This window comes from Pseudomonas sp. LF020, assembly GCF_053456425.1.
Window position 1 is genome coordinate 56,222 of sequence record NZ_JBRFIX010000006.1, and the last position, 56,101, is coordinate 112,322.

Annotated in this window: 53 protein-coding genes (2 of these 53 cut by a window edge); 37 read left to right on the forward strand and 16 right to left on the reverse strand. The window is 60.9% G+C overall.

What is annotated here, in order from left to right; genetic code table 11:
* Together tfpB and ACU680_RS15545 are read right to left on the reverse strand one after the other, a co-directional pair.
* Positions 1-833, reverse strand: partial view of a type IV pilus assembly ATPase TfpB gene (gene tfpB / locus ACU680_RS15540; RefSeq protein ID WP_448179898.1) — the 5' end (the start) only. It extends 952 nt beyond the left edge of the window; the window shows 833 of its 1,785 coding nt (coding positions 1-833); the start codon lies at positions 831-833; the stop codon falls past the left edge of the window.
* Between the two features lie 91 nt (positions 834-924).
* Positions 925-1,263 carry an ACT-like domain-containing protein gene (locus ACU680_RS15545; RefSeq protein WP_448179899.1) on the reverse strand — a complete coding sequence of 113 codons (339 nt, stop codon included), beginning with the start codon at positions 1,261-1,263 and terminating at the stop codon, positions 925-927.
* A gap of 126 nt (positions 1,264-1,389) precedes the next feature.
* Between ACU680_RS15545 and ACU680_RS15550 the strand changes: the two genes are divergently transcribed.
* Positions 1,390-1,860: an Lrp/AsnC family transcriptional regulator gene (locus ACU680_RS15550; protein WP_007951785.1), complete on the forward strand. Its 471-nt coding sequence runs from the start codon at positions 1,390-1,392 to the stop codon at positions 1,858-1,860.
* Positions 1,861-1,994: 134 nt separating this feature from the next.
* Here ACU680_RS15550 and ACU680_RS15555 read toward each other — a convergent pair whose 3' ends face one another.
* Positions 1,995-3,365 carry a CYTH domain-containing protein gene (locus ACU680_RS15555; protein WP_007967970.1) on the reverse strand — a complete coding sequence of 457 codons (1,371 nt, stop codon included), beginning with the start codon at positions 3,363-3,365 and terminating at the stop codon, positions 1,995-1,997.
* A gap of 156 nt (positions 3,366-3,521) precedes the next feature.
* On the opposite strand from ACU680_RS15555, the gene argE reads away from it, so the two are divergent.
* Positions 3,522-4,676, forward strand: coding sequence for an acetylornithine deacetylase (gene argE, locus ACU680_RS15560; RefSeq protein ID WP_448179900.1), 1,155 nt, complete (start codon positions 3,522-3,524; stop codon positions 4,674-4,676).
* A gap of 267 nt (positions 4,677-4,943) precedes the next feature.
* On the forward strand, positions 4,944-6,242 hold the full coding sequence (argA, locus tag ACU680_RS15565; RefSeq protein WP_448179901.1) for an amino-acid N-acetyltransferase: 1,299 nt from the start codon (positions 4,944-4,946) through the stop codon (positions 6,240-6,242).
* Positions 6,243-6,376: 134 nt separating this feature from the next.
* On the opposite strand, the gene tauA is transcribed toward argA, so the two are convergent.
* The gene (gene tauA, locus ACU680_RS15570) at positions 6,377-7,363 is read right to left on the reverse strand and encodes a taurine ABC transporter substrate-binding protein (RefSeq protein WP_448179902.1); all 987 of its coding nucleotides are present in this window, start codon (positions 7,361-7,363) and stop codon (positions 6,377-6,379) included.
* A gap of 366 nt (positions 7,364-7,729) precedes the next feature.
* On the opposite strand from tauA, the gene ACU680_RS15575 reads away from it, so the two are divergent.
* The 8 genes from ACU680_RS15575 (at position 7,730) to ACU680_RS15610 (ending at position 14,986) form a co-directional block, all read left to right on the forward strand.
* Positions 7,730-9,055 carry an OprD family porin gene (locus tag ACU680_RS15575; protein WP_367086127.1) on the forward strand — a complete coding sequence of 442 codons (1,326 nt, stop codon included), beginning with the start codon at positions 7,730-7,732 and terminating at the stop codon, positions 9,053-9,055.
* A 295-nt stretch (positions 9,056-9,350) separates the two neighbouring features.
* Positions 9,351-9,989 (forward strand): peroxiredoxin, encoded by a 639-nt coding sequence (locus ACU680_RS15580; RefSeq protein WP_007967980.1) that lies wholly within the window; start codon positions 9,351-9,353, stop codon positions 9,987-9,989.
* Positions 9,990-10,305: 316 nt separating this feature from the next.
* Positions 10,306-10,899 (forward strand): NADPH-dependent FMN reductase, encoded by a 594-nt coding sequence (gene ssuE / locus ACU680_RS15585; RefSeq protein ID WP_108590094.1) that lies wholly within the window; start codon positions 10,306-10,308, stop codon positions 10,897-10,899.
* Between the two features lie 89 nt (positions 10,900-10,988).
* Positions 10,989-11,969, forward strand: coding sequence for a sulfonate ABC transporter substrate-binding protein (locus tag ACU680_RS15590; RefSeq protein WP_448179903.1), 981 nt, complete (start codon positions 10,989-10,991; stop codon positions 11,967-11,969).
* A 25-nt stretch (positions 11,970-11,994) separates the two neighbouring features.
* Positions 11,995-13,143 carry an FMNH2-dependent alkanesulfonate monooxygenase gene (gene ssuD / locus ACU680_RS15595; protein WP_003229262.1) on the forward strand — a complete coding sequence of 383 codons (1,149 nt, stop codon included), beginning with the start codon at positions 11,995-11,997 and terminating at the stop codon, positions 13,141-13,143.
* 8 nt (positions 13,144-13,151) lie between these two features.
* Positions 13,152-13,934 (forward strand): aliphatic sulfonate ABC transporter permease SsuC, encoded by a 783-nt coding sequence (ssuC, locus tag ACU680_RS15600; protein WP_027610511.1) that lies wholly within the window; start codon positions 13,152-13,154, stop codon positions 13,932-13,934.
* Positions 13,931-14,737, forward strand: a complete 807-nt coding sequence (gene ssuB, locus ACU680_RS15605; RefSeq protein WP_095137604.1) for an aliphatic sulfonates ABC transporter ATP-binding protein — start codon at positions 13,931-13,933, stop codon at positions 14,735-14,737. Before ssuC ends, ssuB begins: the two co-directional genes overlap by 4 nt.
* A 33-nt stretch (positions 14,738-14,770) precedes the next feature.
* Positions 14,771-14,986: a TOBE domain-containing protein gene (locus tag ACU680_RS15610; protein ID WP_007967989.1), complete on the forward strand. Its 216-nt coding sequence runs from the start codon at positions 14,771-14,773 to the stop codon at positions 14,984-14,986.
* Between the two features lie 183 nt (positions 14,987-15,169).
* On the opposite strand, the gene ACU680_RS15615 is transcribed toward ACU680_RS15610, so the two are convergent.
* Both ACU680_RS15615 and ACU680_RS15620 read right to left on the reverse strand, forming a co-directional pair.
* Positions 15,170-15,808, reverse strand: coding sequence for a TetR/AcrR family transcriptional regulator (locus ACU680_RS15615; RefSeq protein ID WP_367086123.1), 639 nt, complete (start codon positions 15,806-15,808; stop codon positions 15,170-15,172).
* Positions 15,809-16,067: 259 nt separating this feature from the next.
* The gene (locus ACU680_RS15620; RefSeq protein WP_003229254.1) at positions 16,068-17,444 is read right to left on the reverse strand and encodes a glutamine synthetase family protein; all 1,377 of its coding nucleotides are present in this window, start codon (positions 17,442-17,444) and stop codon (positions 16,068-16,070) included.
* Positions 17,445-17,722: 278 nt separating this feature from the next.
* On the opposite strand from ACU680_RS15620, the gene ACU680_RS15625 reads away from it, so the two are divergent.
* From ACU680_RS15625 to ACU680_RS15660, 8 genes are all read left to right on the forward strand, one after another.
* The gene (locus ACU680_RS15625) at positions 17,723-18,079 is read left to right on the forward strand and encodes a glutamine amidotransferase (protein WP_400760755.1); all 357 of its coding nucleotides are present in this window, start codon (positions 17,723-17,725) and stop codon (positions 18,077-18,079) included.
* A 95-nt stretch (positions 18,080-18,174) separates the two neighbouring features.
* Positions 18,175-19,533, forward strand: a complete 1,359-nt coding sequence (locus ACU680_RS15630) for a glutamine synthetase family protein (protein ID WP_007967993.1) — start codon at positions 18,175-18,177, stop codon at positions 19,531-19,533.
* Between the two features lie 56 nt (positions 19,534-19,589).
* A complete protein-coding gene (locus ACU680_RS15635) occupies positions 19,590-20,954 on the forward strand; it encodes an aspartate aminotransferase family protein (RefSeq protein WP_448179904.1) in 1,365 nt (454 codons plus the stop codon).
* A 171-nt stretch (positions 20,955-21,125) separates the two neighbouring features.
* Positions 21,126-22,235, forward strand: a complete 1,110-nt coding sequence (locus ACU680_RS15640) for a polyamine ABC transporter substrate-binding protein (RefSeq protein ID WP_007967997.1) — start codon at positions 21,126-21,128, stop codon at positions 22,233-22,235.
* Positions 22,236-22,422: 187 nt separating this feature from the next.
* Positions 22,423-23,520: a polyamine ABC transporter substrate-binding protein gene (locus ACU680_RS15645; RefSeq protein WP_007967999.1), complete on the forward strand. Its 1,098-nt coding sequence runs from the start codon at positions 22,423-22,425 to the stop codon at positions 23,518-23,520.
* A gap of 67 nt (positions 23,521-23,587) precedes the next feature.
* Entirely contained in the window at positions 23,588-24,730 is a 1,143-nt protein-coding gene (locus tag ACU680_RS15650) for an ABC transporter ATP-binding protein (protein ID WP_003229245.1), read from the forward strand.
* A 35-nt stretch (positions 24,731-24,765) separates the two neighbouring features.
* A complete protein-coding gene (locus ACU680_RS15655) occupies positions 24,766-25,647 on the forward strand; it encodes an ABC transporter permease subunit (protein WP_171061891.1) in 882 nt (293 codons plus the stop codon).
* On the forward strand, positions 25,644-26,534 hold the full coding sequence (locus ACU680_RS15660) for an ABC transporter permease subunit (protein WP_007968003.1): 891 nt from the start codon (positions 25,644-25,646) through the stop codon (positions 26,532-26,534). Before ACU680_RS15655 ends, ACU680_RS15660 begins: the two co-directional genes overlap by 4 nt.
* A gap of 92 nt (positions 26,535-26,626) precedes the next feature.
* Here the strand turns inward: ACU680_RS15660 and ACU680_RS15665 are convergent, their stop codons facing one another.
* Positions 26,627-27,268, reverse strand: a complete 642-nt coding sequence (locus tag ACU680_RS15665) for an HD domain-containing protein (RefSeq protein WP_448179905.1) — start codon at positions 27,266-27,268, stop codon at positions 26,627-26,629.
* Positions 27,269-27,586: 318 nt separating this feature from the next.
* On the opposite strand from ACU680_RS15665, the gene ACU680_RS15670 reads away from it, so the two are divergent.
* A complete protein-coding gene (locus ACU680_RS15670; protein ID WP_448179906.1) occupies positions 27,587-28,552 on the forward strand; it encodes a GlxA family transcriptional regulator in 966 nt (321 codons plus the stop codon).
* Positions 28,553-28,692: 140 nt separating this feature from the next.
* Here the strand turns inward: ACU680_RS15670 and ACU680_RS15675 are convergent, their stop codons facing one another.
* Entirely contained in the window at positions 28,693-31,104 is a 2,412-nt protein-coding gene (locus tag ACU680_RS15675; RefSeq protein ID WP_448179907.1) for a penicillin acylase family protein, read from the reverse strand.
* 102 nt (positions 31,105-31,206) lie between these two features.
* A complete protein-coding gene (locus ACU680_RS15680; protein WP_108589225.1) occupies positions 31,207-31,785 on the reverse strand; it encodes a DUF6436 domain-containing protein in 579 nt (192 codons plus the stop codon).
* A 99-nt stretch (positions 31,786-31,884) separates the two neighbouring features.
* Here ACU680_RS15680 and bipL point away from each other — a divergent pair, with 99 nt between their 5' ends.
* Positions 31,885-32,832: a phospholipase BipL gene (bipL, locus tag ACU680_RS15685; protein WP_448179908.1), complete on the forward strand. Its 948-nt coding sequence runs from the start codon at positions 31,885-31,887 to the stop codon at positions 32,830-32,832.
* A 129-nt stretch (positions 32,833-32,961) separates the two neighbouring features.
* On the opposite strand, the gene ACU680_RS15690 is transcribed toward bipL, so the two are convergent.
* Positions 32,962-33,714: a DUF2059 domain-containing protein gene (locus tag ACU680_RS15690; RefSeq protein WP_198759714.1), complete on the reverse strand. Its 753-nt coding sequence runs from the start codon at positions 33,712-33,714 to the stop codon at positions 32,962-32,964.
* A gap of 108 nt (positions 33,715-33,822) precedes the next feature.
* Between ACU680_RS15690 and ACU680_RS15695 the strand changes: the two genes are divergently transcribed.
* Positions 33,823-34,455: a 2OG-Fe(II) oxygenase gene (locus tag ACU680_RS15695; protein ID WP_448179909.1), complete on the forward strand. Its 633-nt coding sequence runs from the start codon at positions 33,823-33,825 to the stop codon at positions 34,453-34,455.
* Position 34,456: 1 nt separating this feature from the next.
* A complete protein-coding gene (locus ACU680_RS15700; protein ID WP_448179910.1) occupies positions 34,457-34,942 on the forward strand; it encodes a 2-thiouracil desulfurase family protein in 486 nt (161 codons plus the stop codon).
* 103 nt (positions 34,943-35,045) lie between these two features.
* Here the strand turns inward: ACU680_RS15700 and ACU680_RS15705 are convergent, their stop codons facing one another.
* Positions 35,046-35,609 carry a transporter substrate-binding domain-containing protein gene (locus tag ACU680_RS15705; RefSeq protein ID WP_448179911.1) on the reverse strand — a complete coding sequence of 188 codons (564 nt, stop codon included), beginning with the start codon at positions 35,607-35,609 and terminating at the stop codon, positions 35,046-35,048.
* A gap of 135 nt (positions 35,610-35,744) precedes the next feature.
* On the opposite strand from ACU680_RS15705, the gene ACU680_RS15710 reads away from it, so the two are divergent.
* Entirely contained in the window at positions 35,745-36,170 is a 426-nt protein-coding gene (locus ACU680_RS15710) for a DUF4399 domain-containing protein (RefSeq protein ID WP_095137586.1), read from the forward strand.
* 62 nt (positions 36,171-36,232) lie between these two features.
* Here the strand turns inward: ACU680_RS15710 and serA are convergent, their stop codons facing one another.
* Positions 36,233-37,462, reverse strand: a complete 1,230-nt coding sequence (gene serA, locus ACU680_RS15715) for a phosphoglycerate dehydrogenase (RefSeq protein WP_003229219.1) — start codon at positions 37,460-37,462, stop codon at positions 36,233-36,235.
* 204 nt (positions 37,463-37,666) lie between these two features.
* On the opposite strand from serA, the gene ACU680_RS15720 reads away from it, so the two are divergent.
* The 4 genes from ACU680_RS15720 (at position 37,667) to ACU680_RS15735 (ending at position 42,114) form a co-directional block, all read left to right on the forward strand.
* The gene (locus ACU680_RS15720) at positions 37,667-39,061 is read left to right on the forward strand and encodes an FAD-binding oxidoreductase (RefSeq protein WP_448179912.1); all 1,395 of its coding nucleotides are present in this window, start codon (positions 37,667-37,669) and stop codon (positions 39,059-39,061) included.
* 39 nt (positions 39,062-39,100) lie between these two features.
* A complete protein-coding gene (locus ACU680_RS15725; protein ID WP_027610530.1) occupies positions 39,101-39,766 on the forward strand; it encodes a fumarylacetoacetate hydrolase family protein in 666 nt (221 codons plus the stop codon).
* 317 nt (positions 39,767-40,083) lie between these two features.
* Positions 40,084-41,007 (forward strand): SdiA-regulated domain-containing protein, encoded by a 924-nt coding sequence (locus ACU680_RS15730; protein WP_448179913.1) that lies wholly within the window; start codon positions 40,084-40,086, stop codon positions 41,005-41,007.
* A gap of 189 nt (positions 41,008-41,196) precedes the next feature.
* On the forward strand, positions 41,197-42,114 hold the full coding sequence (locus tag ACU680_RS15735; protein ID WP_448179914.1) for an SdiA-regulated domain-containing protein: 918 nt from the start codon (positions 41,197-41,199) through the stop codon (positions 42,112-42,114).
* Positions 42,115-42,260: 146 nt separating this feature from the next.
* On the opposite strand, the gene rpiA is transcribed toward ACU680_RS15735, so the two are convergent.
* A complete protein-coding gene (gene rpiA, locus ACU680_RS15740) occupies positions 42,261-42,935 on the reverse strand; it encodes a ribose-5-phosphate isomerase RpiA (protein WP_448179915.1) in 675 nt (224 codons plus the stop codon).
* Between the two features lie 301 nt (positions 42,936-43,236).
* Between rpiA and ilvA the strand changes: the two genes are divergently transcribed.
* Positions 43,237-44,751 (forward strand): threonine ammonia-lyase, biosynthetic, encoded by a 1,515-nt coding sequence (ilvA, locus tag ACU680_RS15745; protein ID WP_448179916.1) that lies wholly within the window; start codon positions 43,237-43,239, stop codon positions 44,749-44,751.
* 39 nt (positions 44,752-44,790) lie between these two features.
* The gene (locus tag ACU680_RS15750) at positions 44,791-45,216 is read left to right on the forward strand and encodes a DUF2269 domain-containing protein (protein WP_400760721.1); all 426 of its coding nucleotides are present in this window, start codon (positions 44,791-44,793) and stop codon (positions 45,214-45,216) included.
* Positions 45,217-45,335: 119 nt separating this feature from the next.
* Here ACU680_RS15750 and ACU680_RS15755 read toward each other — a convergent pair whose 3' ends face one another.
* Positions 45,336-45,992, reverse strand: coding sequence for a histidinol-phosphatase (locus ACU680_RS15755; protein ID WP_448179917.1), 657 nt, complete (start codon positions 45,990-45,992; stop codon positions 45,336-45,338).
* A gap of 143 nt (positions 45,993-46,135) precedes the next feature.
* On the opposite strand from ACU680_RS15755, the gene ACU680_RS15760 reads away from it, so the two are divergent.
* Together ACU680_RS15760 and ptsP are read left to right on the forward strand one after the other, a co-directional pair.
* A complete protein-coding gene (locus ACU680_RS15760; RefSeq protein WP_003229203.1) occupies positions 46,136-46,615 on the forward strand; it encodes an RNA pyrophosphohydrolase in 480 nt (159 codons plus the stop codon).
* Positions 46,616-46,637: 22 nt separating this feature from the next.
* Positions 46,638-48,917, forward strand: a complete 2,280-nt coding sequence (gene ptsP, locus ACU680_RS15765) for a phosphoenolpyruvate--protein phosphotransferase (RefSeq protein ID WP_007965577.1) — start codon at positions 46,638-46,640, stop codon at positions 48,915-48,917.
* Positions 48,918-49,076: 159 nt separating this feature from the next.
* On the opposite strand, the gene ACU680_RS15770 is transcribed toward ptsP, so the two are convergent.
* Positions 49,077-49,823, reverse strand: a complete 747-nt coding sequence (locus ACU680_RS15770; protein WP_448179918.1) for an NRDE family protein — start codon at positions 49,821-49,823, stop codon at positions 49,077-49,079.
* Between the two features lie 130 nt (positions 49,824-49,953).
* Between ACU680_RS15770 and ACU680_RS15775 the strand changes: the two genes are divergently transcribed.
* From ACU680_RS15775 to ACU680_RS15785, 3 genes are all read left to right on the forward strand, one after another.
* Positions 49,954-50,736 carry a sulfite exporter TauE/SafE family protein gene (locus tag ACU680_RS15775; protein WP_448179919.1) on the forward strand — a complete coding sequence of 261 codons (783 nt, stop codon included), beginning with the start codon at positions 49,954-49,956 and terminating at the stop codon, positions 50,734-50,736.
* Positions 50,737-50,829: 93 nt separating this feature from the next.
* Complete coding sequence (lgt, locus tag ACU680_RS15780) at positions 50,830-51,645, forward strand: prolipoprotein diacylglyceryl transferase (protein WP_007965581.1); 816 nt, start codon at positions 50,830-50,832, stop codon at positions 51,643-51,645.
* 50 nt (positions 51,646-51,695) lie between these two features.
* Positions 51,696-52,667, forward strand: a complete 972-nt coding sequence (locus ACU680_RS15785) for a thymidylate synthase (RefSeq protein ID WP_367086106.1) — start codon at positions 51,696-51,698, stop codon at positions 52,665-52,667.
* A gap of 122 nt (positions 52,668-52,789) precedes the next feature.
* Here the strand turns inward: ACU680_RS15785 and cadR are convergent, their stop codons facing one another.
* Positions 52,790-53,239, reverse strand: a complete 450-nt coding sequence (gene cadR, locus ACU680_RS15790; protein ID WP_007964189.1) for a Cd(II)/Pb(II)-responsive transcriptional regulator — start codon at positions 53,237-53,239, stop codon at positions 52,790-52,792.
* A gap of 84 nt (positions 53,240-53,323) precedes the next feature.
* Here cadR and ACU680_RS15795 point away from each other — a divergent pair, with 84 nt between their 5' ends.
* Positions 53,324-55,579, forward strand: a complete 2,256-nt coding sequence (locus ACU680_RS15795) for a heavy metal translocating P-type ATPase (RefSeq protein WP_448179920.1) — start codon at positions 53,324-53,326, stop codon at positions 55,577-55,579.
* A gap of 15 nt (positions 55,580-55,594) precedes the next feature.
* Positions 55,595-56,101, forward strand: partial view of a LysR family transcriptional regulator gene (locus ACU680_RS15800; protein ID WP_041072184.1) — the 5' portion only. It continues 357 nt past the right edge of the window; 507 of the gene's 864 nt are visible here — the first part of the coding sequence; it begins with the start codon at positions 55,595-55,597; its stop codon lies off the right edge, out of view.

A 56,101-nucleotide genomic window follows, 5' to 3' on the forward strand; every position in this document is an offset into this window, starting at 1 on the left:
TGGGGTTTGCGCTTCTCGGCGACGTTCATCCGCCCGAGGCTTTTCAAGCGACTGACGATCGCCATGGTCACCTGCGGCGGGAATTGATAGACGTTGTGCAGCACGCCGTCGATGCGAAAGCGCACGGTGCCCTGTTCGCGACGCGGTTCGATGTGGATATCACTGGCGCGCTGCTGGAAGGCGTACTGGAACAGCCAGTCGACGATGTTGACGATGTGCGCGTCGTTGGCATCCGGCTCCTGATCGCTGGCGCCGAGGTTGAGCAGTTGTTCGAAGTTGCCGAGGTTGCCGCTCTGCGCGTCGGCAGTGCTGGCGCCGCTGACCGATTTGGCGAGGCGGAAGAACTCGACGCTGAAGCGCTGGATGTCCACCGGATTGGCGACCACCCGTTTGATCGGCAGCTTCAGCACATGGGTCAGGTCGGCCTCCCAACCGGTGACGTAAGGCTGAGCGCTGGCGACCACCACCGCATCGCGGTCGACCGCTACCGCAAGAATCTTGTGCCGTTGGGCAAAGGCGTAGGACATCAGCGGGGTGATCGCCGCAACGTTGATCTTCAACGGGTCGATACGCATGTACGGCTGGCCGGCCTGCTGCGCCAGCCACAGGGTCAGGCTTTCCAGGTCCAGATGTTTGCCCGGACGGCTGAGGTCATCCAGTTGCTGGCTGGCGATAAATTCCAGCGGATGCTGCTGGCCATGGGTCGCGTGGCGGCGCCGGGCATTGAGCGCCTGCTCCGCCGAGTCCTGGCTGATGAAGCCTTGGGCGACCAGTTCACGCAACACATCGTTGAGATCCAGCCAGCGGTCCTGAGTGGCGAGTTGAACGGACATGCGGGCTTCCTTTTAAACGACTGTGCGCAAAGGATAGTCGTGGCCCCGCCGACCGTTGGGCCACTACCCGACAAAGGCGTTGCCGGATTTTTCAGGCGCTGGCCTGCGCCGGCGCATCCCACGCCGTATCGGCGTTTTGCAGGTTGACCGAGCAGACGCTGATCAGGTTACGAAGTTTTTCCGCAATCACCTGGGCGCGATGCCAGCTCAAACCGTCGATGACGATATTGATCGACAGCAAATCGTCGAGCCGCTCGACGTGGACCTGCTGCGGGGTGAGGAATTGCAGGGCGAACAGGTTCAGCACCCGTACCAGCAGATCCGGCTCGGCTTCGGCGAGCAACTGGTAACACGCGCAGCAGTGGGCGTTGTTGACGTTCCACACATCGGCGCGGGGCGCGGGGGTATTCACGGCTTCGAGGTGAGGCATGTCCGGTCTCCAGAGTCAGTGGAGAAATTTTTACATTCGATGCCGGGCATTTCTTGTCTAAGATGAGCGGATCAGTGGATTGCTCGACAAGAAAAATTCGTAAAATGATCATTTTGAGGATTGGTTATGCACAGCGAATTGGACAGTTACGACCGGCGCATTCTCGCCTTGCTGCAAGAGGATGCTTCGCTGTCCAGTGCACAGATCGCCGAGCAGGTGGGCCTGTCGCAATCGCCGTGCTGGCGGCGCATTCAAAGGATGAAGGAGGAGGGGATCATTCGCGGCCAGGTGACTTTGCTTGATCGCAAGAAGATCGGCCTGAATACGCAGATCTTCGCCGAGATCAAACTCAACGCCCACGGGCGCTCGAACTTCACCGAGTTCACCGAGGCGATTCGCGGCTTTCCGGAAGTCTTGGAGTGTTATGTGCTGATGGGCGCGGTGGATTTTCTGTTGCGGATTGTCGCGGCGGACATCGAGGCGTATGAGCGATTCTTTTTCGAGAAGCTGTCGCTGGTGCCGGGGATCCAGGAAGTGAATTCGATTGTGGCGCTGTCGGAAATCAAGTCGACGACCAGCCTGCCAGTCTTGCGCTGATCCTTTTGTGGCGAGGGGATTTATCCCCGATGGGTCGCGAAGCGGCCCCAAAATCTGCAATTGCAGGAATCGGGAGTCCTTCGGCCTCCAGCGGGAGCAAGCTCCCTCGCCACAGTTTCAGGTGTTGCTGAGCATCACATACGCAGCAGCATTTTCCACGCACGATTCTGATAAACCGCAATCGCCTGCTGTTTGCGCGCATCGAGCAGTTCGTCAGTGATCGTCGGTTCGTTGGCCAGTTGCGCCAGTTTGTTCAGCTCGCCGTACAGGCGATCCATTTCCGCGATCTCCAGCACGTTGCGCGCGTGGTGCAGCCAGACCTGGATGCGTTCGATGCGCGGCAATTGCTCGGCCAGATCTTCCGGTTGCTGCTGATAACGCTGCAATTGCAGGGACGTAGCTTCTTCGCCCAGCATGCGCGGCAGCCAGCTGTGCAGTTGCGCCGCGCCCTGGCGATTGCCGCGGGTGTTACGCTCGGCGGTCCAGGTGCGGGCCAACAGCCAGCGCGAAACCGTCAGCGAAAACAGGCCCCAGCGCGGGTCCTCCAGCTCTTCAAGGAATTGCTCCGGCGCCGCCTTGCGCACGTCTTCGTCTTCGATGCCGACCTGAACCAGCGGGCGCCAGTCTTCGAGCAATGCGTCCAGCGCCACGCGCAGGTCGTGAGTCGCCGGACGCGGTGCGGCCTGGCCGAGGCTGCTGAGCAGGGCGCGCATTTCCGCGAGGTTCTCGACCCAGTCCTGCAGCAGGCGCCAGTGGCCGTTGAAGCGATATTGTTCGGCCAGACGCTGGCTGCTGCCGAGCAAGTGCCAGGCTAGAGCGGCAAAGGCGTCATCGAGTTGGGTTTCCGGGGTCAGTTGCGGCGCCGGCAGGCTCAGCGAGTAGCTGTTGGCGTCGTACAGACGGTAGCCGCGCTCGGCCTTGCTGATGTCGCACGGCATCAGGGCCAGGGTCTCGGCCAGTTCGGCAGCCAGTTCCAGCAGTGCGGCCGGTTCGCCTTCGCGCAATTCCAGTTCCAGCTCGCAGATTTCTTCTTTCTGTTTGCCGACCACCACGTGACCGAGATCCAGTGCGGCTTCGATCACCACCTTGGCCTTGCCGCGACCCCAGGCGATCTCCGCGCGCTCGCGGACGAAATCGGTGGTGAAAATCGGCTTCAGGGTTTTCTTGTCCAGCTCGGCCAGCGCCTCGGGCCAGCATTCGCCGTCGAGTTTCTTCACGTCGAGCTTGGCTTTGGGCAATTTCCAGTCGTACTCATTACGCTCGGACAGACCGGCCACGCTCTGGCCGCGGGTCTTGAGGGTCTGAATCACTTCGTCACCGTCCTTGCGCAGGCGCAGGGCGACTTTGGCCTGAGCCAGATCGCGCTCGGGGGTGTCGAAGTACTGGTTCATCAACTCACGGCGTTCCCAGCCATTTTTGTTGCGTTTTTTCAGGAGCGGGTGCTCGCGCAGGGCAGCGAGGGTTTCGCGGCTGACGCGGAGTTTGATTTCGGTTTCTTTCTGCATGGCCGGAAAATCCAGGATCGGGAGCGCAGCCGGGGGAATGTGTGGCTGCCAAGGCCGTGCAGTGTACAGGACTGATCGGTCCTACGCCCTGCGGCGGTTTATTCCGAGCGCCGGATGGCTCTATGATGGACTTCAAATCGGGAGTTGGAGTCAGCGATGCCTTTGCCATCCATGCAAGACCAGTTCGCTGCACTGATCGCCGCACCGTCGGTCAGTTGCACCCAACCGAGCCTGGATCAGTCCAACCGGGCGGTGATCGATTTGCTTGCCGGTTGGCTGGGTGATCTGGGCTTCAGCTGCGATATCCAGCAGGTCAGCCCCGGCAAATTCAACCTGCTCGCCAGTTTTGGCAGTGGCCCCGGCGGCCTGGTCCTGGCTGGGCATAGCGATACCGTGCCTTATGACGATGCGCTGTGGCAGACCGATCCGCTGAAACTCACCGAAGTCGACGGCCGCTGGGTCGGGCTGGGCAGTTGCGACATGAAGGGTTTTTTCGCCCTGATCATCGAGGCCGTGCAGCCGCTGCTCGAGCAACCGTTCAAGCAACCGCTGCTGATCCTCGCCACCTGCGATGAAGAAAGCTCGATGTCCGGCGCCCGGGCGCTGGCGGAGGCCGGGCGTCCGATCGGCCGAGCGGCAGTGATCGGCGAGCCGACCGGGCTCAAGCCGATCCGCATGCACAAGGGCATCATGATGGAGCGCATCGATATCCTCGGGCAGAGCGGCCATTCGTCGGATCCGCGCCTGGGCCGCAGCGCCCTCGAAGCGATGCACGATGCCATTGGCGAGCTGCGCGGTTTGCGCCTGCTTTGGCAGCGTGAGTTCAACAATCCGCAGTTCAGCGTGCCGCAGCCGACCATGAACTTCGGCTGCATTCATGGCGGTGACAACCCGAATCGCATTTGCGGCCAGTGTTCGCTGGAGTTCGACCTGCGCCCGTTGCCGGGCATGGACCCGAAAGTCCTGCGCGCGGAAATCCTGCGCAAGCTCAATCCGGTGGCCGAGCGGCATCAGGTGAAGATCGACTACCAGCCGTTGTTCCCGGAAGTGCCGCCATTCGAGCAGGCCGAAGACGCCGAATTGGTGCGTATTGCTGAAAAGCTCACCGGCCACAGTGCCGAAGCAGTAGCGTTCGGCACCGAAGCGCCTTATCTTCAGCGCCTTGGCTGCGAAACCATCGTGCTCGGCCCCGGCGACATCGCCTGCGCGCACCAGCCCGGGGAATACCTTGAAATGTCACGTTTGCAGCCTACCGTGCATCTATTGCGGCAGTTGATTGAACATTACTGCCTGAACCCGGACAAACCCTGATGTCCCCTTTGTAGGAGTGAGCCTGCTCGCGATAGCGGTGAACCAGTCACCGAAGATATTGACTGACACACCGCTATCGCGAGCAGGCTCACTCCTACAGGGACGGTGTTTTGTCTGACCAAACGCTGTAAATTGCCAGCACCCCAACCCGTATTCATGAGGAGAGCGCGCGTGTCGCCAAGCCTGTTCCGACGATAACCATCAGCCCGCTGTGCGTTTTCCGTTTCGCCCTTTTTTCCGGCTGCTATTTATTACAGGCCCAGGTTCATGCCCGAATACGTCAATTGGCTTCGCCACGCGTCTCCTTACATCAATGCTCACCGCGACTGCACCTTCGTCGTCATGCTGCCCGGCGACGGCGTGGAGCATCCGAACTTCGGCAACATCGTCCACGACCTCGTGCTGTTGCACAGCCTCGGCGTGCGTCTGGTGCTGGTTCACGGTTCGCGCCCGCAGATTGAAACCCGTCTCGCTGCTCGCGGCCTGACCCCGCACTACCATCACGGCATGCGCATCACCGATGCGGCAACCCTGGATTGTGTGATCGACGCGGTCGGTCAGCTGCGCATCGCCATCGAAGCGCGACTGTCGATGGACATGGCCTCGTCGCCGATGCAGGGCTCGCGTCTGCGGGTGGCCAGCGGCAACCTCGTGACCGCGCGGCCGATCGGTGTGCTGGAAGGTGTCGACTATCACCACACCGGCGAAGTGCGTCGGGTCGACCGCAAAGGCATCAATCGTCTGCTCGATGAACGCTCGATTGTGCTGCTGTCACCGCTGGGCTATTCGCCGACCGGGGAAATCTTCAACCTTGCGTGCGAAGACGTTGCCACCCGCGCCGCGATTGATCTGGGGGCCGACAAACTGCTGCTGTTCGGCGCCGACCTCGGTCTGATCGACGAGAACGGCAAACTGGTGCGCGAACTGCGTCCGCAACAGGTGCCGGCGCATCTGGCGCGTCTGGGCAACAACTATCAGGCGGAACTGCTGGATGCCGCCGCCGAAGCTTGCCGTGGCGGCGTGGCGCGCAGCCATATCGTCAGTTATGCCGAGGACGGCGCGCTGCTGACCGAACTGTTCACCCGCGACGGTGGCGGTACGCTGGTCGCTCAGGAGCAATTCGAACTGGTGCGCGAGGCGGCGATTGAAGACGTCGGCGGTTTGCTCGACCTGATCAGTCCGCTGGAAGAGCAGGGGATTCTGGTGCGTCGTTCGCGCGAAGTGCTGGAGCGCGAGATCGAGCAGTTCAGCGTGGTCGAGCGTGAAGGCATGATCATCGCCTGTGCGGCGTTGTACCAGATTGCCGATTCGGACGCCGGTGAGCTGGCATGCCTGGCGGTGAATCCGGAGTACCGCCACGGTGGTCGCGGCGATGAGCTGCTGGAGCGCATCGAGACCCGTGCGCGGGCGCAAGGGTTGAAAACCCTGTTCGTCCTCACCACCCGTACCGCGCACTGGTTCCGCGAACGCGGTTTCGAGCCAAGCAGCGTCGAGCGCCTGCCGGCGGCGCGGGCGTCGCTGTACAACTATCAGCGCAACTCGAAGATCTTCGAAAAGACCCTCTGAAGATTACCGAAGGATTCTTGTGGCGAGGGAGCTTGCTCCCGCTGGGCTGCGAAGCGGCCCCAAACCGGTGTTTACCGGAATTGGGAGTCCTTCGGCCTCCAGCGGGAGCAAGCTCCCTCGCCACATATGTATCTTTATTCGGTTACAAACTTCGCACTGACGTACGGCGAATAGTCCGGCAGCACCGTCTCGACCTTGCCCTGCTCCTTCAAAAACTTCGCCGTCTCACCAATCGCTTTCGCCGTGCCGCCGTCCAGCAGTGCGGTGGTTTGCTGTGCCTTGGCATCGGGGAAGGCCGAGCCGGCCAGCAGCTCCGGTACATCAGCGGCGTTGGCACCGGTCAATTTGGCGATTTTCTGCACCGGCGCCGAGTCGGCCGTCCAGCTGTCTTTATGGCTGGCGTAATCGGCAAACGCGTCTAGAGTGACCTTGGCAAATTTGGCTACCACGTCAGGGTGCTTCTCGGCGAAATCCTTGCGCGCGACCCAGACTTCGAAGGTCGGTGCGCCCCATTGGCCGACTTGAGCGGCATCGGTCAGGGTCTTGCCGGTCTTGCGGATTTCCCCCAGTGCTGGCGACCAGACAAACGCGCCATCGATATCCCCACGCTTCCAGGCTGCGGCGATTTCCGCCGGTTGCAGATTCACCACTTTGACTTTCGAGGTGTCCAGGCCCCAGTGCTTGAGAGCACCGAGCAGACTGTAGTGGGAGGTGGAAACGAAGGGCGTGGCGATGGTCTTGCCGACCAGATCCTGCGGGGTGTTGATCCCGCTGCCATTACGCACCACCAAGGCTTCGGCGGCATTGATCTGCGCCGAAACAATGAAGGCGACGATCGGCAGATTGCGTGAAGCGGCGGCTGCCAAAGGGCTGGAGCCGAGGTTGCCGATCTGTACGTCGCCCGATGCAATGGCTGTCACAACTTCCGGGCCACTATTGAAGCGTCGCCAGTCGATCTTCTGGCCGATGGTTGTTTCGTAAGTACCGTCGGCCTGAGGAACTTTGCTCGGGTCGATACCGGTTTGATAACCCACCGTGAGGTTGGCGGCTTGAGCGGAGAAAGAAATTATCGCTGACACACAAACTGTAACAAATTGACTAGATAGTGCCCGTTTGGCCATGATGGCGTCGCCTTTTGGATAGGGTTTGACGTGATTCGAATACGTCAACGCTAATCGATCTAAAAATAGGCGAACAAATACCATTTAGTAATTAGCTTAGTAGCCGATATCCTGTGTTGCGCTGCAGGTGGCCATTACTGGGCCATATACCCGAATGGTATAAAAAAGAATGAAATAATTCTTTTTGGGGTTATCAGGAAAGTCAGTACTGTGCAGGGACCCAAATACTGCGATTAGACCTTGGTCGTAGACACACAAGGTTACGATTGACTTGTCAGTCACGCTCTGGCGCTAATCGCGAACCTACGGATCCGGGCATTCGACCAGGACCAGGAACACAAGAATTAGAAACGAGAGGAGCTTTACATGAACAAGTCCACCTTGGCCCTGGCTGTGGCCGTAGGGGTTTTGGCGCAGCAGGCAGGCGCCGCCGGTTTCATCGAAGACAGCAAGGCCACTCTGGGCCTGCGCAACTTCTACATCAACACCGACAACCGTGACGGCACTGGCCCGAACAAGAACGAAGAGTGGGGCCAAGGCTTCGATCTGCGTTTCATCTCGGGTTACACCCAAGGCACCGTGCAGTTCGGTGTTGACGCGATCGGCCTGTACGGCGTGCGTCTGGATTCCAGCCCGGCCAAGAGCGGCAACGCCGCCGGTACGTCGTCGGGTGGCACTGTGTTCCCAAGCGACGGCAATCGCGCTGTGAATGACTTCGCCAGCCTGGGCGTGACCGGCAAGGTCAAGATCTCCCAGACAGAGCTGAAGGTCGGTACCCTGATGCCGAACAACCCGGTCATCAAGTACAACGACGGTCGTCTGCTGCCGCAAACCTTCCAGGGCGAAGCGATCACCTCGAACGAGTTCAAGGACCTGACCCTGACTGCCGGTCAGGTTGAGGCCGTGAAAGGTCGTAACTCCAGCAACAACGAGAACATGTCGATTGCCGGTGCGAACGCTGGTTCGAACTACGACAAAGGCGTGTTCAGCAACAAGTTCTACTACGGTGGCGCTGACTACAAGATCAACAAAGACCTGACCGCTTCGTACTACTACGGCGAGCTGAAGGACTTCTACTCGCAGAACTTCCTGGGTCTGGTACACAACTGGGCAATCGGCCCGGGCGTGCTGAAAAGCGACCTGCGTTACTACCGCAGCCGTGACAACGGTGCCAACGGCGATACCGCTGCCTACTACACCAGCGGTTACTACGGTGGCACTACCACCAAGGGCAAAGTCGACAACGATCTGTACAGCTACCTGGCCCTGTACTCGGTTGAAGGTCACACCTTCGGTGCCGGCTACCAGTACACCAAAGGCGACAGCGACTTCCCTTGGCTGAACCAGGGTGACGGCTCGTCCAACAGCACCATCACCGACATGCAGATCCAGAAGTTCGCCCGTGCTGGCGAGCGTACCTGGCAGGCTCGCTACGGCTACGATTTCGCCAAGATCGGCGTTCCTGGCCTGACCGCCAACCTGATCTATCTGCGTGGCAACAACATCGACACCCCGCTGGGCGAAAAAACCGAGTGGGAACGTGACCTGACCATCGGTTACGTGATTCCGGAAGGCCCGCTGAAAAACCTCGGCGTTGCCTGGAAAAACGCGATGTGGCGTACCGATCTGGCGAACACCCGTTCCCAGGACGAAAACCGCCTGATCGTCAGCTACTCGATCCCGCTGCTGTAATAGCGCGCTCAAGCGGTTGATGTAAAAAAGCCCCGTCCGGCACCGTGCCGGACGGGGCTTTTGCATTTCCGGGTCAGACTCACCCCCGTAAGCCTGTCCCGGAATTCCCCTCTTTTGCAGCTACTCAAGGCCTTCTCGAACCTTGAGGGCGATGTTCGTCGCGATGCCGGCGAGCGTCCAGTGAACGATGTTTAATATTCCTTTAAGTACTAGATATCTAGTTATTTATTCTTTTTCATGATGGCAAATCCCGAGCTACAGTTGAGTTCTCCAACAACTCATCAGGAGCAGCACCATGAGCCTCAGACTCGGCGACATCGCCCCCGACTTCGAACAGGATTCCAGCGCCGGCAAGATTCGTTTCCACGAGTGGCTGGGCGATAGCTGGGGCGTGCTGTTCTCCCACCCGGCCGACTTCACCCCGGTGTGCACCACCGAGCTGGGCTTCACCGCCAAGCTCAAGGATGAGTTCGCCAAGCGTGGCGTCAAAGCCATCGCGCTGTCGGTCGACCCGGTGGACTCGCACCACAAGTGGATCGAGGACATCAATGAAACCCAGAACACCATCGTCAACTTCCCGATCCTGGCCGATGCCGATCGCAAGGTTTCCGACCTCTATGACCTGATCCATCCGAACGCCAACGACACCCTGACCGTGCGCTCGCTGTTCGTGATCGATCCGAACAAGAAGATCCGCCTGACCATCACCTACCCGGCGAGCACCGGGCGCAACTTTCACGAGATCCTGCGGGTGATCGATTCGCTGCAACTCACCGACAACTACAAGGTGGCCACTCCGGCCAACTGGCAGGATGGCGAAGAGGTGGTGATCGTGCCGTCGCTCAAGGACGAAGAAGAAATCAAGCGGCGCTTCCCCAAAGGCTATCGCGCGGTGAAGCCATACCTGCGCCTGACGCCGCAGCCGAACAAGTGAATCAGTGAGATTGGCGGCGTAGCCACCACCGTCATCGCGAGCAGGCTCACTCCTACATTTGAAATGCGTTCCCCTGTAGGAGTGAGCCTGCTCGCGATAGCGCCAGTCCGTTCAACGCAGAACCACTAAGCAGGGGATTTCAGGCCGTTTTCACGGCCTGTTTTTTTGCCCGGAACAAAGCAAACCTCATATCTCTTAAAAGCATAACCAAATGAATAAATATGATTTATGGATATATAAATCAGCTGGTAAGGTCACTCCATCGACGCGAGATCGCAACCCGCGAATCGCCTGTAACGCGCAAGGAATTGTCTGAATGCTGGTCGTCTCACTCGGTGGCAGTCCCAGCCAGCGCTCCCGCTCAGGAGTGTTGCTCGAGCGCTCGCAACGCTGGTTGCAGGAGCAAGGGGTGGAAGTGGTGAGTTATCAGGTGCGGGACTTCCCGGCCGAAGACCTGCTCCACGCCCGCTTCGACAGCCCGAAAGTGCTTGACCTGCTGGCGCAGATTGAAAACGCCGACGGTCTGCTGATCGCCACGCCGGTGTACAAGGCGTCGTTTTCCGGGGCGCTGAAGACAGTGCTCGATCTGCTGCCCGAACGCGCCTTGAACCACAAGATCGTTTTGCCGATGGCCACGGGTGGCAGCATCGCCCACATGCTGGTGGTCGATTACGCGCTCAAACCGGTGCTGTCGGCATTGAAAGCCCAGGAGATGCTGCAAGGCATTTTCGCCGAGGACAGCCAGATCGCTTACGGCGAAGGCAGTGCCGCGGCGCAACTGGCGCCAGCGCTGGAGCAGCGTCTGCATGAAGCGCTGGATCAGTTTGTCAGCGCCATGGCCCGCCGGCCGAAACCGCTGGAGCCGGGGCTGTTGAATGAACGTTTGTTGAGTGCTCGCTGGAGCATTTGAGCCTCACCGGAATTTGAAGTACTCACCTTACTCAGCCGTCAACGGCCAAGCAGGTGCAGCCACAACCCAACAGCAAAAAGGAGAGCGCTATGCGCACTGTATTTTTGCGTCGTGGTCTGGTCGCTCTGTTTGCTGCGGCTGTGTCCTTCGGCGCCATCACTCAAGCTCAGGCCGAGACTCTACGGATCGGTTATCAGAAGTACGGCACGCTGGTGCTGCTCAAAGCCAAAGGCACTCTGGAAAAGCGTCTGGCCGCGCAAGGCGTGGACGTGCAATGGACTGAATTCCCCGGCGGCCCGCAACTGCTCGAGGGCCTGAACGTCGGCTCGATCGACTTCGGCGTGACCGGTGAGACTCCGCCAGTGTTTGCCCAAGCGGCGGGCGCTGATCTGCTCTACGTCGCTTACGAACCGCCAGCGCCGAACAGCGAAGCGATCCTCGTGCCGAAAGACTCGCCGATCAAATCGGTCGCCGATCTCAAGGGCAAGAAAGTCGCCCTGAACAAAGGCTCCAACGTGCACTACCTGCTGGTACGCGCACTGGAAGACGCCGGCCTCAAATACGCCGATATCCAGACCGTATTCCTGCCGCCGGCCGATGCTCGCGCCGCGTTCGAACGTGGCAGCGTCGACGCCTGGGTGATCTGGGACCCGTACCAGGCCGCTGCCGAGAAACAGCTGCAAGCGCACACCCTGCGTGACGGCAAAGGCATCGTCGACAACCATCAGTTCTACCTCGCGACCAAACCTTACGCGCAGAAAAATCCCGAGGTGATCAAGACCCTCGTCGAAGAAGTGCGCGCTGTGGGCGAGTGGTCCAAAGCCAACCCTGAAGACGTGACCCAACAGGTCGCGCCACTGCTCGGCCTGCCGGCGGACATCACTCTGACCTCGGTGAAACGCCAGGGCTACGGTGCGCTGTTCCTGACCCCGGAAGTGGTCGCCGCGCAACAGAAAATCGCCGACACCTTCTACCAGCTCAAGCTGATCCCCAAGCCGTTGAGCATCAAGGATGTGATCTGGACCCCACCGGCCGCTGTGGCCCAAAGCTCGGTTAGCCAAGCCCAGTAAATCGAATCCCCAAGGAGACCACTCCATGAGCCTCAACATCTTCTGGTTCCTGCCTACCCACGGCGACGGCCATTACCTTGGCACCGCCGAAGGCGCCCGCGCCGTCGATCACGGTTATCTGCAACAGGTTGCGCAAGCGGCGGATCGCCTGGGTTTCGGCGGTGTGCTGATTCCCACCGGCCGCTCCTGCGAAGACTCGTGGCTGGTGGCCGCGTCGTTGATCCCGGTGACCCAGCGTCTGAAGTTTCTTGTTGCCCTGCGCCCCGGGATCATTTCCCCGACGGTGGCGGCGCGGCAGGCAGCGACGCTGGATCGTCTGTCCGGCGGTCGTGCGCTGTTCAACCTGGTGACCGGCGGTGACCCGGAAGAGCTGGCCGGTGATGGTCTGTTCCTCAACCACGAAGAGCGTTATCAAGCCTCGGTGGAATTCACCCGCATCTGGCGTCGGGTGCTCGAAGGCGAAACCGTCGATTACGACGGCGAACACATCAGCGTGAAGGGCGCCAAACTGCTCTATCCGCCGATCCAGCAACCACGTCCGCCGCTGTACTTCGGCGGCTCGTCGGAAGCGGCGCAGGATCTGGCTGCCGAACAGGTCGAAATGGTACTGACCTGGGGCGAACCGCCAGCCGCGGTGGCGGAGAAGATCGAACAGGTTCGTGCCAAAGCCGCCAAGCTCGGACGCACTGTGCGCTTCGGCATTCGTCTGCACGTGATCGTGCGCGAAACCAACGCCGAAGCCTGGCAAGCGGCAGACCGGCTGATCTCGCATCTGGACGACGACACCATCAAACGTGCGCAGGCCTCGCTGGCGCGCTTCGACTCGGTCGGCCAACAACGCATGGCCGCGCTGCATGGCGGAAGTCGCGACAACCTCGAAGTCAGCCCTAACCTGTGGGCCGGCGTCGGTCTGGTGCGCGGTGGTGCGGGTACGGCGCTGGTCGGCGATGGCCCGACCGTGGCCGCTCGCGTGAAGGAGTACGCGGATCTGGGTATCGACACCTTCATCTTCTCCGGTTATCCACACCTCGAAGAGTCGTACCGCGTCGCTGAACTGCTGTTCCCGCACCTCGACATCGAGCGTCCGGAACTGCCGAAAAGCGCCGGTTATGTCAGCCCGTTCGGTGAGATGGTGGCCAACGACATTCTTCCCAAAGCCGCGTCGCAGAGCTGAGGCGCGCCATGAACAAATTTATCCACAGCCTTGCGCCCTGGGCGTTGCCGGTGCTCTTGCTGGCGGTGTGGCAGTTGTCGGTGTCGGCCGGCTGGTTGTCGACGCGGATCCTGCCGGCGCCGGTGGCGGTGATCGAGGCCGGTGTCAGTCTGGTGCGCAGCGGCGAGATCTGGACGCACCTGGCGATCAGCGGCTGGCGCGCGGCGCTGGGCTTCACCATCGGCGGCAGCATCGGCCTGGTGCTGGGCTTCATCACCGGCCTGTCGAAGTGGGGTGAACGCCTGCTCGACAGCTCGGTGCAGATGATCCGCAACGTGCCGCACCTGGCGCTGATCCCGCTGGTCATCCTGTGGTTCGGCATCGACGAGTCGGCGAAGATTTTCCTGGTGGCGTTGGGCACGTTGTTCCCGATCTACCTCAACACCTATCACGGCATCCGCAACGTCGATCCGGCGCTGGTGGAGATGGCGCGCAGTTATGGTTTGAGCGGTTTCAGCCTGTTCTGGCAGGTGATTCTGCCGGGCGCGCTGCCTTCGATCCTGGTCGGTGTGCGCTTTGCGCTGGGCTTCATGTGGCTGACGCTGATCGTTGCCGAAACCATCTCCGCCAGCTCCGGCATCGGCTATCTGGCGATGAATGCCCGCGAGTTTTTGCAGACCGATGTCGTGGTGCTGGCGATCCTGCTTTACGCGGTACTCGGCAAACTCGCTGATCTCGCGGCCCGTGGACTTGAGCGTGTGTGGCTGCGCTGGCATCCGGCCTATCAGGTTGCCAAGGGAGGTGCGGCATGACTGCTCAACAACCTCCACGCCTGCTGCGCGGGATTCCGCTGGTGGTGCGCAATCTGCAGAAAACCTTCGGTGCGCGGCAGGTGCTGCGCGACATCGACCTGCACATTCCGGCGGGGCAATTCGTCGCCGTGGTCGGGCGCAGCGGGTGCGGCAAGAGCACCTTCTTGCGCCTGCTCGCCGGCCTCGATCAACCGACTGGCGGCGACCTGCTGGCCGGTGCCGCACCGCTGAGTGATGCGCGGGAAGACACCCGGCTGATGTTCCAGGAAGCCCGGCTGCTGCCGTGGAAAAAGATCATCGACAACGTCGGCCTCGGCCTTAAAGGCAACTGGCGCCCGCAAGCACTGGAAGCGCTGGAAGCGGTGGGCCTGGCGGATCGCGCCAACGAGTGGCCGGCCGCCTTGTCCGGTGGGCAGAAGCAGCGTGTGGCGCTGGCCCGGGCGCTGATTCACCAGCCGCGCCTGCTGCTGCTCGACGAGCCGCTGGGTGCGCTGGATGCGCTGACCCGGATCGAGATGCAGCAACTGATCGAACGCCTCTGGCAGAAGCACGGGTTCACCGTGCTGCTGGTGACCCATGACGTCAGCGAAGCGGTGGCGATTGCCGACCGGGTGATTCTGATCGAGGACGGCGAAGTCGGCCTCGACCTGCAAGTGGAGTTGCCGCGTCCGCGAGTGCGCGGATCGCATCGACTGGCGGCGCTGGAAACCGAAGTGCTCAACCGTGTTCTGTCCCTGCCCGGCGAGCCGCCGGAGCCGGAACCTGTTTCACCACTGCCTACGCAATTGCGCTGGGCTCAATAACTCAAGTTACATCCAACGACAGGAATCAAAGCCATGACTATCAAAGCCATCAACGTGCGCAACCAGTTCAAAGGCTCGATCAAGGAGATCGTTCTCGGCGACGTGCTGTCGGAAATCGACGTGCAAACCGCGTCCGGCATCGTCACTTCGGTGATCACCACCCGCTCGGTCAAGGAGCTGGAACTGGCGGTGGGCAGCGAAGTGATCGCCTTCGTGAAATCCACCGAGGTGTCGATCGCCAAGTTGTAAGCCTGTGGATAAAAACAAACCCCGAAAGGCGTGAGCCCTTCGGGGTTTTTTGTTATCTGCATCAGCTGAGGATGGTGTCGCGGCCATCGCTGGCAAGCCAGCTCCCACAGGTTATCTGTCGGTCACCAAATCTGCATACACAGAAGCTCCTTGTGGGAGCTGGCTTGCCAGCGATGAGGCCATTCAGCTCACCAGATGTCTCTTGGGTAGATAAGGCGGCAGATACAACCCGAGATAGGCATCAAACACCCGCATCCCTTCCTCGGCCATGCGCGGCGTGATCTGCCCGTGCTGCTGCACCGAGCGTGCATACACGCGGTCGCCCAGTTCCATCGCCAGCGCGAACACGTCGACATCGCTTGGCAGGCGCGGCAATTCGAAGTGATGGTCGAACAGCTTGTGCATCAGGTCGCCCAGTTCGATGTCGTGCTGCCGGTCGGCCTGGGTCACTTCGGTCAGGCCGTGCTGGGCGAGGATCAACTGGCGGGCGGCAGCGTCTTCGTCATAGATCTCCAGCATGCGTTGCTCGATCAGTCGCGAGAGGTCGCGCCAGTCTTGCAGCGCTTCGTGGGCGATCGGTGCCTGCAGGCAGGCGCGAAACGCTGCGTGCACATCTGCCGTCAGCGCTTCGAGCAGCGCCGGGACGCTGGCGAAGAAGTGGTACACGGAGGACGGCGGAATCTGCGCGCGTTCGGCGACGCTGTAGATCGACAGACTGGCCACACCCTCGGCGGCCAGCAGCGTGCGCGCGGCGTCGAGTATCGAATCGATTCGCGCCTGGCTGCGGGCACGGGGTTTGCGGACGGGGGCGGGACGCGTCATGGAAGTCTCCTGCGGGGCAGCGGGCATTGTACGAGCCGGGTTCGATGTTGTCTGCCCGGACGCCATCGCTGGCAAGCCAGCTCCCACAAGGAATGTTTGTGTACTCGGAATTTATGTTCGACGAAGAACCTGTGGGAGCTGGCTTGCCAGCGATCCGCCGCAGGCGGCCATTCACACCAAACACAGGGGGTTGTGTTCTGCCATAAAAAAGCGCTGCGGGCTGAAATGGCCGGCAGCGCTTTTTATTCCTGCAACCCGCTTAAACGGTATGCAGATACCAGTTGTACTCAAGGTCGGAGATGGAGTGTTCAAACTCCTCCAGCTCGCTTTCCTTGCAGGCGACGAAGATATCGATGTATTTCGGATCGATGTATTTGGCCATCACCTCGCTGTCGTCCAGCTCACGCAGGGCATCGCGCAAGTTGTTCGGCAGGCTTTGTTCGTTCTGCTCGTAGCTGTTGCCTTCGACCGGAGCGCCCGGTTCGATCTTGTTCACCAGACCGTGATGCACGCCGGCCAGGACCGAAGCCATCAGCAGGTACGGGTTGGCGTCGGCACCGGCCACGCGGTGTTCGATACGCACGGCATCGGCAGAGCCGGTCGGTACGCGAATCGCCACGGTGCGGTTGTCCAGGCCCCAGCACGGCGAGTTCGGTACATAGAACTGCGCGCCGAAACGGCGGTACGAGTTGACGTTCGGGCAGAGGAAAGCCATCTGCGCCGGCAGGGTCTCGAGCACACCGCCGATCGCGTGACGCAGCGCGGCGTTCTGCTCGGGATCCTCGCTTGCAAAGATGTTCTTGCCATCTTTGTCGAGCACCGAGATATGGACATGCAGACCGTTACCCGCCTGGCCCGGGTAAGGCTTGGCCATGAAGGTGGTGTCCATTTCATGGTCGTAGGCGATGTTCTTGATCAGACGCTTGAGCAGTACCGCGTAGTCGCACGCCTTGATCGGGTCGGCGACGTGGTGCAGGTTCACTTCGAACTGCGCCGGGGCACTTTCCTTGACGATGGCGTCGGCCGGGATGCCTTGCTCTTTGGCGCCTTCCAGAATGTCCTGGAGGCAGTCGACGTATTCGTCGAGGTCGTCGATCAGGTAGACCTGAGTCGAGTGCGGGCGTTTGCCGGAGATCGGTGAGCGTGGCGGCTGTGGACGGCCGTTCACGTTTTCCTGGTCGATCAGGTAGAACTCCAGCTCGAAGGCTGCACAGATGGTCAGGCCCAGCTCGTCAAACTTTGCAACAACTTGACGGAGCACTTCGCGCGGATCGGCGAAGAACGGGTCGCCTTCGAGTTCGTGCATGGTCATCAGCAGTTGCGCGGTAGGGCGCTTCTGCCATGGCTCGTTGCACAGGGTGTCGGGGATTGGATAGCAGATCCGGTCGGCGTCGCCGATGTCCAGACCCAGGCCGGTGCTTTCCACCGTAGAACCATTGATATCCAGAGCAAATAGAGAGGCCGGCAGGTTGATGCCTTTCTCGTAAACCTTGTGGAGGCTGGTGCGTTCGATGCGCTTGCCACGCACCACACCATTCATATCCGCAATCAGAAGGTCAACGTACAGAACCTCAGGATGTTCCTTAAGGAACGCGTTCGCTTCGTTAAGCTGAACGGCACGCGGGGGTACCGACATGATGCAACACCTTTGTTGTTAAAAATATCAATCATTGATCTTTTCTGGTTTCAGTCAACCCGAACGGCATGCCGAAGTCAAGCGAGGCCTTTTTTGCCCTAAAAAAGCGCTGCGAGGGCATTTATGGGGCACTTTGGGGCAGTTTTTTGTCCTTGGGACGCTTGGCACCCGCGGGCTTGAGCAGGCCGTGTTGTATTTTTTACGGGGGTGTTGTGTAAAAAAATGAACAAGGCTAAGCTCCGATCAAACCCATAACAGCAATAATACCGGGGTGCTTCATGTCTCGCCTGCCGTTAATCGGCATCACCGACTGCTCGCAACAGTCCGGTCTGCATGCTCAACACATCAGTGGCGACAAATCCGTCCGTAGCGCAGCCAGCAAGGCTCGCGTCCTGTCGACGATGTTCCAGGCGGCAGCAGCCGCAACGGCAGCGTCCGTTATTCTGGACGTACGACAAAGCATTCTGTTTATGGCGTCCCCTTCCAATATAGATCCCTTTGAGTCTCAAAACCTGTGCCGCTTCTCCAGCCGTGCTCGTGATTCTGCACGTATTGAATGTGCACAGGAAATGCAACGCCAGCGTAAAGGGCAGGTAAGCTCCTCTTTCATTGTCTATGCGCGGTGCCAGGCGTAAGCCGGCACTGCGCGCAAGCAAGCCCCCTTTAACGCGACGCCACGGCGTCAAACTTTGCCTGACACGATGTCAGGAGACTCAGCCCAGAGGCATTTATGAGTAACAACCTCGACCAGCTCACCGATTGGTTGAAAGACCACAAGATCACAGAAGTCGAATGCATGATCGGCGACTTGACGGGTATCACCCGGGGCAAGATCTCGCCGACCAACAAGTTCATCGCCGAGAAGGGCATGCGCCTGCCGGAAAGCGTGCTGTTGCAGACCGTGACCGGCGACTATGTCGAAGACGACATCTATTACGAACTGCTCGACCCGGCCGACATCGACATGATCTGCCGCCCCGACCAGAACGCCGTGTACCTGGTGCCATGGGCCATCGAGCCGACCGCCCAGGTGATCCACGACACCTACGACAAGCAAGGCAACCCGATCGAGCTGTCGCCGCGCAACGTGCTCAAGAAAGTCCTGAAACTCTACGCCGACAAGGGCTGGCAGCCGATCGTGGCGCCGGAGATGGAGTTCTACCTGACCAAGCGCAGTGACGACCCCGACTATCCGTTGCAGCCGCCGATTGGTCGTTCGGGCCGTCCGGAAATCGGTCGTCAGTCGTTCTCTATCGAAGCGGCGAACGAATTCGACCCGCTGTTCGAAGACGTCTACGACTGGTGCGAACTGCAGGAGCTGGACCTCGACACGCTGATCCACGAAGACGGCACGGCGCAGATGGAAATCAACTTCCGTCACGGCGATGCACTGTCGCTGGCCGATCAGATTCTGGTGTTCAAGCGCACCATGCGCGAAGCCGCGCTCAAGCATGACGTGGCCGCAACCTTCATGGCCAAGCCGATGACCGGCGAGCCGGGCAGTGCGATGCACCTGCACCAGAGCATCATCGACATCGAGACCGGCAAGAACGTGTTCTCCAATGAAGACGGGACCATGAGCCAGCTGTTTCTGCACCACATCGGTGGCCTGCAGAAACTGATCCCGGAATTGCTCCCGCTGTTCGCCCCCAACGTCAACTCGTTCCGCCGCTTCCTGCCGGACACTTCGGCGCCGGTGAACGTAGAGTGGGGCGAAGAGAACCGCACCGTGGGCCTGCGCGTACCGGATGCCGGCCCGCAGAACCGCCGCGTGGAAAACCGTCTGCCGGGCGCCGACGCCAACCCGTACCTGGCGATTGCCGCGAGCCTGCTCTGCGGTTACATCGGCATGGTCGAAGGCCTCAATCCGAGCGCGCCAGTGGTCGGTCGTGGCTATGAACGCCGCAACCTGCGCCTGCCGCTGACTATCGAGGATGCGCTGGAGCGTATGGAAAACAGCGCGACCATCGAGAAATACCTGGGCAAGACCTTCATCACCGGCTACGTCGCGGTCAAGCGGGCCGAGCATGAAAACTTCAAGCGCGTGATCAGTTCCTGGGAGCGTGAGTACCTGCTCTTCGCCGTCTGATACGCCGGGCGCGGCTGGCAGCAGCCGCGCCTTCACCGATAACAAGGAGAATTGGCATGACCAGCAACAACCCGCAAACCCGTGAGTGGCAAGCCCTGAGCAGCGATCACCACCTGGCCCCGTTCAGCGACTTCAAGCAGCTGAAAGAGAAGGGTCCACGGATCATCACCAACGCCAAGGGCGTGTACCTGTGGGACAGCGAGGGCAACAAGATCCTCGATGGCATGGCGGGTCTGTGGTGCGTGGCGATCGGTTATGGCCGCGATGAGCTGGCTGACGCCGCCGCGAAGCAGATGCGCGAACTGCCTTACTACAACCTGTTCTTCCAGACCGCGCACCCACCGGCGCTGGAACTGGCCAAGGCCATCGCCGACGTGGCGCCTGAAGGCATGAACCACGTGTTCTTCACCGGCTCCGGCTCCGAAGGCAACGACACCATGCTGCGCATGGTTCGCCATTACTGGGCGATCAAGGGCCAGCCGAACAAGAAAGTCATCATCAGCCGCAAGAACGGCTATCACGGTTCCACCGTGGCCGGCGCGAGCCTGGGTGGCATGACCTATATGCACGAGCAGGGCGACTTGCCGATTCCTGGCATCGTCCACATCGCCCAGCCGTACTGGTTCGCCGAAGGCGGCGACATGACCCCGGAAGAGTTCGGCATCTGGGCGGCCAATCAGCTGGAAGAGAAGATTCTGGAAGTCGGCGTGGACAACGTCGGTGCGTTCATTGCCGAGCCGATTCAGGGCGCTGGCGGCGTGATCATTCCGCCGGACACCTACTGGCCGCGCATCAAGGAAATTCTCGCCAGGTACGACATCCTGTTCGTCGCTGACGAGGTGATCTGCGGTTTCGGCCGTACCGGCGAGTGGTTCGGTTCGGATTTCTACGACCTGAAGCCGGACATGATGACCATCGCCAAAGGCCTGACCTCAGGCTACATCCCGATGGGTGGCCTGATCGTCCGTGACGAAGTGGTGAAGGTGCTCAACGAGGGCGGCGATTTCAACCACGGCTTTACCTACTCCGGGCACCCGGTGGCGGCGGCGGTGGGTCTGGAAAACATCCGCATCCTGCGCGACGAGAAAATTATCGAGAACGCGCACAACGAAACGGCACCGTATTTGCAGAAACGTCTGCGCGAACTCAACAACCACCCGTTGGTGGGCGAAGTGCGCGGCGTTGGTCTGCTGGGGGCGATCGAGCTGGTGCAGGACAAGGCCACTCGCAAGCGTTACGAAGGTCGGGGCGTGGGCATGATCTGCCGGCAGTTCTGCTTTGATAACGGCCTGATCATGCGCGCCGTGGGCGACACCATGATCATTGCGCCGCCGCTGGTGATCAGCAAGGCGGAGATCGATGAGCTGGTGACCAAGGCACGTAAATGCCTGGATCTGACCCTCAGTGCGTTGCAGGCCTAAGTGCTAGGCTTCGAGCGGGGGAGCTGCGGCGCTCTCGCTCGAAGGTGTCAGAAAGGTTGGCCTTTTCTTGAAAGACCGCCTCCGATCTTGCCAGACTAGCCGCAGTTCCAGTTGTCCGGGTTCGGCCGCTGAACAAAGTGGTTCAAAAAAGAAAAATTTGGAGCATGACGCATGAAGGCATTAGGTAAAAAGCTTGCTGGCAAGACTCTTCTCGCTTTGTCCGTTGCGGGCATGATGGCGGGTGCGGTTCAGGCGGATGACAAGGTACTGCACGTCTACAACTGGTCCGACTACATCGCGCCGGACACCATCGCCAACTTCGAGAAAGAATCCGGGATCAAGGTCGTCTACGACGTATTCGACAGCAACGAAACCCTGGAAGCCAAGCTGCTGGCGGGCAAGTCCGGTTATGACGTGGTCGTGCCGTCGAACAACTTCCTGGCCAAGCAGATCAAGGCTGGTGTTTATCAGGAACTGGACCAGTCCAAGCTGCCTAACTGGAAGAACCTGAACCAGGACCTGCTCAAGGCCGTGTCGGTCAGCGACCCGGGCAACAAGCACGCCTTCCCGTACATGTGGGGTTCGATCGGCATCGGTTACAACCCGGAGAAGGTCAAGGCTGCGCTGGGCGTCGACACCATCGACTCGTGGGACGTGCTGCTCAAGCCGGAAAACATCGCCAAGCTCAAGAGCTGCGGCGTGAGCTTCCTCGACTCGCCGACCGAAATGCTTCCGGTCGCGCTGCACTACCTGGGCCTGCCTACCGACACCCAGAAGAAAGAAGACATCAAGAAAGCCGAGGACCTGTTCCTCAAGATTCGTCCTTCGATCACCTACTTCCACTCATCCAAGTACATCTCGGACCTGGCTAACGGCAACATCTGCGTAGCGGTCGGCTACTCGGGTGACGTGCAGCAGGCCAAGTCCCGTGCCGCCGAGGCCGGTGACAAGGTCAAAGTCAGCTATGCCATTCCGAAGGAAGGCGCTGGCAGCTTCTTCGACATGGTCGCCATCCCTAAAGATGCCGAAAACGTCGAAGGCGCCTACAAGTTCATGACCTTCCTGCAGAAGCCTGAAGTCATGGCCGGCATCACCAACGCTGTACGTTTCCCGAACGGTAACGCCGCTGCAACGCCGCTGGTGAACAAGGACATCACCAGCGACCCGGGCATCTACCCGCCAGCCGACGTGCAGGCCAAGCTGTATGCGATCGCCGATCTGCCGGCCGCTACCCAGCGTGAAATGACCCGCAGCTGGACCAAGATCAAATCCGGTAAATAAGCCGGTTTGAAGCAACAACCACTGGCCGTCGTCGCCGCGACGGCGGCCAGCGGATCAATTAAATGACAGGAAGTTTTGCAGGAACGGTTTTTCGAGGGTAAGTTGCGCGCCGGTTTGGTTGCCGGGCAGCCATGGCTGTCATGTAACGCGGGGCAACTTGGGCCCAACTAATTTAGAGGACCTCCACTTGCCTATTTTTTCTTCTTTGCGCAAAGCCCTGCTGGCCACTGCCGGCCTGACGATCGCTGTCGGAGCCCAGGCCGCCGGTACGGTGCATATTTATAACTGGTCGGATTACATCGGCGAGACCACCCTGGCCGACTTCGAAAAAGCCACCGGGATCAAACCGGTGTACGACGTGTTCGACTCCAACGAAACCCTGGAAGGCAAGCTGCTGGCCGGGCGTACCGGTTACGACGTGGTCGTGCCGTCGAACCATTTCCTCGGCAAGCAGATCAAGGCGGGCGCGTTCCAGAAGCTCGACAGGTCGCAGTTGCCGAACTACTCGAATCTCGACCCGGTGCTGCTCAAGCGTCTGGAGCAGAACGACCCGGGCAACCAGTACGCCGTGCCGTACCTGTGGGGCACCAACGGCATCGGCTACAACGTCGAGAAAGTCAAAGCGGTGCTCGGCATCGACAAGATCGACTCCTGGAGCGTGCTGTTCGAACCGGAGAACATCAAGAAGCTGCACAGTTGCGGCGTAGCGTTCCTCGATTCGGCCGATGAAATGATGCCGACCGTGCTCAACTACATGGGCCTGAACGCCAACAGCACCAATCCGAAGGACTACGCCAAGGCCACCGACAAACTGCTGGCCGTGCGCCCGTACGTGACCTACTTCCACTCTTCGAAATACATCGGTGATCTGGCCAACGGCGATATTTGCGTGGCCATCGGTTTCTCCGGCGATATCTTCCAGGCCAAACACCGTGCCGAAGAAGCCAAGAAGGGCGTGACCATCGCCTACTCGATTCCGAAAGAGGGCGGCGCGCTGTGGTTCGACATGCTGGCGATTCCGAAGGACTCGTCCAACGTCAAAGAGGCCCACGCCTTCATCAACTATTTGCTGAAACCTGAGGTGATCGCCCAGGTCAGTGATTACGTCGGTTACGCCAACCCCAACCCCGGGTCGGACAAGCTGATGGAACAGTCCATCCGCACCGATGAAGCGGTTTATCCACCGCAGGCAGTCCTCGACAAGACCTACGTGTCGGTCGAGTTGCCACCCAATATTCAGCGTTTGATGACCCGTAGCTGGACCAAGGTCAAGTCGGGCAAGTAAGGCACAAACTATCCTGGGTTCGTCCGCGTTGGGCGAACTGCACAGTTTTTTTCTGGGAGTTTCGTAAATGGCAGTTGCCTCCGGCGCCTATAAGAAAGCCCTCGAGGGCGACCAGACACCTAAGCAGGTGTTGGTCAAAATCGACCGGGTCACGAAGAAGTTCGACGAGACGATTGCCGTGGACGATGTGTCCCTGGAAATCAAGAAAGGCGAGATCTTCGCCCTGCTCGGCGGTTCGGGATCGGGCAAATCCACGCTGCTGCGGATGCTGGCAGGGTTCGAACGGCCCACGGAGGGGCGCATTTTCCTCGACGGCGTCGACATCACCGACATGCCGCCGTACGAGCGACCGATCAACATGATGTTCCAGTCGTACGCCTTGTTCCCGCACATGACCGTGGCGCAGAACATTGCCTTCGGCCTCAAGCAGGACAAGATTCCGAACGCCGAGATCGATGCGCGCGTGGCCGAGATGCTCAAACTGGTGCAGATGAGCCAGTACGCCAAGCGCAAGCCGCATCAACTGTCCGGCGGTCAGCGGCAGCGTGTGGCCCTGGCACGCTCGTTGGCCAAGCGGCCGAAGCTGCTGCTGCTCGACGAGCCGATGGGCGCACTGGACAAGAAACTGCGTTCGCAGATGCAGCTGGAGCTGGTGGAAATCATCGAGCGTGTGGGCGTGACCTGCGTGATGGTGACCCACGACCAGGAAGAGGCCATGACCATGGCCGAGCGCATCGCGATCATGCATCTGGGCTGGATCGCGCAGATCGGCAGCCCGATCGACATTTACGAAACCCCGACCAGCCGCCTGGTCTGCGAATTCATCGGTAACGTGAACATCTTCGAAGGCGAAGTGATCGACGACGCCGAAGGCCACGCGACCATCACCTGCAAGGACCTCGACCGGCAGATCTATGTCGGCCACGGCATCAGCACCTCGGTACAGGACAAATCGGTAACCTACGCGATTCGTCCGGAGAAGCTGCTGGTCACCGCCGAAATGCCGACCTGCGAATACAACTGGTCGAGCGGCAAGGTGCATGACATCGCCTACCTCGGCGGGCACTCGGTGTTCTACGTCGAATTGCCGAGCGGCAAACTGGTGCAGTCGTTCGTCGCCAACGCCGAACGTCGCGGCCAGCGTCCGACCTGGGGCGATCAGGTTTACGTGTGGTGGGAAGACGACAGCGGCGTGGTACTTCGCTCATGAACATGCGCAAGTTCAAACGACGGCTCAACCGAATAATTCCCAATGGCCGGCAGCTGGTCATCGGGGTTCCGTTCATCTGGCTGTTCCTGTTCTTCATGCTGCCGTTCTTCATCGTCCTGAAGATCAGCTTCGCTGAAGCCGACGTGGCCATCCCGCCGTACACCGAGATCTACACCTTCGCCGAGCAGAAGCTGCAATTGCTGCTGAACCTCGGCAACTACGCGATGCTCGGCGACGACGAGTTGTACATCGCCGCCTATCTGGGCTCGCTGAAGATGGCGTTCTTCAGCACGCTGCTGTGTCTGCTGATCGGCTACCCGATGGCCTACGCCATCGCCAGTGCGCGCAAAGAGCTGCAAACGGTGCTGGTGCTGCTGATCATGATGCCGACCTGGACCGCGATCCTGATCCGCGTTTACGCGTGGATGGGCATCCTCAGCAACAACGGCCTGCTCAACGGTTTCCTGATGAGCATGGGCTTTATCGACGAGCCGCTGCAGATCCTCAACACCAACCTTGCGGTGTACATCGGCGTGGTTTATTCGTACCTGCCGTTCATGATCCTGCCGCTGTACGCCAACCTGGTGAAGCACGATCAGAGCCTGCTGGAAGCGGCTTCCGATCTCGGTTCGAGCACCTTCAACAGCTTCTGGAAAATCACTATTCCGCTGTCCAAGAACGGGATCATTGCCGGCTGCATGCTGGTGTTCATCCCGGTGGTCGGCGAGTTCGTGATCCCGGAACTGCTCGGCGGCCCGGAAACCTTGATGATCGGTAAAGTGCTCTGGCAAGAGTTCTTCAACAACCGTGACTGGCCGGTGGCGTCCGCCCTGGCGGTGGTGATGCTGGCGATCCTGATTGTGCCGATCATCCTGTTCAACCGCAGTCAGGCCAAGGAAATGGAGGGCAAAGAATGAAACGCATCCGTTTCTCCAGCCTGATGCTGGTTCTGGGCCTGTTGTTCATCTACCTGCCGATGCTGATCCTGGTGATCTACTCGTTCAACGCCTCGAAACTGGTGACGGTGTGGGGCGGCTGGTCGATCAAGTGGTACGTCGGCCTGCTCGACAATACCCAGTTGATGGGTTCGGTGGTGCGTTCGCTGGAGATCGCCTGCTACACCGCGGTGGCGGCGGTGGCGCTGGGTACGCTGGCAGCCTTCGTACTGACCCGCATCACCCACTTCAAGGGCCGCACGCTGTTCGGTGGTCTGGTCACCGCGCCATTGGTGATGCCGGAAGTGATCACCGGTCTGTCGCTGTTGCTGCTGTTCGTGGCCATGGCGCAGATGATCGGCTGGCCGCAGGAGCGCGGCATCGTCACCATCTGGATCGCCCACACGACGTTCTGTGCGGCGTATGTGGCGGTGGTGGTGTCGGCGCGTCTGCGTGAGCTGGACCTGTCGATCGAAGAGGCGGCGATGGATCTGGGTGCGCGGCCGTGGAAGGTGTTCTTCCTGATCACCATCCCGATGATCGCGCCGTCGCTGGCAGCGGGCGGCATGATGTCGTTCGCTCTGTCGCTGGACGATCTGGTACTGGCGAGCTTCGTTTCCGGCCCGGGTTCGACCACGCTGCCGATGGAAGTGTTTTCCGCGGTGCGTCTGGGCGTGAAGCCTGAGATCAACGCGGTGGCCAGTCTGATTCTGCTGGCGGTGTCGATCGTGACATTCCTGGTGTGGTTCTTCAGCCGCCGTGCCGAAGAAGCGCGCAAGAAAGCCATCCAGCAAGCCATCGAAGAAGGCGCCGCCGATTCGTGGAAGCAACCGGACGTGCGCCGCGCGCCTGCGCCGGAAGCGGCCTGACAGGCAAAAAGATCGCAGCCTGCGGCAGCTCCTACAGGGATCGCATTCCACTGTAGGAGCTGCCGCAGGCTGCGATCTTTTGCTTTTGGAGCTCAGGAAATCCAGGGAGATTGGCGGATGACCTCAACAAAGTTCAGCGGTTTGAACCCCGGCTCCTGATCCTTCAGCACATCGGTCTTCACGTTGCCGAACGTGGTCTGCGGGCGATGGCGCAAGCCGTCGGCAAACGCGCAGATGATGCACTCCTTGAAACCTTCTCCGCGTGGATGCGCATGCACCACCGCCTCGCGCTGGGTGCTGCTGAACGCCGCGTAATCCATGCCCAGCACGTCCATCTCAACCCCGGCGGTGACCAGCGCCACGGTCGGCCGCAAATGCTTCGGCACCCCCGGCGTGGTGTGCAGGGCAATCGACAGCCACACCTGCTCGATATCGTCATCGCTCAGACCGTACGGCTTGAGAAATGCCGCTGCCGCGTTGGCGCCATCCACTTCGAAACGCTCGTCGGCGCTGCGATAGCCTTCGACCAGCCCGAGGTCATGGAACATCGCGCCGACGTACAGCAGCTCCGGGTTATAGGCCAGTTGCCGGCGCTCACCGCTCAATGCGCCGAACAGAAACACCCGGCGCGAATGGTGGTAGAGCAGGTCGGATTCAATGTCGCGAATGTACTCGGTGGTGGCCCGGGCGAGGGCGCTGTCGGGGATCTTGATGCCGGCAATGGTCGTGCTCATGAAGGTATCCTCATCGAAAACGCCGTCGTGGCGCTGATGGGCAAAGTCTGTTCCCCGAGGCACTAAACGGACAATCAACGCATGGCTGCGATCCTTGCCAATCGACCTGCAAATCGTGCCAACTCACCTTGCACGACAGAGTGCGGTCCAGTTGTTGCGAGGGAGCTTGTCGAATCGTCGCACCGTCCCGCTCGGCTGCGCAGCAGTCGTAAACCGACGTCCGCGTTTTGACTGACATAATCCGGTTGAATGGTATTGGGGCTGCTTCGCAGCCCAGCGGGAGCAAGCTCCCTCGCCACAATGATTGCCTGGAGGCTTATGAACAAAACCGTCGCCATCGTGGTGTTCCCCGGCGTGCAGGCGCTGGATGTCAGCGGGCCGATGGATGTGTTCGCCGAGGCCAACCGGTTTCTGCCGCCCGAGGATCACTATCAACTGGAGGTGATCGGCCTCGAACGTGGGGCGATGGCTTGCTCCAATGGCCTGAACCTCAGCGCACACCGGCATTTCAGCGAAGCGCCGGATGCTTATGACTTGTTGCTCGTCGCCGGCGGCCCGCAGTTGCCGTTCATGGATTTCGGCAAGCCTTTCGACACCTGGCTGCGTGAGGCCTGCGCCCGTGCTAGGCGCTTCGGCTCGATCTGCAACGGCGCGTTCATGCTGGCGCGGGCGGGGTTGCTGGAAGGGCGCACCGTGACCACCCACTGGAACGATGCCGAAGCCTTGGCACAGTTGTGTCCATCGACCCAAGTCGAGGCCGATCGCCTGTATGTCGAGGACGGTGCGCTCTACACCTCGGCCGGGGTCACCGCCGGGATTGATCTGTCGCTGTACCTGTTGGCCCGTGATCACGGCGCCGAGGTGGCGCTGAGTGTGGCCAAGCGGCTGGTGGTGTTCACCCAGCGTTCGGGCGGACAGTCGCAGTTCAGTCCGTTTCTCACGCCGCATGCGGAGCCGACCTCGGCGGTGGCGATGGTGCAGTTGTATGTGCTGGCCAACCTCACCGGGGATTTGACGATTGCCGATCTGGCGAATGCGGCGAACATGAGTGCGCGCAATTTCTCAAGGGTGTTCGCCCGCGAGGCAAGGGTCACCCCGGCGGAGTTCGTCGAAAGTGCGCGGGTGGATGCGGCGCGGGTGCTGCTGGAAAGCACCACGGTACCGCTGAAGACCGTGGCCTATCAGTGCGGGTTTCGCGATGCGCAGCACATGCGCAGTGTGTTCAATCGCCGGTTGGGGGTGACGCCGCAGCAGTTTCGGCTGAATTTTGCTGGGCTGCTCTGAAGGTCTCTTGCGTTCTTAAGGACCCCATCGCTGGCAAGCCAGCTCCCACAGGGTTTTGTGTCGTTCACAAATCATGAGAACACCAGAGACACTGTGGGAGCTGGCTTGCCAGCGATGGGCCCAGACCAGCCTGCACAAATTTATTGGGCAGCCCTTGCCGGCAACAGCTTCAACGTACTGCGAGTATTGGCCGTCACCTCTTCCTCGCTGAAGTGTGCCTGCACATACATCCCCTCGACGTACTCTTCGGCCTGATCGTCATAGTGGCTGTCGAACGGCACGCCACTCTGGCCGACCGGGTTGATGGTCAGGCTGTGCGCCGGGTCGGCGAAGTCCATCAGCCGCCGCGTCGAAGGCCCGTAAGTCACCGGCCACGGCGCCGGGCCGAGCTTGGCTGAGAGGTTGTTCGGCACTTCATGACTGCCCGGCGCGGCGAACGGCCCGACGTTGACGATGCGGTCCAGTGGCTTCTGTTGTCCCAGTGGATGGCCATGGGTCAGGGTGTGCGCCGTACCCCATTGCCAGTCGGACGGATTGTTGCCGAGGCTCTGTTTCAGGTGCGTCATGCTCGCCTGCCACGCCGCTTTGACGATGTCGGCACGAGTTTCCTTGTTCGGCGTGTTGCGGTTGTCCCACCAGGGCGAATCCGCGTTCGCCGCCAGGCGCGGCAGGGCTGCATCGATCACCCGGGTCGACAGCAGCGTTTCGAAGAAATCGTTGCCCAGCTCATCACGCATCGCCGCATCGGCGAGGTCGTAGAGGAACTGGTTGAACACTGTGGCGTTGACCGAATCCAGCGGATAGTCGCCTTGCCACTGTGCCAGTTGCTCGACCAGTTTCAGCTGCGCCGGATCGCTCACCACTTCTCGCAGCACCGGCAGCAGCGGCGCCAGGGTACGCGGGCCGTAGGCGGTGGTGGTGCCCAGTTGCAGCTTCTGGTTGGCCTCGTTGCTCCATTTCACGCTCTTGTCGCTGAGCTGGCGGTTGAGCTGCTGGCCGCGATCGGCGAGGTTGTAGTAACCGGGGATTTCCATCCCGGTGGGCGACAGCGGCTGGAAGTTGGCCGAGACGATGTAGCCGCGCGCCGGGTTTTCTTCCTGCGGGTTGGCGCTGAACGGGTAGTAACCGTCCTTGTCCGCCTGATTGCCGCTGCCGTCGAGAATGAACTCCGGGCGCACGCCCGTCGGACGTTTGGGCAACAGCGCCGAGGCCCACCAGGCGATGTCGCCCTTGGCGTTGGCGTAGACAATGTTCAGCCCCGGCGCCTGCACCTTGGCTGCTGCGGCGCGGGCCTTGGCCAGGGTGTCGGCGCGGTTGAGCTGGTAGAAACCTTCGAGAATCGGGTTCGGTGTTTCGAGGAACGCCCACCACATGGCGATCGGTGTTTTACCGGCAGCAGTGCCGAGGGCGTCGTTGACGATCGGGCCGTGGGGCGACTGACGCAAGGTCAGCTTCACCGGCGCCTGGCCCTTCACCGCGATCTGCTGCTCGGTGCTGACCAGATCGGTCCACTGGCCGTGGTACCAGACCTGATTCGGATTGTCCGGGTTGACCTTCTCGGCGATCAGATCCAGATCGTCGTTCTGGAACATGGTCAGGCTCCAGCCGAAATCCAGGTTGTGCCCCAGGAACGCGAACGGCACCAGCGCCTGATGATGGCCGTACAACTCAAACCCCGGCGCCGACAGTTGCGCCTCGTACCACACCGACGGCACCGAGAAACGAATGTGCGGATCACCGGCCAGCAGCGGTTTGCCGCTCTGGCTGCGGCTGCCGGCGATCACCCAGGCGTTGCTGCCTTCGAATTGCGGCAGGCCGTTTTCAATCAGCGCCTGCTCGCTGAGGCGGGCGAGGGCGTTGAGGTCTTTCCAGTCGCTGGCGGCGAGGGCCGGCGTCTTTTTGGCGTGACCTTTGGCAAGCACGCCCTTGGGCTGCCAGTCGAGGTCGAAGACGTTGAGGTAATCGGCGCCGAGTTGATCGCGCACGTAGGTCAGCAACGGCTCGGTGCGAAACGCGGCGGCAAAGCTGTAGGCCATGTAACCGGCGACGCTGATGCTGTCTTCGGCGGTGAACGGCCGCTTGGGGATGCCCAGCACGTCGAACTCGATCGGCGCGGCGTGGCTGTCCTGATATTGGTTGATTCCGTCCAGATAGGCTTGCAGGGCCTTCCACGCCGGTGACTGCTTATCGAGGCTGGCGACATAACTGGCAGCGCGCTCGCGGATGCGCAGGCTGCGGAACAGTTTGTCGGTGTCGAGCAGCTTCGGCCCGAGCACTTCGGCCAGCTCGCCGCGGGCGAGGCGGCGCATGGCTTCCATCTGGAACAGCCGGTCCTGGGCATGCACGTAGCCGAGGGCGCGATACAGGTCGGTTTCGTTTTCGGCGCGGATGTGCGGCACGCCACGTTCGTCATAGCGCACGGTCACCGAACCCTGCAGGTTGCGCAGCTCCACCTGGCCCTGACGCGTCGGTTGCTTGCTGTAGACGTACCCGCCGACGCCGGCGAGCAGGACAACGATGAGCAAGGCAAGAACGGTGAACACGCGTTTCATGGTGACTCCTTGTGCATGCGGGATTGCCGCCCGTCGGGCTGCAAACAATTAGCACAGACCTTCCGTGCCGTGCATCGCTGTCCTTGAAAAGTCCGGAATGCCTTACTGCACCACCACCGGCCACGGGCAATAACAACCGACCGCCAGGGTATGCGTAGCGTTGACCGGGCGATCATCCATCAGCGCGTTGAGGATCGGTTCGATGAAGCTGTTGCTGGAGTTGCAAGTCAGCCCTTCACTGTACGGGCCGAAGTACGCCAGTTTGCCGCTGCGGTCCCAGATCGCCACGGCGGGGCTGGCCGGGATCTGCTCGGAGCCGGGCAGCACCGTGATGGTTTTCAGATTGCCGAGGGTGGCGGGCAACTGGCCGTGGCTGCCTACGCGCTGCACGGCGAAGAATTCCACGCCGCGCGGGCCGAACTGTTCGACCATTTCCGTCAGGTGCTGTTGATTGCCGACGTTGCACGGGCAGGCCGGGTCCCAGAAGTGCACGAGGCGGATTTTGCCGGGACCGGCCAGCTCATCGGGCAGACGCAACGGATCCCCGGAAAACACCGCCGTGTGCTGACTGAACGCGCGCAGATAACGCCCCTGAAACCAGTCGTACGCCGCCCACAGCACCCCGGCACACACAAGCGCGAGCAGGCTGGCAAACAGTGCGGTGCGGTAGGGCGAGCGCATGGTTTTTCGATCCTCGAAGGGGGGCTAGCTTGCCATGCTTGCCGCAACAGATGAATATCGCAGGCCGATAAAGTCTGTTTACCGCTTTGGAATACCCGCATGCCTGACACTTTCGATGCCGATCATTTACGCGCCAGCCTCAAGCCTTTGGCCCAATGGCAGCCGTTGTCGGACGAGGCGAAGGCGTATCAGCGGTTCTATCAGACCGACTTCCCCGAGCGCGATGTCTGGCGCGGCATGGGCCGGTTCGAAGTCGATGGTTATGAACTGGTCAGCCATTGCTGGTGGCCGGAAAAGGTCAAGGGCACGCTGTTTCTGCTGCACGGTTTTTACGATCACACCGGGCTGTATCGGCATGTGATCGAGTGGGCGCTGGATCAGGATTTTGCCGTCATCGCCTGCGACTTGCCGGGGCATGGCCTGTCGAGCGGAGCGCGGGCGAGCATTCGCGACTTCTCCGAATATCAGGACACCTTGCAGGCGTTGTTCGCTGAAGCCAGTTCGATTGCGCTGCCGCAGCCTTGGCACCTGTGCGGGCAAAGCACTGGCGGCGCGATTGTCGTCGACCATGTGCTCAACCATGGCGAGCACAGTCCGGCGCAGGGGCATCTGATTCTGCTGGCGCCACTGGTACGTCCGCGCGCCTGGGGCTGGTCGCAGCTCAGTTATTACCTGCTGAGGCCTTTCGTGCGAGGCGTCACCCGGCGTTTCAGCGAGAACTCCAACGACCCGGATTTCCTGCCGTTTCTGCAAGCTGATCCGTTACAGCCCAAACGCTTGCCGACCGCGTGGGTCGGAGCACTGTCGCGCTGGATCATCCGGGTCGAACACGCGAAGAAAAGTCCGCGACGGCCGCTGATCATTCAGGGGCAGGCGGACATGACCGTGGACTGGCAGCACAACTTGCAGGTGCTGAAGTGGAAGTTCGACCGGCCGCAGATTCTGCTGCTGCCGGAGGCGCGGCATCATCTGGCGAATGAGACGCTGGAGATGCGCGAGGAGTATTTCGAGTTTCTGAACAAGCGAATCAGGGGGCGGAATCTTTAGGGGATTTGCTGGCCACATCGCTGGCAAGCCAGCTCCCACAGGTTTTCCGGCGTTCACAAACTCTGTATTTGATGAAAATCCTTGTGGGAGCTGGCTTGCCAGCGATGGCGGTCTGAAAGGCGATAAAGCTTACTGGCCAAGGTTCGAGGAGCTTTGCCCCACCGCCAACCCCGCCCTAATCGCCGCCAGCGCCGCCTGGTAGTACGCCTTGCCCTCGGTGGATTCGGCAAAGGTCGCGAACTGCTCCAGTTCGTCATCCGACAGATCGCGATAAACGTAGAGCAGCGTGTTGTTCAAATCGGCACCGATCTGCTCCATCAGGCGCTGGCGCTGGCCGTTCAGCATGCCTTGCGCCTGACCGCCACCGAGCAGGCCGGGAATCATCGAACTCAAGCTGTCCGCCGCCACGCCGGCAATCGCCAGACTGACCTCGGCACCGGCCTCGCGCGCCGGCAGCGCTTGCGCCAGATGGCCGATGATCAGCAAACGGCTGTCGCTGACCTGCATCTTCGGCAAGCCCTTGGCGTTCTTCGCCAGTTGATCGCGACGGGTGGCGAGCAATTCAGCAGCGACGATTTTCTTGCCCAGTGGCGATTGAAAGAAGGTCAGTGCCGGTTGTGGATCGGCAAGGTGCTGGCGCAATTGCGCTTCGGCACGCTGATCCATGGCCTGGGGGGCGAAGCGCTGGTTGCTGTTGTTGACCAGGGCTTGAAACACCGCCGGCGGCAGGTTGTTCTGGTAGCGCTGCTGCGCGGCACTCAGGGCATCATTGAAATGCGCACGTTGATCTGGCCAGCCGGCGATCTTGTACAACTGATCGTGGCCGTCCGCCCAGGCGGGCAAAACGCAGAACATCAACAGTGAAAAAAGCAAACGGCGCATAGGGACTCCTGTCAGCAGCGGACTATTCTCCGTGCGGTGCCGGTACTTGTCGAGAATTCGTATCAAGCCGCTGCGTGGCTCTGTCGGATTTCTTGCCGCCGGCATACTATGCGCGCCATGCAAATATCCTCCGAACACCCGCTGCTGTTACGCATCGTCGACGACCTGGCCGAGCATGGCTGGTCGCAGCAGAACATTTTCCTGCCCGCAGGTTTGACCCGCGAGCTGGCGGCCGAGTGCCGCAAACGTGAGGCCGAGGGCGAGCTGGCGCCGGCAGCGGTAGGCCGTGGGCCGTTTTCGGAGATTCGCGAGGGCATTCGTGGCGACCACATTCAGTGGATCGACCCGGGCCAGGCCGAGGCCAGCGACCGTTATCTGAACCTGATGGACAGCCTGCGCGAGGCGCTCAATCGCGGCTTGTTCCTGGGGCTGGAGGATTTCGAATGCCACTTCGCCCTGTATCCGCCGGGCGCGTTTTACCGCAAGCACGTTGACCGTTTTCGCGACGATGACCGGCGCATGGTCTCGGCGGTGGTCTACCTCAATGACGCGTGGCTGCCGGAAGACGGCGGTCAGTTGCGCATGTATCTGAACAATGAACGGGTGCATGACGTGCAGCCCACCGGCGGCTGTCTGGTGGTGTTCCTCTCCGGTGAGGTGCCCCATGAAGTGCTGCCGGCGCACCGCGAACGCCTGTCGTTGACGGGTTGGTTCCGCCGCCGTGGCAACGAGCCGTTCTGATATGCAGAAGATTCTGGTCAGCCGCTGCCTGTTGGGCCACCGCGTGCGCTACGACGGCGGGGCCAGCGGGCCGTTCGATCTGCTTGAGCAGTGGATCACCGAGGGGCGTGTGGTGCCGTTGTGTCCGGAAGTCGCCGGTGGGCTGCCGACTCCACGGGCAGCGGCGGAAATCCCCGGCGGGCAGGGCGCCGAAGTGCTCGATGGCAACGCGGCGGTGATCACCACCGAGGGCGAGGACGTCAGCGCGCAGTTTCTCGACGGCGCGCGGCAGGCGCTGGCGCTGGTGCAGAAACACGGCATCCGCGTCGCGGTGCTCAAGGCCAACAGTCCTTCCTGCGGGAATCTGCTGACGTATGACGGGACGTTCAGTGGGGTGAAGGTCAGTGGAGAGGGCGTGACGGCTGCGCTACTCAAACGGCATGGGGTGCAAGTCTTCAGTGAACTCGAACTAATGCAGGCCGCAATGGCCCTGACCCAACTCGACTAAAAACCCCACCCCGGATTCTTCTGTAGGAGCTGTCGAGTGAAACGAGGCTGCGATCTCTTGATCTTCAAAATCAAGATCAAAAGATCGCAGCCTGCGGCAGCTCCTACGGTTCGCTGAACCACTTTTGCGACAACGCCGCCAAGCGTCCATCCGCCTTGATCCGCTGCAAAGCACCTTCCAGGCTGGCGTGAAACGCCGGATTACCCTTCTGAAACGGAATCGCCAACTCCACCGGGGTCGCCTTCGGTTTCTCCTCGGTCAGTGTCTGCACCAGCACCATTGGCCGTGGCTGCTCATCCTTCTTTGCCCATAGCTGCGAGTCGACCTTGCCGTAAGACTCGCTGAAGTCGAAACGATCCTTGAGTTCAGGTGTCAGTGCTATGTGGTTGAGCGCAACGTCGTACTTGCCGCTTTCAACGCCCTGAAGCAGGTCGGCTTCGTCGGTGACAATGAAGTCGGCGCGCACATCCAGCTCGTTGGCCAGCAGTTGCCCAAGCTCGACCTCGAACCCCGTGAGTGTGTCGCCATCCTTGAAATTGAAGGGCGGTGTATTAGCCTCAAGGGCTATGCGCAACTCGCCACGGTCGTTGACGTCATCAATCAGTTCGGCGTGAGCCAGAGGGCTCAAAAGGGGTAGCAGGCAGATCAGGCCAGGCAGAAAACGCATGGTCACTCCTTTGAAATCATTATCGCGATGCTCTGAGTCAGGCTCGCTTTGCTATGGTTGTCGAGTGCCTTCGACAACGAATGGTCATGAAGTTGTCATGACCGCGCGGATTTTACGGAAAAACTGGAGAAGAGAATGAAAACGTTTATGTCACGAGCAGCCTTGGCTGGCCTGTTGATGGGTGTTTCAGTGCTGGCCAGTGCAGCGACCCCGGCGCCCAAAGGTGCCGAAGTGTTCATCGTTTCTCCCGAAGACGGGGCCACGGTTTCTCAGGAGTTCAAGGTCAAGTTCGGGGTCAAGGACGTTGCGCTGGCACCGGCCGGTGATGTCACCAAGAACACCGGTCACCATCACCTGCTGATCGATGCCAAGGAAATCGTTCCGGCCGGTTCCGTCGTGCCGACCGACGCCAACCACATGCACTTCGGCAAGGCGCAGACCGAGGCCACGATCAAACTGGCCCCGGGCAAGCACACCTTGCAGCTGGAGCTGGGTGATAGCGGCCACATGGCGTTCGATCCGCCGATCGTCTCGAAGAAAATCACCGTCAACGTCAAATAAATTTCGGCGTTGCATGAAAAAGGGAGCCCGAAGGCTCCCTTTTTTTGTCGCTCAGCGTCGGATCAGAACAGCACGCGGCTACGGATAGTACCGTTGACGTGTTGCAGCTTCTCTTGCGCCAGCTCCGAGTACTCGGCGTCGACGTCGATCACCACGTAACCGACTTTCTCGTTGGTCTGCAGGAACTGACCGGAGATGTTGATGCCGTTTTCGGCGAAGACCTTGTTGATCTCGCTCATCACACCCGGAATGTTCTCGTGGATGTGCAGCAGACGGTGCTTGCCAGGGTGAGCCGGCAGGGCCACTTCCGGGAAGTTCACCGACGAAACGGAGGTACCGTTGTCGCTGTACTTGACCAGTTTTTCCGCCACTTCCAGACCGATGTTGGCCTGCGCTTCGGCAGTCGAGCCACCGATGTGCGGGGTCAGGATCACGTTGTCCAGGCCACGCAGCGGGCTTTCGAACTCTTCGTCGTTGGAGCGTGGCTCCACCGGGAAGACGTCGATGGCCGCGCCGATCAGGTGCTTGTCCTTGATCGCGTCCGCCAGAGCGTCCAGCTCGACCACGGTGCCGCGCGCGGCGTTGATCAGGATGCCGCCCTTCTTGATGGCGCGGATTTCCTTCTCGCCGATCATCCACTGGGTCGCAGCGGTTTCCGGAACGTGCAGGGTGACGATGTCGGACATGCCCAGCAGCTCGTGCAGGTTGCCGACCTGAGTGGCGTTGCCCAGCGGCAGCTTGGTCACGGTGTCGTAGAAGAACACCTGCATGCCCAGACCTTCCGCCAGAACCGACAGCTGCGTACCGATCGAGCCGTAGCCGACGATGCCCAGTTTCTTGCCACGGATTTCGAAGGAGTTGGCTGCGGACTTGATCCAGCCGCCACGGTGGCAGGAAGCGTTTTTCTCAGGGATGCCGCGCAGCAGCAGGATCGCTTCGGCCAGCACCAGTTCCGCGACGGAGCGGGTGTTGGAGTACGGCGCGTTGAACACGGCGATGCCGCGCTCGCGGGCAGCACTCAGGTCAACCTGGTTGGTGCCGATGCAGAAACAGCCGACCGCGACCAGCTTCTTCGCGTGATCGAAGATCTCTTCGGTCAGTTGGGTGCGCGAACGAATGCCGATGAAGTGAGCGTCAGCGATCTTTTCCTTGAGCTCGGCTTCCGGCAAGGAGCCTGTCAGGTATTCGATGCTGGTGTAGCCCGCCGCCTTGAGGACGTCGACAGCCGATTGGTGGACGCCTTCGAGAAGAAGGAACTTGATCTTGCTCTTATCGAGAGAAGTCTTGCTCATCTGCGTAAACCTGTATCCCGGAGAAAAATGGCAGGAAATGGTCAACAGACATTGACCTGGACGACAAGAAAGCCGTCACCGCAGAACTGGCCTTGGGCACTGGCCTGCGGGGTCGGTATGCTAGCATAGCCACCCCGCTAAACACTCATTCCTGCGACGTGAAGCGTCTTCAGGATGACCATGAATTGTTCGAGAGTTCTGTCGATGACCAATCCTGCCCTGATTGATGAACTGAAGACCCTGGTCGAGCCTGGCAAGGTCCTGACCGACGCCGACTCCCTGAACGCGTACGGCAAGGATTGGACCAAGCACTTCGCGCCCGCGCCCTGCGCCATCGTGTTTCCCAAGACCATCGAACAGGTGCAGGCGATCGTCCGCTGGGCCAATGCCCACAAGGTGGCGCTGGTGCCGTCGGGCGGGCGCACCGGGCTGTCCGCCGCCGCCGTCGCCGCGAATGGCGAAGTGGTGGTGTCGTTCGACTACATGAACCAGATTCTCGACGTGAACCTCACTGACCGCACCGCTGTGTGCCAGCCGGGCGTGGTCACCGAGCATTTGCAGAACGTCGCCGAAGAAAACGGCCTGTACTACCCGGTGGACTTCGCGTCGGCTGGTTCCAGTCAGATTGGCGGCAACATCGGCACCAATGCCGGCGGGATCAAGGTGATTCGCTACGGCATGACCCGCAACTGGGTCGCCGGGATGAAAGTGGTCACCGGCAAGGGCGATGTGCTGGAGCTGAACAAAGACCTGATCAAGAACGCCACCGGTTACGACCTGCGCCAGTTGTTCATCGGCGCCGAAGGCACCCTCGGTTTCGTGGTCGAAGCGACCATGCGCCTGGATCGTGCGCCGAAAAACCTCACCGCGATGGTCCTCGGCACCGCCGACTTCGACTCGATCATGCCGGTGCTGCATGCGTTCCAGGGCAAACTCGACCTGACCGCGTTCGAATTCTTCTCCGACAAGGCGCTGGCCAAAGTGCTGGGCCGTGGCGATGTGCCGGCGCCGTTCGAGACCGAGTGCCCGTTTTATGCGCTGCTGGAATTCGAAGCGACCAGCGAGGAAGTGGCCAACACGGCGTTGGAAACCTTCGAACACTGCGTCGAGCAGGGCTGGGTGCTGGACGGTGTAATGAGCCAGAGCGAAACCCAGTTGCAGAACCTGTGGAAGCTGCGCGAGTACATCTCCGAAACCATCTCGCACTGGACGCCGTACAAGAACGACATCTCGGTCACCGTGTCGAAAGTCCCGGCATTTCTGCAGGAAATCGACGCGATCGTCGGCGAATACTACCCGGATTTCGAAATCGTCTGGTTCGGCCACATTGGCGACGGCAACCTGCACCTGAACATTCTCAAGCCGGATAACCTGAGCAAGGACGAGTTCTTCGCCAAGTGCGCGACCGTCAACAAGTGGGTGTTCGAAACCGTCGAGAAATACAACGGTTCGATTTCCGCCGAGCACGGCGTGGGCATGACCAAGCGCGACTACTTGACGTACAGCCGTTCGCCGGTCGAAATCGAGTACATGAAAGCGGTCAAAGCGGTGTTCGACCCCAACGGCATCATGAACCCGGGCAAGATCTTCGCGGTTTGATTGGCAATCCCCTGAATCAATGAAGGCAGGAGTCGGTAAATGAGCTATCAGCACCAGTATGTCGACGGCACGCGCATCCACTTCCCGATCGGGAAAGTGGTGTGCATAGGCCGTAATTACGCCGAACACGCCAAGGAACTGGACAACCCGGTGCCTACCGAGCCGTTGCTGTTCATCAAGCCAGGCAGTTGCGTGGTGCCGCTGGAAGGCGGTTTCAGCATTCCGACCGAGCGCGGTTCGGTGCACTACGAAGCGGAAATCGCCGTGTTGATCGGCAAGCCACTGTCGACCAAACCGAGCCGCGAAGAAGTGCTGGATGCGATCTCCGGTTTCGCCCCGGCGCTGGACCTGACCCTGCGCGACAAGCAGGCCGAACTCAAGTCCAAGGGCCTGCCATGGGAAATCGCCAAGTCGTTCGACGGCGCGGCGGTGATCGCACCATTCGTGGTCGGCAGCACTTTCCCAGACCTGACCGACATCGGCATCCGCCTGACCATCAACGGCGAAGTGCGTCAGGACGGCAACAGCAGCGCAATGCTCAACCCGATCGTGCCAATGATCCAGCACATGGCCGGCTGCTTCTCGCTGCAGGCCGGCGACGTGATCCTCACCGGCACGCCGGTGGGCGTCGGCCCGCTGAACGTCGGCGACGACATCGTGCTGGAACTGGTTGGCGCGAGTAGCTTCAGCAGCAGCGTGCGCTGACCGAACGCATCCGATACACAGCAACTGTGGCGAGGGAGCTTGCTCCCGCTGGACTGCGCAGCAGGCCCCTGCTTTTTGAAGTGAAAAGCAGGGTCGCTTCGCGCCCCAGCGGGAGCAAGCTCCCTCGCCACAATAAATCCCCTCACCACTGGGTTCACTTCCACACTGGTTATGTGTTGCGGCTGGCAAACACACACGCCAATCCCGCCATTTGCCGTTTTTTTCACATTCTGTCCGGATAATTCCTCTCATTCTGGCGTCTGAGCCGGCCTCTTTGTGCTATTACCCATAGCCTGAATTTTCGGAATGCGTCCCTGATGTCAGCTCACACTCAGCTCAATCCTCCTCGTCGCTCACGTTTCGCCCTGCGCTGGTATGTCTGGCTGTTGCTGGTGCTCGCTGTCGCTTATGGCGTGGCGCATATCATGCATTGGGACGACCGTGGTCTGCTGTGGCTGCGCGAGCGTCTCGAGACTCAGGCTGAGCAGAAGGCAAGCATCTGGCTGCCGGACTATCGGGCGGTCATCGACGGCAAACTGCTGCCGGGCATGGAAAAGGACGAGGCTTCGGACCTGTCCTACAACCCGCAGACCAAAACCCTGTTTTCGGTGATGGGCAAGAATCCGTTCCTGGTCGAGCTGACTCTGCAAGGTGATGTGCTGCGCAAGATGCCGCTGGTGGGCTGGACCAACCCGGAAGGCGTGACAGTGATGGAAAACGGCCTGATGGCGATCGTCGATGAGCGCGAGCACCTGCTGACCATCGTCAAGGTCGATGCCAGCACTCGCGAACTGAATATCGCCGATTTCCCGAAATACGACCTCGGCCCGTCGAAAAACCAGAACAAGGCGTTCGAAGCAATCACCTGGGATCCGCGCAATCAGCAGTTGCTGCTGGGCGAAGAACGGCCGCCGGCGCTGTTCACCTGGAAAAGCGACGGTAGCCAGATCCTCAAGGGCGACAAGCAGAAGCTGGCCAATGATGAACTGGATATCCGCAACCTCTCGGCACTGGCCATCGACCCGCGTACCGGCCACACCCTGGTGCTGTCCGCCGACTCGCATCTGCTGCTGGAGCTGGACGAGAAGGGCGAGCAGGTCAGCTTCATGACCCTGCTCGGCGGCTTCAATGGTCTGAAGAACACCATTCCCCGTGCCGAAGGCGTGACCATGGACGACGCGGGTACGCTGTACATGGTCAGCGAACCGAACCTGTTCTATCGCTTCGAAAAGCAAAAGTAACAACTCTTCCTGTAGGAGCTGCCGCAGGCTGCGATCTTTTGCTTTTGTTTTTCAAGATCAAGATCAAAAGATCGCAGCCTGCGGCAGCTCCTGCACGGTTATGTTGTGGGAAAGGGCAAGTGGCCATTAAGCTTCAGTTCAGACAGGCGTGATATTTCATCCGCCTGTTTTGATCCCGAGCCTGCCTGAATGCGTCGACTTGCCCGTCCCAAACCCCTGATCGTCATCCTGTCGGTGATTGTCCTGATCGCATTGGTCGCGATTGGCCAATACCTGCGCCTGTTCGAGCGCGCCTGGTTCAATCTGCACAGCCTGTGGCAACCTTTGAGCAGCGAGGCCATTGGTCTGGATCAATACCGGGTCGAGGTCGAGGCCAGGGTCATCGACGGCCTGAACGACGATGTCTCGGCGTTGACCTTCGATCCGGTGCGCAAAAGCCTGTTCACCGTGACCAACAAGAATGCCGAACTGGTCGAGTTGTCGCTGGAGGGCAAGATCCTGCGGCGCATCGCGCTGATTGGCTTTGGTGATGCGGAAGCGGTTGAGTTCATCAGCGCCGACACTTACGTGATCACCGACGAGCGCGAGCAACGCCTGATCAAGGTACATCTGGAGCGGGACACCACGTTCCTCGATGCAGCAGACGCCGAACAAATGACCCTCGGCGTGCACATGAGTGGCAACAAGGGTTTCGAAGGTCTGGCCTATGACTCGGTGGGCAAACGCCTGTTCGTCGCCAAGGAGCGTGACCCGATGCTGATTTATGAAGTGCACGGTTTCCCGCACTTCAATCCGGAAAAATCCTACGCGGTGCACGTGATCAACAACCCCAAGCGCGATGCCGGGATGTTCGTGCGCGATCTGTCGAGCCTACAATACGACGAGCGCAGCGGCCATTTGCTGGCGCTGTCCGACGAGTCGGGGCTGATTCTGGAGCTGGATGTGGACGGGCGGCCGTTGAGCACGCTGTCGCTGAACAAGGGCCGGCAGGGCTTGCGCAAGAGCGTGCCGCAGGCCGAAGGCATTGCGATGGATGATGACGGGACGTTGTATCTGGTGAGTGAGCCGAATCTGTTTTACGTCTTCAGGAAACCTATCCAACCCTAATCAACACCATAGAACACTGTGGGAGCTGGCTTGCCAGCGATTGCGGCCTGTCAGTCAACATTGTTGTTGAGTCTGACGGCCTCATCGCTGGCAAGCCAGCTCCCACAGGTTTATCCGTCTGCCCACAAAAATGTGGGTGACTGGGATTACTCAGCCTTCAGCGTCTTCACACCTTCGCTGGTGCCCAGCAGCAACAGATCCGCCGGCCGCGCCGCGAACAGACCGTTGGTAACCACGCCGACGATCGCATTGATCTGCGCTTCCAGCTCCACCGGGTTGGTAATTTGCAGGTTGTACACGTCGAGGATGATGTTGCCGTTATCGGTCAGCACGCCTTCGCGGTACACCGGGTCGCCGCCCAGTTTCACCAGTTGGCGAGCCACATGGCTGCGGGCCATCGGAATCACTTCCACTGGCAGCGGGAATTCGCCCAGCACCGGCACCAGTTTGCTGGCGTCGGCGATGCAGATGAAGGTCTTGGCCACGGCCGCGACGATCTTCTCGCGGGTCAGGGCCGCGCCGCCGCCCTTGATCAGGTTCAGGTGTTCGTCGCTCTCGTCGGCGCCGTCGACGTAGAACTCCAGGTCGCTGACGGTGTTCAGTTCATACACCGGAATGCCGTGGCCCTTGAGGCGCGCGGCAGTGGCTTCGGAGCTGGCAACCGCGCCATCGAACGCGCCCTTGTGCTGGGCCAGCGCATCGATGAAGCAGTTGGCAGTGGAGCCGGTGCCGACCCCGACGATGCTCTTGTCGTCGAGTTTCGGAAGGATGAAGTCGACGGCGGCCTGAGCCACTGCCTGTTTGAGTTGATCCTGGGTCATGCGGGCTCCGGAAGCGGGCAAGGGGAGAACGGAAAGGCCGGCATTATAGGCCCCGCGGTGGTGAAGGGGGAAACACCCCTGTGGCGAGGGAGCTTGCTCCCGCTGGAGCGCGAAGCGGTCCTTTTGCATTCTTTCAGACAAATCGTATGTTCTGATTTACGACTGCTGCGCAGCCGAGCGGGAGCAAGCTCCCTCGCCACAATAGGTCTCCACACCCTAAAACCCCCTGTTCAGTGTGGTCGTGCGCCCAAAAGCCGGGTTAGACTCGTCGGTCCCGCCCAATCGCCAGTGATGCTTTCCGATGCTCGAACAGTACGTCAAAAAGATCCTCACCTCGCGCGTTTATGACGTTGCCGTAGAAACCCCGCTGCAGAACGCTCGCCAGCTCTCCGAGCGGCTGGGCAACGATATCTGGCTCAAGCGTGAAGACTTGCAGCCGGTGTTCTCGTTCAAGATTCGCGGCGCCTACAACAAGTTGACCCAACTGACGGACGAAGAGCGCGCCCGTGGCGTGGTCACCGCGTCGGCGGGCAACCATGCGCAGGGTCTGGCGCTGGCGGCGAAAGTGCTGGGCGTGAAGGCGACCATCGTGATGCCCAAGACCACTCCGGAGATCAAGGTCGAAGGCGTGCGTTCGCGCGGCGGTAAAGTCGTGCTGCACGGCGATTCGTTCCCGGAGGCGCTGGCCTATTCGCTGAAACTGGTCGACGAGAAGGGCTACGTCTACATCCACCCGTACGACGATCCACACACCATTGCCGGGCAGGGCACCGTGGCGATGGAAATTCTGCGCCAACACCCGCAACCACTGGACGCGATCTTCGTGCCGGTCGGTGGCGGCGGTCTGATTGCCGGCATCGCGGCGTACGTGAAATACCTGCGGCCGGACATCAAGGTCATCGGCGTCGAGCCGGACGACTCCAACTGCCTGCAAGCGGCCATGGCCGCCGGTGAGCGCGTGGTGCTGCCGACCGTGGGTATCTTCGCCGACGGCGTGGCGGTGGCTCAGATCGGTCAGCACACCTTCGACATCTGCAAGGATTACGTCGACGAGGTGATCACCGTCAGCACCGACGAAATCTGCGCCGCAATCAAGGATATCTACGACGATACCCGCTCGATCACCGAACCTGCCGGTGCCTTGGGCGTGGCCGGGATCAAGAAGTACGTCGAATCACGTGGTGTCAGCGGCCAGACCTTCGTCGCGATCGACTCCGGGGCCAACGTCAACTTCGACCGCCTGCGCCACGTCGCCGAGCGCGCCGAGCTGGGTGAAGGTCGCGAGGCGATCATCGCCGTGACCATTCCGGAGCAGGCCGGCAGCTTCAAGGCCTTCTGCGAAGCGATCGGCAAGCGCCAGATCACCGAATTCAATTACCGCTACAACACCGGCAGCGAAGCGCACATCTTCGTCGGCGTGCAGACGCACCCGGAAAACGACCCGCGCAGCGCGCTGCTGGCGAGTCTGGCCGAGCAAGGCTTTCCGGTCATCGACCTGACCGACAATGAACTGGCCAAGCTGCACATCCGCCACATGGTCGGCGGGCGCGCGGCGCAGGTGGTCGATGAAGTGGTGCTGCGCTTCGAATTCCCGGAGCGCCCGGGCGCGCTGTTCAACTTTCTCAACAAGCTCGGCGGACGCTGGAACATCTCGATGTTCCATTACCGCAACCATGGTGCGGCGGATGGCCGTGTCGTCGCAGGTCTGCAAGTACCGCATGACGAGCGTCATCTGGTACCGGCGGCGCTGGCGGAGATCGGCTACCCGTACTGGGACGAAAGCGACAACGCGGCCTATCAGCTGTTTCTTGGCTGAGCGGCTACGCTGATGGGCAGGCCCTAAGGAAATCGAACAATGGAAACGTTAACTGCCCTGAAGATGGCGCACGTGGTGGCAACGGTGGTGTTGCTGGCCAGTGCGCTGGGGCTGGGGATCTGGGTTTTTCTGGCGCGCCGCAAAGGTGATGCAACGGCTGGCAGCCGCACCTTGCAACGGCCACGGGTGTTCATCTGGCTGTTGATGGGCCTGGCGCTGTTGAGCATGCCGTTTACCGGCTGGGGCATGGTGCATCGGGTCGGCTGGCCGCTGGGGCAGACCTGGCTGCTGGCCTCCAGCGTGCTGTACACCGTGGCGGCGCTGGCGTGGTTCTGGTTGCTGGTGCGGTTGAATCGATTGCGCAAGGCGCCGGGTGGGGTTGGCAAGTTCACGTTTGCCTTGGCGTTGTTCAGCTTTGTCTGCTTTATCGCCATTGCCGGGTTGATGGGCGCCAAACCTGTTTAAGGCTTGAGACCGCGTCGCTTCAATCGCTGGCAAGCCAGCTCCCACAGGATCTGTAGCGAACACAAATGGTGTGATCACCTGGAAAACCTGTGGGAGCTGGCTTGCCAGCGATAGCTATATCAGCCGCGCAGACTAATGATTGGCCAGCCACGCTTCTCGGCCTCGGCCCGCAGATTCGGATCCGGATCCACCGCCACAGGATTCGCCACCTGCTCCAGCAGCGGCAGGTCATTCATCGAATCGCTGTAGAAATAGCTGTCATCCAGCGAATACCCGGTTTCGTCGAGCCAGTGATTCAGGCGCGTCACCTTGCCCTCGCGGAAGCACGGAATATCAGTACTGCGCCCGGTGTAGCGGCCATCGACCATCTCGCACTCGGTGGCGATCAGGGTTTCAACGCCCAGGCGCACGGCAATCGGGGCGGTGACGAAGCGGTTAGTGGCGGTGATGATCACCAGTTTGTCGCCGGCGTCGCGGTGCTGTTTCAGCAGTTCCAGCGCCTTGGGCAGCACGATCGGCTCGATGCAGTCGCGCATGTAATCGTTGTGCCACTGTTCGAGTACGGCCATTTCGGTGCGGCCGAGGATTTCCAGGCAGAAGTTCAGGTACGCGGCGTTATCCAGCTTGCCGGCCAGGTAATCCTGATAGAACTCGTCGTTGCGCGTCTTGTACGCCACCGGATCGAGGAAGCCGCGTTCGCACAGATAGTCGCCCCAGGCGTGATCGCTGTCGCCGCCCAGAAGGGTGTTGTCCAAATCGAATAGAGCCAGGCGCATTGCAGTTACCCGCTGAAAAGTCAGTAAAAAGGCGACAAGAATACGGTCTTTTCACAAGAGTGCACATAAGGTAGGAACCTTCGTTGCCGCCTTATCAAGCTTTGTGGAACAATGCGGCGACATGCGTTTGCGAGGTTGTTGCCGTGATCGACCCCGATGGTTTCCGCCCCAATGTCGGGATCATTCTGACGAATGACGCCGGCCAGGTGCTATGGGCTCGCCGTATCAATCAGGATGCCTGGCAGTTTCCACAAGGGGGAATCAACCCTGAAGAGACGCCGGAAGACGCCTTGTACCGCGAGCTGAACGAAGAAGTTGGCCTGGAACGTGAAGATGTTGAAATACTGGCCTGTACCCGGGGCTGGTTGCGCTATCGTTTGCCGCAACGTCTGGTGCGTACCCACAGCCAACCGCTGTGCATCGGCCAGAAACAGAAATGGTTTCTCCTGCGCCTGATCTCCAACGAGCAGCGGGTGCGGATGGATTTGACCGGTAAACCGGAGTTCGATGGCTGGCGCTGGGTCAGTTATTGGTATCCGTTGGGCCAGGTGGTGACATTCAAGCGCGAGGTGTATCGACGCGCCCTCAAAGAGCTTGCCCCGCGCCTTTTAGCGCGCGACTGACGACGGAGTTCGACCCCGAGCCATGCTCAATACGCTGCGCAAGATCGTCCAGGAAGTTAACTCCGCCAAGGATCTCAAGGCGGCGTTGGGGATTATTGTGTTGCGCGTCAAAGAGGCCATGGGCAGCCAGGTCTGCTCGGTCTACCTGCTTGATCCCGAGACCAACCGCTTCGTCCTGATGGCCACCGAGGGCTTGAACAAGCGCTCGATCGGCAAGGTCAGCATGGCACCCAACGAAGGTCTGGTGGGTCTGGTCGGCACGCGTGAAGAACCCCTGAACCTCGAAAACGCCGCGGATCACCCGCGCTACCGCTACTTCGCCGAGACCGGCGAGGAGCGCTACGCCTCCTTCCTCGGGGCGCCGATCATTCACCACCGCCGCGTCGTCGGCGTGTTGGTCATCCAGCAGAAAGAACGCCGCCAGTTCGATGAAGGTGAAGAAGCCTTCCTCGTGACCATGAGCGCGCAGCTCGCCGGCGTAATCGCCCACGCCGAGGCCACCGGTTCGATCCGCGGTCTGGGCCGTCAGGGCAAGGGCATTCAGGAAGCCAAGTTCGTCGGCGTACCGGGTTCACCGGGTGCGGCGGTCGGTACTGCGGTGGTGATGCTGCCGCCGGCGGACCTGGACGTGGTGCCGGACAAGCACATCACCGACATCGACGCTGAGCTGGCGCTGTTCAAGACCGCCATCGAAGGCGTGCGCGCCGACATGCGCGCGTTGTCCGCCAAACTCGCGACCCAGCTGCGCCCGGAAGAGCGCGCGCTGTTCGACGTCTACCTGATGATGCTCGACGATGCCTCGCTGGGCAGCGAAATCACCACCGTGATCAAGACCGGCCAGTGGGCCCAGGGCGCGCTGCGTCAGGTGGTCACCGAGCACGTCAACCGTTTCGAACTGATGGACGACGCCTACCTGCGTGAGCGTGCGTCGGACGTCAAGGACCTCGGCCGGCGCCTGCTGGCCTACCTGCAGGAAGAGCGTCAGCAAAACCTGGTCTACCCGGAAAAAACCATTCTGGTCAGCGAAGAGCTGACGCCGGCCATGCTCGGCGAGGTGCCGGAAGGCACGCTGGTCGGTCTGGTGTCGGTTCTCGGTTCGGGTAACTCGCACGTCGCGATCCTGGCCCGGGCCATGGGCATTCCGACGGTGATGGGCCTGGTCGACCTGCCGTACGCCAAGGTCGACGGCATCGAGGTGATCGTCGATGGCACCCGCGGCGAGGTCTACACCAACCCCAGCGATGTGCTGCGCAAGCAGTTCGCCGAGGTGGTCGAAGAAGAGAAACAACTGGCGCTGGGCCTCGACACCCTGCGTGATCTGCCGTGCGTGACCCTAGATGGCCATCGCATGCCGCTGTGGGTCAACACCGGCCTGCTGGCGGATGTGGCGCGGGCACAGAAGCGCGGCGCCGAAGGTGTCGGCCTGTACCGCACCGAAGTGCCGTTCATGATCAACCAGCGCTTCCCGAGCGAAAAGGAACAGCTGGCGATCTACCGTGAGCAGCTCGCCGCGTTCCACCCGCAACCGGTGACCATGCGCAGCCTGGACATCGGCGGTGACAAGTCGCTGTCGTACTTCCCGATCAAGGAAGACAATCCGTTCCTCGGCTGGCGCGGGATTCGCGTGACCCTCGACCACCCGGAAATCTTCCTGGTGCAGACCCGCGCGATGCTTAAGGCCAGCGAAGGCCTGAACAACCTGCGGATCCTGCTGCCGATGATCTCCGGCACCCACGAACTCGAAGAAGCCCTGCACCTGATCCACCGGGCCTGGGGTGAAGTGCGCGACGAAGGCACCGACGTGCCGATGCCGCCCATTGGCGTAATGATCGAGATACCGGCTGCGGTGTACCAGACCAAGGAGCTGGCGCGCCAGGTGGACTTCCTGTCGGTCGGCTCCAACGACCTGACCCAGTACCTGCTGGCGGTGGATCGCAACAACCCGCGAGTGGCCGATCTCTACGACTACCTGCACCCGGCGGTGCTGCAAGCCCTGCAGACCGTGGTGCGCGACGCACATGCCGAAGGCAAACCGGTGAGCATCTGCGGCGAAATGGCCGGTGATCCGGCAGCTGCCGTGCTGTTGATGGCGATGGGCTTCGACAGCCTGTCGATGAACGCCACCAACCTGCCGAAAGTGAAGTGGATGCTGCGCCAGATCAACCTGAGCAAGGCCAAGGATCTGCTGGCGGAGCTGATGAAGATCGATAACCCGCAAGTTATCCACAGCTCGCTGCAACTGGCGCTGAAGAATCTCGGGCTGTCGAAGATGAACCCGCCGGCGGTCAACAAGGCCCTCTGAAAGGCTGATGACCCTGTGGCGAGGGAGCTTGCTCCCGCTGGAGTGCGGAGCGCTCCCAATTCGGTCAATGAGACTCTTCTGAGAGATCGCATTGACTGGGTTGCGGCTGCTTCGCACCCGAGCGGGAGCAAGCTCCCTCGCCACAATGGTTGCTCACTTTCAGGTATTGATCTCCACCTCGCCCAAATGCCCGCCATACGGCCCGAAACTGCGCTCCACCATCCGCCGCGTGCCATCCGCCTGCACGATCAACGCCGTACTCGCCCGCGTCCCGTAACTTTGACTGGCAATAAACACACTCGACAGCAGTGATTCAGTGGCCAGCCCGACCCCGGTGTCCGGCAGCTCGGCAAACGGCGCGGTCTGGGCATCGCTCAGTAACTCGAGCAGTCGCGCAGGCTGCGGATCATCCAGGACCGCGCTCAGGGCAGCCTTGGCCTTGAGCAACTTCGGCCACGGCGTATCCAGCCCGGCATTCGACAGCCCGTAAATCCCCGGTTGCAGCATCACCGGCTCGGACGTCCGCGCATTGAAGTGCCACAGCTCATGGGCATTGCCCAGCAGCAGGTTAAACCCGGCGTATTCCGGCGAGCGACCGACCACATCGCTCAAATAATCATCAATCGACGCATCGCCCGTGAGAAACCGCGCCACCAGCTCCCCCCGCGATTTGCGCGCCGGTGGCTGGTGCGGATCGCGGATGTTGGTCAGTGCGGCGAAACGTCCGTTGGCACCAATCCCCAGCCACGTGCCGCCCGCCTCAAGATCGCGCCCCGCGTGCACGTGCGGCGCGTCGGCCCATGGCGCCAGCGGCAGGCTCGGGCGGGCGTAGAACTCGTCACGGTTGGCCGCGACGATCAGCGGCTGGGCATGGCCCGGGCGCCAGGCGAAAACAATCAGGCACATAAGGTGGTCCTTGTGTGTTTTCTGCTCACTCTACGCAGTCGGCGTCCGTGCATCCATCGTCAGTGGAGCCAAAGGCCATGCATCCGTTACCATGCCGCTCCGGTTTTGGGGATGCGTCTGGGAGACGGCCGTGGAATTTCTGCTCTATCTGGCGTTGGGCGCCTGTGCGGGCGTGCTGGCCGGGCTGTTCGGGGTGGGCGGCGGGATCATTATTGTCCCGGTGCTGGTGTTCAGTTTTACCTTGCAGGGCTTCGATCAGTCGATCCTCACGCATCTGGCGGTAGGGACATCGCTGGCGACCATCATCTTCACTTCGGTCAATGCCGTGCGTGAACACCATCGACGTGGTGCGGTGCGCTGGCCGATCTTCAAGTGGATGGCGGTTGGCATACTGCTAGGCGCCGGTTTCGGTGCGCTGACGGCGGAGGCGATTTCCGGGCCGAACCTGCAAAAGATCATCGGCGTATTTGCCTTGGTGATCTCGCTACAGTTGGCGCTGGACATCAAGCCCAAGGCCAGTCGAACCGTCCCCGGCAAACTCGGTCTGACCGTGGCGGGGAGCGTGATCGGTTGGGCTTCGGCGATATTTGGCGTCGGCGGCGGTTCACTGACCGTGCCGTTCCTGACCTGGCGCAGCGTGCCAATGCAGCAAGCTGTGGCGACCTCGTCAGCCTGTGGCCTGCCGATCGCCCTGGTCAGTGCATTAAGTTTCATGATTCTGGGCTGGCACGATCCGTTGTTGCCAGCTCATAGTCTCGGTTTTGTCTATTTGCCGGCGCTGCTGGGGATTGCCCTGACCAGCATGGTGTTCGCCCGTCTCGGCGCGCGACTGGCGCACAGGTTGTCGCCGCGCTTGCTGAAACGGCTGTTCGCCGCTTTGCTGTTCTGCGTCGGCCTGAATTTTCTGCTCTGAGCTTCGGGTTCAGAACAGACCGCAATCCTGACTTAATCCTGAGGTGGCAGCGTCGCCCGGGAATTCTGCTTTCAACTCTAACGAGGAGTCGCAATGCTGCCTTACCCGCAGATCGACCCGGTGGCTCTGGCCATCGGTCCGCTGAAAATCCACTGGTACGGTCTGATGTACCTTGTCGGCATCGGCGGCGCATGGCTGCTGGCGTCGAGCCGGCTCAACCGATTCGACCCGACCTGGACCAAGGAGAAGCTCTCCGATCTGGTGTTCTGGCTGTCGATGGGGGTGATTGTCGGTGGCCGTCTGGGTTACGTGCTGTTCTATGACCTGAGCGCCTACATCGCCAACCCGACGCTGATTTTCGAAGTGTGGAAGGGCGGCATGTCGTTCCACGGCGGGTTCATCGGGGTGATGCTCGCCGCGCTGTGGTTCGGCAAGCGTAACGGCAAGACCTTCTTCCAGTTGATGGACTTCGTTGCGCCGATGGTGCCGATCGGTCTGGGTGCCGGGCGTATCGGTAACTTCATCAACGCCGAGCTGTGGGGCAAGCCGACTGACGTGCCGTGGGCGATGATCTTCCCGCCGTTCAGCGATCCGGCGCAGTTGCCGCGTCACCCGTCGCAGCTGTATCAGTTCGCGCTCGAAGGCGTGGCGCTGTTCCTGATCCTGTGGCTGTTCTCGCGTAAACCGCGTCCGACCATGGCAGTATCCGGCATGTTCGCGCTGTTTTATGGCATTTTCCGTTTCATCGTCGAGTTCGTCCGCGTACCGGACGCGCAACTGGGCTACCTGGCCTGGAACTGGCTGACCATGGGTCAGGTGCTGTGCGTACCGATGATCGTCGGCGGGCTGTTCCTGATCTGGCTGGCCTATCGTCGTGCGCCGGCAGCGCCGCTCGCGCCGACCGCTTAAACTACGAACCCCGGCGCGCGACGCCGGGGCTCAAAGGACACAGGTAACTCATGAAGCAATATCTCGAACTGGTCTCGCACGTCATCAAGAACGGCAGCAAACAGGCCAACCGCACCGGCATCAACACCATCAGCTTCCCGGGTGCGATGCTGCGTTTCGATCTGCAGGAAGGCTTTCCGGCGATCACCACCCGCAAGATGGCGTTCAAATCGGCCATCGGTGAGATGTGCGGTTTTCTGCGTGGGGTGAACAACGCCGCTGAATTCCGTGCGCTGGGCTGCAAGGTCTGGGACCAGAACGCCAACGAAAACGCGCAGTGGCTGGCCAACCCGTTCCGTCAGGGCGAAGACGACCTCGGCGAAATCTACGGCGTGCAATGGCGCAAATGGCCGGCGTACAAGCAGATCCCGCTGAGCAACACCGCCGCCATCGAACAAACCCTGAGCAACGGCTACAAGCAGATCGCTCAAGGCGAAGAAGACGGCCAGGCCTATGTGGTGCTGTACAAAGCCATCGACCAGGTGCGCCAGTGTGTCGACACGATCATCAAGGATCCGGGCAGCCGCCGCATCCTGTTCCACGGCTGGAACGTCGCCCAGCTCGATGAAATGGCCCTGCCGCCATGCCATCTGCTGTACCAGTTCCACCCGAATGTCGAGACCAGAGAGATCTCCCTGACCCTGTACATCCGCTCCAACGACCTGGGCCTGGGCACGCCGTTCAACCTCACCGAAGGCGCTGCGCTGCTCAGCCTGATCGGGCGCCTGACCGGCTACACGCCGCGCTGGTTCACCTATTTCATCGGTGATGCGCACGTCTACGAGAACCACCTGGACATGCTTAACGAACAGCTCAAGCGCGAGCCGTTCGCCATGCCGAAACTGAAAATCTCCGACCGCGTGCCGGAGTTCGCCAAGACCGGTGTGTATCAGCCGGAGTGGCTGGAGCTGGTGGAACCGAGCGATTTCTCGCTGGAAGGTTACGAGCACCATGCGCCGATGACCGCGCCGATGGCGGTCTGACAGACTGCCATTAAACCTGTGGGAGCTGGCTTGCCAGCGATGACGGCAGCACATTCAACATTGATGTGTCTGTAAAACCGCTATCGCTGGCAAGCCAGCTCCCACAATATTTTGTGGTGTTGTCAGTGGCCGTGGCTGCGGCCTACGTGGGAGTGTTCGACCTCCGTCGCCACAACCCCGCCACTCACCTCCAGCCGCTGCAAGATCCCGCACTGATCCGCCCCCGGCCCTTCGCCGCAACGTTGGCGCAGGTCGAGCAGTTGTGTCTGCAACGCCAGCAAGCCATCAATCCGCGCTTTCACATGCTGGATGTGTTCGTCGATCAGCGTATTCACGCTTGCACACTGATCCTGCGGGCTGTCGCGCATGGCCAGCAGGCTGCGGATTTCTTCGAGGGTCATGTCGAGGGTGCGGCAGTTGCGGATGAAGGTCAGGCGTTCGGCGTGGGCCTGGGTGTAGACGCGGTAGTTGCCGTCGCTGCGCGCCGGCTCCGGCAGCAGGTTTTCGCGCTCGTAGTAGCGGATGGTTTCCACGGCGCAGTCGGTGAGTTTCGCCAGTTCGCCGATCTTCATGACGGCCATCTCCAAATGGGTGCTTGACCCTATAGTGGCTACAGGGTCTTTACTTGGCAACAGGCACCTTCATGGACGCGACCAATGAGCGATTCCCAGCACACCCACAAATCCCACGCGGGACACGACCACAGCCACAAATTGCAGCCTGTGCACAAGCACGACCACGGTGGCGATGCCTGCTGCGCGTCGAAAGCCCCCGCACCTGCGTTGGTGCAACTGAGCGAAAAGACCAGCGCCGACGCCCGGTTGAGCAGTTTCCGCATCGAAGCGATGGACTGCCCGACCGAGCAGACGCTGATCCAGAACAAACTCGGCAAACTGGCCGGTGTGCAGCAGCTGGAATTCAACCTGATCAATCGCGTGCTCGGCGTGACCCACAACCTGCCGGATACCGCGCCGATCACCGAGGCGATCACATCCTTGGGCATGCACGCCGAACCGCTGGAGGCGGGCGTCGAAGCCCCGGCCTCGGCGCCGGTGAAAAAACACTGGTGGCCCCTGGCGTTGTCCGGCGTCGGCGCACTGGCGGCGGAAGTGATCCACTTCACCAACGCCGCGCCAACCTGGGTGGTGGCGATCATTGCGCTGATCTCGATCCTCAGCGGCGGCCTGACCACCTATAAAAAGGGCTGGATCGCCCTGAAAAACCGCAACCTCAACATCAACGCGCTGATGAGCATCGCGGTGACCGGTGCGGTGCTGATCGGGCAGTGGCCGGAAGCGGCGATGGTGATGTTCCTGTTCACCGTGGCCGAGTTGATCGAGGCGCGCTCGCTGGATCGTGCGCGCAACGCCATCAGCGGTCTGATGCAGATGACCCCGGAACAGGCCACAGTGCAGCAAGCCGATGGCAACTGGATCGAACAAGAGGTCAAAAGCGTCGAAATCGGCGCCCGGGTGCGGGTAAAGCCCGGCGAGCGCATCGCGCTGGACGGCGAAGTGGTCAGCGGCAGCTCGACCATCGATCAGGCGCCGATCACCGGTGAAAGCCTGCCGGTGGAGAAAACCATCGGCGACAAAGTCTTCGCCGGCACCATCAACCAGGCCGGTTCGCTGGAATACTCGGTGACTGCGGCGGCGAACAACTCGACCCTGGCGCGGATCATCCACGCCGTCGAGCAGGCGCAAGGTGCGCGCGCCCCGACGCAGCGCTTCGTCGATCAGTTCTCGAAAATCTACACCCCGGTGGTGTTCGTGCTGGCGCTGGCCGTGGCGATCATTCCGCCGCTGTTCATGGGCGCGGTGTGGTTCGACTGGATCTACCGTGCGCTGGTGTTGCTGGTGGTGGCGTGCCCGTGCGCACTGGTGATTTCCACCCCGGTGACCATCGTCAGCGGCCTCGCGGCAGCGGCGCGCAAGGGCATTCTGGTCAAGGGCGGCGTGTACCTGGAGGGCGGTTTCAAGCTCGATTATCTGGCGCTGGACAAGACCGGCACCATCACCCACGGCAAACCGGTGCAGACCGATTACCTGTCGCTCGACCCGACTGCCGACGCCACGGCTCCGGCCATTGCTGCCGCTCTGGCCGGGCGTTCCGATCACCCAGTGTCGCTGGCGATCGCCAATGCGGCTGTGGATAAAAACCTCGCCGTGCTCAGTGTGGATAACTTTGAAGCGCTGGCGGGTCGCGGTGTGAAAGGCCAAATCAATGGCCAAACCTATCACTTGGGCAACCACCGTCTGGTTGAAGAGCTGGGCCTGTGCTCGCCGCAACTCGAAGAGAAGCTGTTTGCGCTGGAGAAACAGGGCAAGTCCGTGGTGTTGCTGCTCGACAGTTCCGGCCCGCTGGCGCTGTTCGCCGTGGCCGACACAGTCAAGGAAACCAGCCGCGAAGCGATCCGCCAGTTGCACGCCCTCGGGGTAAAAACCCTGATGCTCACCGGTGACAACGTGCACACCGCACAGGCGATTGCCGCGCAGGTCGGCATCGATCAGGCCAAGGGCGACTTGCTGCCGACCGACAAGCTGCAGGCTATCGAAGAGCTTTATGCACAGGGGCATCGGGTCGGCATGGTCGGCGACGGTATCAACGACGCCCCGGCGCTGGCGCGGGCCGAAATCGGTTTCGCCATGGCGGCGGCCGGCACCGACACCGCGATTGAAACCGCCGATGTCGCCCTGATGGACGACGATCTGCGCAAGATTCCCGCGTTCATCAGCCTGTCGCGTGACACCGCGAGCATCCTGAAACAGAACATCGCCTTGGCCCTGGTGATCAAGGCTATCTTTCTTGGGGTAACCTTCGCCGGGCTCGCCACCATGTGGATGGCGGTGTTCGCCGACATGGGCGTGAGCCTGCTGGTGGTGTTCAACGGTTTGCGCCTGCTGCGCAAATAAACGAGAGGGACGGTTGTGCTGAGTGCCGAGCTGAAAGCGTTTTATATGGTCGCCCGCCTGGGCAGCATTACGCTGGCGGCGAAAAAGCTCGGCCTCAGCCAACCCACCGTGACCACGCAGATCCGCAACCTGGAAAGTCAGTACTCGGTGGAGCTGTTCTACCGTGGCGGTCGGCGCCTGAGTGTCAGCGATGAAGGCGCGCGACTGCTGCCGATGGTCAAGGCGCTGTTGCAGCAGGAGGCCGACATCGAGTTCTTCCTGCGCAACAGCGGTCAGGTGCAGGGCACGTTGCGTATCGCTGCCACTGCGCCGTATTACATCCTCGATCTGGTGAAGACCTTCCGCGAGCGCCTGCCGCAGGTGGAAGTGTCGGTGGAAATCGGCAACTCGCAGCAGGTGCTTGAAGCGCTGGAGGATTACCGGGTGGATGTCGCGGCCTCGTCGCAGTTGCTTGAGGATGCGCGGCTGATTCGCCGGGTGCTGGGCAGCGATCCGCTGGTGCTGGCGGTGCATCGCAACCAT

Bases quoted from the DNA above. Each gene is read 5' to 3' on its own strand.
- ACU680_RS15545 (WP_448179899.1), bottom strand. From the start codon at position 1,263: ATGCCTCACCTCGAAGCCGTGAATACCCCCGCGCCCCGCGCCGATGTG.
- ACU680_RS15550 (WP_007951785.1), top strand. From the start codon at position 1,390: ATGCACAGCGAATTGGACAGTTACGACCGGCGCATTCTCGCCTTGCTG.
- ACU680_RS15555 (WP_007967970.1), bottom strand. From the start codon at position 3,365: ATGCAGAAAGAAACCGAAATCAAACTCCGCGTCAGCCGCGAAACCCTC.
- argE (WP_448179900.1), top strand. From the start codon at position 3,522: ATGCCTTTGCCATCCATGCAAGACCAGTTCGCTGCACTGATCGCCGCA.
- argA (WP_448179901.1), top strand. From the start codon at position 4,944: ATGCCCGAATACGTCAATTGGCTTCGCCACGCGTCTCCTTACATCAAT.
- tauA (WP_448179902.1), bottom strand. From the start codon at position 7,363: ATGGCCAAACGGGCACTATCTAGTCAATTTGTTACAGTTTGTGTGTCA.
- ACU680_RS15575 (WP_367086127.1), top strand. From the start codon at position 7,730: ATGAACAAGTCCACCTTGGCCCTGGCTGTGGCCGTAGGGGTTTTGGCG.
- ACU680_RS15580 (WP_007967980.1), top strand. From the start codon at position 9,351: ATGAGCCTCAGACTCGGCGACATCGCCCCCGACTTCGAACAGGATTCC.
- ssuE (WP_108590094.1), top strand. From the start codon at position 10,306: ATGCTGGTCGTCTCACTCGGTGGCAGTCCCAGCCAGCGCTCCCGCTCA.
- ACU680_RS15590 (WP_448179903.1), top strand. From the start codon at position 10,989: ATGCGCACTGTATTTTTGCGTCGTGGTCTGGTCGCTCTGTTTGCTGCG.
- ssuD (WP_003229262.1), top strand. From the start codon at position 11,995: ATGAGCCTCAACATCTTCTGGTTCCTGCCTACCCACGGCGACGGCCAT.
- ssuC (WP_027610511.1), top strand. From the start codon at position 13,152: ATGAACAAATTTATCCACAGCCTTGCGCCCTGGGCGTTGCCGGTGCTC.
- ssuB (WP_095137604.1), top strand. From the start codon at position 13,931: ATGACTGCTCAACAACCTCCACGCCTGCTGCGCGGGATTCCGCTGGTG.
- ACU680_RS15610 (WP_007967989.1), top strand. From the start codon at position 14,771: ATGACTATCAAAGCCATCAACGTGCGCAACCAGTTCAAAGGCTCGATC.
- ACU680_RS15615 (WP_367086123.1), bottom strand. From the start codon at position 15,808: ATGACGCGTCCCGCCCCCGTCCGCAAACCCCGTGCCCGCAGCCAGGCG.
- ACU680_RS15620 (WP_003229254.1), bottom strand. From the start codon at position 17,444: ATGTCGGTACCCCCGCGTGCCGTTCAGCTTAACGAAGCGAACGCGTTC.
- ACU680_RS15625 (WP_400760755.1), top strand. From the start codon at position 17,723: ATGTCTCGCCTGCCGTTAATCGGCATCACCGACTGCTCGCAACAGTCC.
- ACU680_RS15630 (WP_007967993.1), top strand. From the start codon at position 18,175: ATGAGTAACAACCTCGACCAGCTCACCGATTGGTTGAAAGACCACAAG.
- ACU680_RS15635 (WP_448179904.1), top strand. From the start codon at position 19,590: ATGACCAGCAACAACCCGCAAACCCGTGAGTGGCAAGCCCTGAGCAGC.
- ACU680_RS15640 (WP_007967997.1), top strand. From the start codon at position 21,126: ATGAAGGCATTAGGTAAAAAGCTTGCTGGCAAGACTCTTCTCGCTTTG.
- ACU680_RS15650 (WP_003229245.1), top strand. From the start codon at position 23,588: ATGGCAGTTGCCTCCGGCGCCTATAAGAAAGCCCTCGAGGGCGACCAG.
- ACU680_RS15660 (WP_007968003.1), top strand. From the start codon at position 25,644: ATGAAACGCATCCGTTTCTCCAGCCTGATGCTGGTTCTGGGCCTGTTG.
- ACU680_RS15665 (WP_448179905.1), bottom strand. From the start codon at position 27,268: ATGAGCACGACCATTGCCGGCATCAAGATCCCCGACAGCGCCCTCGCC.
- ACU680_RS15670 (WP_448179906.1), top strand. From the start codon at position 27,587: ATGAACAAAACCGTCGCCATCGTGGTGTTCCCCGGCGTGCAGGCGCTG.
- ACU680_RS15675 (WP_448179907.1), bottom strand. From the start codon at position 31,104: ATGAAACGCGTGTTCACCGTTCTTGCCTTGCTCATCGTTGTCCTGCTC.
- ACU680_RS15680 (WP_108589225.1), bottom strand. From the start codon at position 31,785: ATGCGCTCGCCCTACCGCACCGCACTGTTTGCCAGCCTGCTCGCGCTT.
- bipL (WP_448179908.1), top strand. From the start codon at position 31,885: ATGCCTGACACTTTCGATGCCGATCATTTACGCGCCAGCCTCAAGCCT.
- ACU680_RS15690 (WP_198759714.1), bottom strand. From the start codon at position 33,714: ATGCGCCGTTTGCTTTTTTCACTGTTGATGTTCTGCGTTTTGCCCGCC.
- ACU680_RS15695 (WP_448179909.1), top strand. From the start codon at position 33,823: ATGCGCGCCATGCAAATATCCTCCGAACACCCGCTGCTGTTACGCATC.
- ACU680_RS15700 (WP_448179910.1), top strand. From the start codon at position 34,457: ATGCAGAAGATTCTGGTCAGCCGCTGCCTGTTGGGCCACCGCGTGCGC.
- ACU680_RS15705 (WP_448179911.1), bottom strand. From the start codon at position 35,609: ATGCGTTTTCTGCCTGGCCTGATCTGCCTGCTACCCCTTTTGAGCCCT.
- ACU680_RS15710 (WP_095137586.1), top strand. From the start codon at position 35,745: ATGAAAACGTTTATGTCACGAGCAGCCTTGGCTGGCCTGTTGATGGGT.
- serA (WP_003229219.1), bottom strand. From the start codon at position 37,462: ATGAGCAAGACTTCTCTCGATAAGAGCAAGATCAAGTTCCTTCTTCTC.
- ACU680_RS15720 (WP_448179912.1), top strand. From the start codon at position 37,667: ATGACCAATCCTGCCCTGATTGATGAACTGAAGACCCTGGTCGAGCCT.
- ACU680_RS15725 (WP_027610530.1), top strand. From the start codon at position 39,101: ATGAGCTATCAGCACCAGTATGTCGACGGCACGCGCATCCACTTCCCG.
- ACU680_RS15730 (WP_448179913.1), top strand. From the start codon at position 40,084: ATGTCAGCTCACACTCAGCTCAATCCTCCTCGTCGCTCACGTTTCGCC.
- ACU680_RS15735 (WP_448179914.1), top strand. From the start codon at position 41,197: ATGCGTCGACTTGCCCGTCCCAAACCCCTGATCGTCATCCTGTCGGTG.
- rpiA (WP_448179915.1), bottom strand. From the start codon at position 42,935: ATGACCCAGGATCAACTCAAACAGGCAGTGGCTCAGGCCGCCGTCGAC.
- ilvA (WP_448179916.1), top strand. From the start codon at position 43,237: ATGCTCGAACAGTACGTCAAAAAGATCCTCACCTCGCGCGTTTATGAC.
- ACU680_RS15750 (WP_400760721.1), top strand. From the start codon at position 44,791: ATGGAAACGTTAACTGCCCTGAAGATGGCGCACGTGGTGGCAACGGTG.
- ACU680_RS15755 (WP_448179917.1), bottom strand. From the start codon at position 45,992: ATGCGCCTGGCTCTATTCGATTTGGACAACACCCTTCTGGGCGGCGAC.
- ptsP (WP_007965577.1), top strand. From the start codon at position 46,638: ATGCTCAATACGCTGCGCAAGATCGTCCAGGAAGTTAACTCCGCCAAG.
- ACU680_RS15770 (WP_448179918.1), bottom strand. From the start codon at position 49,823: ATGTGCCTGATTGTTTTCGCCTGGCGCCCGGGCCATGCCCAGCCGCTG.
- lgt (WP_007965581.1), top strand. From the start codon at position 50,830: ATGCTGCCTTACCCGCAGATCGACCCGGTGGCTCTGGCCATCGGTCCG.
- ACU680_RS15785 (WP_367086106.1), top strand. From the start codon at position 51,696: ATGAAGCAATATCTCGAACTGGTCTCGCACGTCATCAAGAACGGCAGC.
- cadR (WP_007964189.1), bottom strand. From the start codon at position 53,239: ATGAAGATCGGCGAACTGGCGAAACTCACCGACTGCGCCGTGGAAACC.
- ACU680_RS15795 (WP_448179920.1), top strand. From the start codon at position 53,324: ATGAGCGATTCCCAGCACACCCACAAATCCCACGCGGGACACGACCAC.